At 65.3% G+C, this 55,792-nt stretch carries 54 protein-coding genes and 2 pseudogenes (2 of these 56 running past the window's edge); 25 read left to right on the top strand and 31 right to left on the bottom strand.

Annotation, left to right across the window (positions count from 1 at the left end; genetic code table 11):
* The 7 genes from F8S13_02315 to F8S13_02285 all read left to right on the top strand — a co-directional run.
* Positions 1-60: the 3' end of an alpha-glucosidase/alpha-galactosidase gene (locus F8S13_02315; protein KAB8145933.1), read on the top strand. The gene continues 1,284 nt to the left of window position 1, outside the view; only the last 60 of its 1,344 coding nucleotides appear in the window; the start codon falls outside the window, past its left edge; the stop codon is at positions 58-60.
* Between the two features lie 289 nt (positions 61-349).
* A complete protein-coding gene (locus F8S13_02310; GenBank protein KAB8145932.1) occupies positions 350-1,762 on the top strand; it encodes an alpha-glucosidase/alpha-galactosidase in 1,413 nt (470 codons plus the stop codon).
* A 59-nt stretch (positions 1,763-1,821) separates the two neighbouring features.
* Positions 1,822-2,952 (top strand): hypothetical protein, encoded by a 1,131-nt coding sequence (locus tag F8S13_02305; protein KAB8145931.1) that lies wholly within the window; start codon positions 1,822-1,824, stop codon positions 2,950-2,952.
* A 219-nt stretch (positions 2,953-3,171) separates the two neighbouring features.
* Positions 3,172-3,387 carry a hypothetical protein gene (locus tag F8S13_02300; GenBank protein ID KAB8145930.1) on the top strand — a complete coding sequence of 72 codons (216 nt, stop codon included), beginning with the start codon at positions 3,172-3,174 and terminating at the stop codon, positions 3,385-3,387.
* 171 nt (positions 3,388-3,558) lie between these two features.
* On the top strand, positions 3,559-4,740 hold the full coding sequence (locus tag F8S13_02295; GenBank protein ID KAB8145929.1) for a hypothetical protein: 1,182 nt from the start codon (positions 3,559-3,561) through the stop codon (positions 4,738-4,740).
* 589 nt (positions 4,741-5,329) lie between these two features.
* A complete protein-coding gene (locus F8S13_02290) occupies positions 5,330-7,345 on the top strand; it encodes a DUF4157 domain-containing protein (GenBank protein KAB8145928.1) in 2,016 nt (671 codons plus the stop codon).
* 357 nt (positions 7,346-7,702) lie between these two features.
* On the top strand, positions 7,703-8,776 hold the full coding sequence (locus tag F8S13_02285) for a hypothetical protein (protein ID KAB8145927.1): 1,074 nt from the start codon (positions 7,703-7,705) through the stop codon (positions 8,774-8,776).
* 25 nt (positions 8,777-8,801) lie between these two features.
* On the opposite strand, the gene F8S13_02280 is transcribed toward F8S13_02285, so the two are convergent.
* From F8S13_02280 to F8S13_02260, 5 genes and pseudogenes are all read right to left on the bottom strand, one after another.
* Positions 8,802-10,109, bottom strand: a complete 1,308-nt coding sequence (locus F8S13_02280) for a HAMP domain-containing protein (GenBank protein ID KAB8145926.1) — start codon at positions 10,107-10,109, stop codon at positions 8,802-8,804.
* Between the two features lie 295 nt (positions 10,110-10,404).
* Positions 10,405-10,905: an AAA family ATPase gene (locus F8S13_02275; protein KAB8145925.1), complete on the bottom strand. Its 501-nt coding sequence runs from the start codon at positions 10,903-10,905 to the stop codon at positions 10,405-10,407.
* Positions 10,906-10,955: 50 nt separating this feature from the next.
* Entirely contained in the window at positions 10,956-11,267 is a 312-nt protein-coding gene (locus tag F8S13_02270; GenBank protein KAB8145924.1) for a hypothetical protein, read from the bottom strand.
* A 13-nt stretch (positions 11,268-11,280) separates the two neighbouring features.
* Positions 11,281-11,487: a hypothetical protein gene (locus F8S13_02265; GenBank protein ID KAB8145923.1), complete on the bottom strand. Its 207-nt coding sequence runs from the start codon at positions 11,485-11,487 to the stop codon at positions 11,281-11,283.
* A 1,143-nt stretch (positions 11,488-12,630) separates the two neighbouring features.
* A pseudogene (locus F8S13_02260) lies at positions 12,631-13,095 on the bottom strand (GAF domain-containing protein).
* Positions 13,096-13,376: 281 nt separating this feature from the next.
* Between F8S13_02260 and F8S13_02255 the strand changes: the two are divergent.
* The gene (locus tag F8S13_02255; protein ID KAB8145922.1) at positions 13,377-13,796 is read left to right on the top strand and encodes a nuclear transport factor 2 family protein; all 420 of its coding nucleotides are present in this window, start codon (positions 13,377-13,379) and stop codon (positions 13,794-13,796) included.
* A 53-nt stretch (positions 13,797-13,849) separates the two neighbouring features.
* On the opposite strand, the gene F8S13_02250 is transcribed toward F8S13_02255, so the two are convergent.
* Both F8S13_02250 and F8S13_02245 read right to left on the bottom strand, forming a co-directional pair.
* Entirely contained in the window at positions 13,850-15,934 is a 2,085-nt protein-coding gene (locus F8S13_02250) for a TerD family protein (GenBank protein KAB8145921.1), read from the bottom strand.
* A 589-nt stretch (positions 15,935-16,523) separates the two neighbouring features.
* Entirely contained in the window at positions 16,524-17,558 is a 1,035-nt protein-coding gene (locus F8S13_02245) for an LD-carboxypeptidase (GenBank protein KAB8145920.1), read from the bottom strand.
* A 182-nt stretch (positions 17,559-17,740) separates the two neighbouring features.
* Between F8S13_02245 and F8S13_02240 the strand changes: the two genes are divergently transcribed.
* The gene (locus tag F8S13_02240; GenBank protein KAB8145919.1) at positions 17,741-18,217 is read left to right on the top strand and encodes a hypothetical protein; all 477 of its coding nucleotides are present in this window, start codon (positions 17,741-17,743) and stop codon (positions 18,215-18,217) included.
* Positions 18,218-18,539: 322 nt separating this feature from the next.
* On the opposite strand, the pseudogene F8S13_02235 reads toward F8S13_02240, so the two are convergent.
* Both F8S13_02235 and F8S13_02230 read right to left on the bottom strand, forming a co-directional pair.
* Positions 18,540-18,943, bottom strand: a pseudogene (locus tag F8S13_02235) (amino acid-binding ACT domain-containing protein).
* On the bottom strand, positions 18,940-19,446 hold the full coding sequence (locus tag F8S13_02230; GenBank protein ID KAB8145918.1) for a peroxiredoxin: 507 nt from the start codon (positions 19,444-19,446) through the stop codon (positions 18,940-18,942). Before F8S13_02230 ends, F8S13_02235 begins: the two are co-directional and overlap by 4 nt.
* A 110-nt stretch (positions 19,447-19,556) precedes the next feature.
* Here F8S13_02230 and F8S13_02225 point away from each other — a divergent pair, with 110 nt between their 5' ends.
* A complete protein-coding gene (locus F8S13_02225; protein KAB8145917.1) occupies positions 19,557-20,252 on the top strand; it encodes a helix-turn-helix transcriptional regulator in 696 nt (231 codons plus the stop codon).
* Between the two features lie 273 nt (positions 20,253-20,525).
* On the opposite strand, the gene F8S13_02220 is transcribed toward F8S13_02225, so the two are convergent.
* Entirely contained in the window at positions 20,526-21,143 is a 618-nt protein-coding gene (locus F8S13_02220; protein ID KAB8145916.1) for an SHOCT domain-containing protein, read from the bottom strand.
* 395 nt (positions 21,144-21,538) lie between these two features.
* On the opposite strand from F8S13_02220, the gene F8S13_02215 reads away from it, so the two are divergent.
* Positions 21,539-22,507 (top strand): aldo/keto reductase, encoded by a 969-nt coding sequence (locus F8S13_02215; protein KAB8145915.1) that lies wholly within the window; start codon positions 21,539-21,541, stop codon positions 22,505-22,507.
* 104 nt (positions 22,508-22,611) lie between these two features.
* Here the strand turns inward: F8S13_02215 and F8S13_02210 are convergent, their stop codons facing one another.
* The 5 genes from F8S13_02210 to F8S13_02190 form a co-directional block, all read right to left on the bottom strand.
* On the bottom strand, positions 22,612-23,439 hold the full coding sequence (locus tag F8S13_02210; GenBank protein ID KAB8145914.1) for an alpha/beta hydrolase: 828 nt from the start codon (positions 23,437-23,439) through the stop codon (positions 22,612-22,614).
* Positions 23,440-23,462: 23 nt separating this feature from the next.
* On the bottom strand, positions 23,463-24,302 hold the full coding sequence (locus F8S13_02205) for an alpha/beta hydrolase (GenBank protein ID KAB8145913.1): 840 nt from the start codon (positions 24,300-24,302) through the stop codon (positions 23,463-23,465).
* Positions 24,303-24,676: 374 nt separating this feature from the next.
* The gene (locus tag F8S13_02200; GenBank protein KAB8145912.1) at positions 24,677-25,816 is read right to left on the bottom strand and encodes an epoxide hydrolase; all 1,140 of its coding nucleotides are present in this window, start codon (positions 25,814-25,816) and stop codon (positions 24,677-24,679) included.
* 24 nt (positions 25,817-25,840) lie between these two features.
* The gene (locus F8S13_02195) at positions 25,841-26,821 is read right to left on the bottom strand and encodes a YafY family transcriptional regulator (GenBank protein KAB8145911.1); all 981 of its coding nucleotides are present in this window, start codon (positions 26,819-26,821) and stop codon (positions 25,841-25,843) included.
* 276 nt (positions 26,822-27,097) lie between these two features.
* On the bottom strand, positions 27,098-27,511 hold the full coding sequence (locus F8S13_02190) for an arsenate reductase ArsC (protein ID KAB8145910.1): 414 nt from the start codon (positions 27,509-27,511) through the stop codon (positions 27,098-27,100).
* A gap of 261 nt (positions 27,512-27,772) precedes the next feature.
* On the opposite strand from F8S13_02190, the gene F8S13_02185 reads away from it, so the two are divergent.
* The 3 genes from F8S13_02185 (at position 27,773) to F8S13_02175 (ending at position 30,461) form a co-directional block, all read left to right on the top strand.
* A complete protein-coding gene (locus F8S13_02185) occupies positions 27,773-28,009 on the top strand; it encodes a hypothetical protein (GenBank protein ID KAB8145909.1) in 237 nt (78 codons plus the stop codon).
* Between the two features lie 280 nt (positions 28,010-28,289).
* Complete coding sequence (locus F8S13_02180) at positions 28,290-28,655, top strand: hypothetical protein (protein ID KAB8145908.1); 366 nt, start codon at positions 28,290-28,292, stop codon at positions 28,653-28,655.
* Between the two features lie 393 nt (positions 28,656-29,048).
* Positions 29,049-30,461 carry a glycosyltransferase family 1 protein gene (locus F8S13_02175; protein ID KAB8145907.1) on the top strand — a complete coding sequence of 471 codons (1,413 nt, stop codon included), beginning with the start codon at positions 29,049-29,051 and terminating at the stop codon, positions 30,459-30,461.
* Between the two features lie 271 nt (positions 30,462-30,732).
* On the opposite strand, the gene F8S13_02170 is transcribed toward F8S13_02175, so the two are convergent.
* From F8S13_02170 to F8S13_02150, 5 genes are all read right to left on the bottom strand, one after another.
* Positions 30,733-31,053, bottom strand: a complete 321-nt coding sequence (locus F8S13_02170) for an antibiotic biosynthesis monooxygenase (GenBank protein KAB8145906.1) — start codon at positions 31,051-31,053, stop codon at positions 30,733-30,735.
* A gap of 107 nt (positions 31,054-31,160) precedes the next feature.
* Complete coding sequence (locus F8S13_02165; GenBank protein ID KAB8145905.1) at positions 31,161-31,586, bottom strand: hypothetical protein; 426 nt, start codon at positions 31,584-31,586, stop codon at positions 31,161-31,163.
* Positions 31,587-31,649: 63 nt separating this feature from the next.
* Positions 31,650-32,402, bottom strand: coding sequence for a hypothetical protein (locus F8S13_02160; protein KAB8145904.1), 753 nt, complete (start codon positions 32,400-32,402; stop codon positions 31,650-31,652).
* 385 nt (positions 32,403-32,787) lie between these two features.
* Positions 32,788-33,777 carry an aldo/keto reductase gene (locus F8S13_02155; protein ID KAB8145903.1) on the bottom strand — a complete coding sequence of 330 codons (990 nt, stop codon included), beginning with the start codon at positions 33,775-33,777 and terminating at the stop codon, positions 32,788-32,790.
* Between the two features lie 107 nt (positions 33,778-33,884).
* Complete coding sequence (locus tag F8S13_02150; protein KAB8145902.1) at positions 33,885-34,826, bottom strand: aldo/keto reductase; 942 nt, start codon at positions 34,824-34,826, stop codon at positions 33,885-33,887.
* 177 nt (positions 34,827-35,003) lie between these two features.
* Between F8S13_02150 and F8S13_02145 the strand changes: the two genes are divergently transcribed.
* Positions 35,004-36,455: a PLP-dependent aminotransferase family protein gene (locus F8S13_02145; protein KAB8145901.1), complete on the top strand. Its 1,452-nt coding sequence runs from the start codon at positions 35,004-35,006 to the stop codon at positions 36,453-36,455.
* Here the strand turns inward: F8S13_02145 and F8S13_02140 are convergent.
* Positions 36,442-37,395 carry a LysR family transcriptional regulator gene (locus tag F8S13_02140; protein KAB8145900.1) on the bottom strand — a complete coding sequence of 318 codons (954 nt, stop codon included), beginning with the start codon at positions 37,393-37,395 and terminating at the stop codon, positions 36,442-36,444. The genes F8S13_02145 and F8S13_02140 overlap by 14 nt on opposite strands.
* 53 nt (positions 37,396-37,448) lie before the next feature.
* Here F8S13_02140 and F8S13_02135 point away from each other — a divergent pair, with 53 nt between their 5' ends.
* A complete protein-coding gene (locus tag F8S13_02135) occupies positions 37,449-38,702 on the top strand; it encodes a multidrug effflux MFS transporter (GenBank protein KAB8145899.1) in 1,254 nt (417 codons plus the stop codon).
* 87 nt (positions 38,703-38,789) lie between these two features.
* Here F8S13_02135 and F8S13_02130 read toward each other — a convergent pair whose 3' ends face one another.
* Positions 38,790-39,368, bottom strand: coding sequence for an NAD(P)H-dependent oxidoreductase (locus F8S13_02130; GenBank protein ID KAB8146088.1), 579 nt, complete (start codon positions 39,366-39,368; stop codon positions 38,790-38,792).
* Between the two features lie 237 nt (positions 39,369-39,605).
* On the opposite strand from F8S13_02130, the gene F8S13_02125 reads away from it, so the two are divergent.
* Positions 39,606-40,037, top strand: a complete 432-nt coding sequence (locus F8S13_02125; protein ID KAB8145898.1) for a nitroreductase family deazaflavin-dependent oxidoreductase — start codon at positions 39,606-39,608, stop codon at positions 40,035-40,037.
* 21 nt (positions 40,038-40,058) lie between these two features.
* Here F8S13_02125 and F8S13_02120 read toward each other — a convergent pair whose 3' ends face one another.
* The 3 genes from F8S13_02120 to F8S13_02110 form a co-directional block, all read right to left on the bottom strand.
* On the bottom strand, positions 40,059-40,451 hold the full coding sequence (locus tag F8S13_02120) for an STAS/SEC14 domain-containing protein (GenBank protein ID KAB8145897.1): 393 nt from the start codon (positions 40,449-40,451) through the stop codon (positions 40,059-40,061).
* Positions 40,448-41,110: an HAD hydrolase-like protein gene (locus F8S13_02115; GenBank protein KAB8145896.1), complete on the bottom strand. Its 663-nt coding sequence runs from the start codon at positions 41,108-41,110 to the stop codon at positions 40,448-40,450. Before F8S13_02115 ends, F8S13_02120 begins: the two co-directional genes overlap by 4 nt.
* A gap of 96 nt (positions 41,111-41,206) precedes the next feature.
* Entirely contained in the window at positions 41,207-41,737 is a 531-nt protein-coding gene (locus F8S13_02110) for a YcxB family protein (protein ID KAB8145895.1), read from the bottom strand.
* Positions 41,738-41,850: 113 nt separating this feature from the next.
* Between F8S13_02110 and F8S13_02105 the strand changes: the two genes are divergently transcribed.
* The 3 genes from F8S13_02105 to F8S13_02095 all read left to right on the top strand — a co-directional run bounded on the left by F8S13_02105 (position 41,851) and on the right by F8S13_02095 (position 43,053).
* Positions 41,851-42,111, top strand: coding sequence for a hypothetical protein (locus F8S13_02105; protein KAB8145894.1), 261 nt, complete (start codon positions 41,851-41,853; stop codon positions 42,109-42,111).
* Between the two features lie 75 nt (positions 42,112-42,186).
* Positions 42,187-42,447 (top strand): hypothetical protein, encoded by a 261-nt coding sequence (locus F8S13_02100; protein ID KAB8145893.1) that lies wholly within the window; start codon positions 42,187-42,189, stop codon positions 42,445-42,447.
* Positions 42,448-42,756: 309 nt separating this feature from the next.
* Positions 42,757-43,053, top strand: a complete 297-nt coding sequence (locus F8S13_02095) for an antibiotic biosynthesis monooxygenase (protein KAB8145892.1) — start codon at positions 42,757-42,759, stop codon at positions 43,051-43,053.
* A gap of 199 nt (positions 43,054-43,252) precedes the next feature.
* Here F8S13_02095 and F8S13_02090 read toward each other — a convergent pair whose 3' ends face one another.
* Positions 43,253-43,657, bottom strand: coding sequence for a VOC family protein (locus F8S13_02090; GenBank protein ID KAB8145891.1), 405 nt, complete (start codon positions 43,655-43,657; stop codon positions 43,253-43,255).
* Positions 43,658-43,761: 104 nt separating this feature from the next.
* Here F8S13_02090 and F8S13_02085 point away from each other — a divergent pair, with 104 nt between their 5' ends.
* Positions 43,762-44,475 (top strand): sulfite exporter TauE/SafE family protein, encoded by a 714-nt coding sequence (locus F8S13_02085; protein KAB8145890.1) that lies wholly within the window; start codon positions 43,762-43,764, stop codon positions 44,473-44,475.
* On the opposite strand, the gene F8S13_02080 is transcribed toward F8S13_02085, so the two are convergent.
* Positions 44,472-45,056, bottom strand: coding sequence for an HXXEE domain-containing protein (locus tag F8S13_02080; protein KAB8145889.1), 585 nt, complete (start codon positions 45,054-45,056; stop codon positions 44,472-44,474). The genes F8S13_02085 and F8S13_02080 overlap by 4 nt on opposite strands.
* Positions 45,057-45,144: 88 nt before the next feature.
* On the opposite strand from F8S13_02080, the gene F8S13_02075 reads away from it, so the two are divergent.
* Entirely contained in the window at positions 45,145-47,094 is a 1,950-nt protein-coding gene (locus tag F8S13_02075; protein ID KAB8145888.1) for a hypothetical protein, read from the top strand.
* Here the strand turns inward: F8S13_02075 and F8S13_02070 are convergent.
* Complete coding sequence (locus F8S13_02070; GenBank protein KAB8145887.1) at positions 47,056-48,237, bottom strand: glycosyltransferase family 1 protein; 1,182 nt, start codon at positions 48,235-48,237, stop codon at positions 47,056-47,058. The genes F8S13_02075 and F8S13_02070 overlap by 39 nt on opposite strands.
* A gap of 634 nt (positions 48,238-48,871) precedes the next feature.
* Here F8S13_02070 and F8S13_02065 point away from each other — a divergent pair.
* The 3 genes from F8S13_02065 to F8S13_02055 all read left to right on the top strand — a co-directional run bounded on the left by F8S13_02065 (position 48,872) and on the right by F8S13_02055 (position 52,322).
* Positions 48,872-50,389, top strand: a complete 1,518-nt coding sequence (locus tag F8S13_02065) for a hypothetical protein (GenBank protein ID KAB8145886.1) — start codon at positions 48,872-48,874, stop codon at positions 50,387-50,389.
* 156 nt (positions 50,390-50,545) lie between these two features.
* Positions 50,546-51,547 (top strand): STAS domain-containing protein, encoded by a 1,002-nt coding sequence (locus F8S13_02060; protein ID KAB8145885.1) that lies wholly within the window; start codon positions 50,546-50,548, stop codon positions 51,545-51,547.
* A gap of 70 nt (positions 51,548-51,617) precedes the next feature.
* The gene (locus F8S13_02055) at positions 51,618-52,322 is read left to right on the top strand and encodes a haloacid dehalogenase type II (GenBank protein KAB8145884.1); all 705 of its coding nucleotides are present in this window, start codon (positions 51,618-51,620) and stop codon (positions 52,320-52,322) included.
* Here F8S13_02055 and F8S13_02050 read toward each other — a convergent pair.
* The 3 genes from F8S13_02050 to ehuB all read right to left on the bottom strand — a co-directional run.
* Positions 52,283-53,152 (bottom strand): formate transporter FocA, encoded by an 870-nt coding sequence (locus F8S13_02050; GenBank protein KAB8146087.1) that lies wholly within the window; start codon positions 53,150-53,152, stop codon positions 52,283-52,285. The two genes, F8S13_02055 and F8S13_02050, sit on opposite strands and share 40 nt — an antisense overlap.
* A 159-nt stretch (positions 53,153-53,311) precedes the next feature.
* On the bottom strand, positions 53,312-55,444 hold the full coding sequence (locus F8S13_02045) for a response regulator (protein ID KAB8145883.1): 2,133 nt from the start codon (positions 55,442-55,444) through the stop codon (positions 53,312-53,314).
* A 44-nt stretch (positions 55,445-55,488) separates the two neighbouring features.
* A protein-coding gene (ehuB, locus tag F8S13_02040) for an ectoine/hydroxyectoine ABC transporter substrate-binding protein EhuB (GenBank protein ID KAB8145882.1) crosses the window boundary here: on the bottom strand, positions 55,489-55,792 show its end. The gene runs 569 nt beyond the window's last position; 304 of the gene's 873 nt are visible here — the last part of the coding sequence; the start codon falls outside the window, past its right edge — the gene reads right to left on this strand; the stop codon is at positions 55,489-55,491.

Raw genomic sequence — 55,792 nt, 5'->3', positions numbered from 1 at the left:
ACCGACGAGCTGCTCAAGGCCCAGGCCCGCTGGCTCCCGCAGTTCCCTGCTCTCCGCTAGAGGCGTATAGGAGACCGATTTACCACGAAGACACGAAGGCACGAAGGGAGAACCGACAAGATTCACCACCAAGGCACCAAGACACCAAGGGAGAAAATCTTGGAGTCTTTGTAATAAAAAACCATCTTGGTGGTTCAAAAAAGACACGAAAACACCAAGAAAGCAGAATCTTGGAGTCTTGGCGATAAAAACCCTTCGCGTCTTCGCGCCTTCGTGGTTCAAAAACCTTAGTGGTAAAACCCCTTCGCGTCTTCGTGTCTTCGTGGTTCAAAAAACAGAGGTAACGACTATGGCAAAGATAGCCTTTCTTGGCGCGGGCAGCACCGTGTTCGCCCGCAACCTGCTCGGCGACATTTTTAGCTTCCCCGAGCTGGCCGACTCGACCATCAGCCTGTACGACATCGACGCCGCCCGCCTGCGCACATCCGAGGTGGTGGCGGGCAACATGGCCCGTGCCGCCGGTGGCCGCGCCACCATCCAGGCTACCCAAGATAGGCGGCGCGCCCTGGACGGGGCCGACTACGCCATCTGCATGATCCAGGTCGGCGGCTACCGCCCCAGCACCGTGGTCGACTTCGAGATCCCCAAGAAGTACGGCCTGCGCCAGACCATCGCCGACACCCTGGGCATCGGCGGGATCATGCGCGGCCTGCGCACCATCCCCGTGCTGCTCGACATGTGCCGCGACATGGAGGAGGTCTGCCCCGATGTGACCTTCCTGCAGTACGTGAACCCCATGGCCATGAACTGCTGGGCCATCGGTCGCGCCACCAAGATCCGCACCGTGGGCCTCTGCCACAGCGTGCAGAACACCGCCGAGGAGCTGTCGCGCGACATCGGCGTGCCGGTGGACGAGATCAACTACACCTGCGCGGGCATCAACCACATGGCCTTCTACCTGCGCTTCGAGCGCCAGGGCCAGGATCTCTACCCGCTCATCCGCCAGGTGGCCCAGGAGGGCCGCGCCCCCGACTGGAACCGCGTGCGCTACGAGATGCTCCAGCGCCTCGGCTACTTCGTCACCGAGTCCAGCGAGCACTTCAGCGAGTACGTGCCCTGGTTCATCAAGCGCGACCGCCCGGACCTGATCGACCGCTTCAACATCCCGCTGGATGAGTACCCCCGCCGCTGCGAGAACCAGCTGGCCGACTGGGAGGGCATGCGCGTCGCCCTAGAAGACCCCGACCCCGCCGCCATGGCCCGCTACGAGCAGGCCCGCCGCGAGCAGTGGCTGGCCCACCTGCAGGCCCACGACCCCCAGCGCGCCGAGCAGCTGCGCGCCGAGTGGGCCGCCGAGCAGGCCGAGGGCCACAAGCGCCACTCCGGCGAGTACGGCTCGCTGATCATCCACTCGATGGAGACCGGCCAGCCCCGCGTGGTCTACGGCAACGTGCCCAACGCGGGCCTGATCGACAACCTGCCCCAGGGCTGCTGCGTCGAGGTGCCCATCCTGGTTGACAAGAACGGCCTCCAGCCCACCCACGTGGGCGCGCTGCCGCCCCACCTGGCCGCCATGATGCAGACCAACGTCAACGTCCAGGGCCTCACGGTGGAGGCCGCGCTCACTGGCCAGCGCGAGCACATCTACCACGCCGCCATGCTCGATCCCCACACCGCCGCCGAGCTGAGCCTCGACCAGATCTGGTCGCTGGTGGATGACCTGATCGCCGCCCACGGCGACTGGCTGCCCGCCTACCGCTGATCGGTGCGTCTGCCATATGCCCGCCTGACGTTATCTGCAGCCAAACGTCAGGCGGGCATATGGCTTCGCAGCGGCTTCTTGGGTACGATCATGCCAATCGTGATCATACCCAAGGAGCTTTTGTCATGCCTTTGCGACATACCTTCCTGAGCGCCTGCGCCGCGCTGGGCGCTACGCTGCTGGCCCTGGTCGCCATGTGGCTGTTTGGTCCCAGCGCGCTGCGCGCCGCGCCCGCCCCCCAGGAAGCGGGGTGCGCCGCCGCATCCTGCGTCTACATCCCCATGATCTCGCGCCCTGTGCGCATCCAGCAGCTTGGTGCGATCCGCACCGGCGTCACCGCGCTGGATGTGCTGGGCGACCGCGTGTACTACGACGGCGATGGCACGCTACGTATTGCCGACATCAGCGACCCCGCCGCACCCGCCGAGGTCGGCACCCTCATCGGCGACAGGCAGGCGATCACCGAGATCCACGCCGTCGGCGCGCGGCTCTACACCAAGAGCGAATTTCGGCTCTCGGCCTGCTGCATCAGCACCACATTGGGGCTATGGGACATCGGCCAGCCCGATGTGGCCAGCCAGATCGGCGCTCTGCCCACGTACCAGGTCAACCGTATCGCGGTCGATGGCTCGCATCTTTACGCTATCAGCTTGTTCTGGGCTGGCCCGCAAAGCCCCGAGCTTGCAACCTATGTGATCAGCGACAGCGGGTATCTGAAGTCAGGCGAGGCGAAGTCTGGCGGCGGGTATTCGGTGGCGGCCTCCGCTGGCTATGCCTATGTCGGCGCTGCCGACGGCGTGGACATCTTCGATATCAGCGATAGCGCGCACCCGCAGCTGGTGGCCACCATCCCAGTCACCGAGAGCATCGTGGCGCTTGATGCCAAGCGGCTGTATGTGGTGAACGACAGCGGTCTCTCGATCTGGGATGTGAGCAGCCCTGCGGCCCCTGCCAAGCTGGGCGAGCTGGCAGGCATCCCGCGCGCCGCCGACGTTTTTGCCCAGGCGCGCCGCCTCTACCTCGCCCAGAGCGCGGCGGGCATTAGCCTGATCGACGTGGCCGACCCCGCCGCGCCGCAGCTGCTGGCCCGCTACGACACGCCGGGCACTGCCAACATCATCCGCGTGAGCGGCGACCGGATCGTGGTGGCCGACGGCGATGGCGGCCTGCGCATCCTGCGGGCCGAGTAGGGGTAGCGTGCCAGCAGCGGCTGTGGCTGGGTGGAAAACACCCCGAGCCACAGCCGCGCTTTGTGGGCTGAACTTTTTGTGGCTAGGAAGTTTTCGCACGCGTTCCATTTAACCCTTTGGGAAGCGAAGAAAACTTGCGTTGTGCCTAGCGGTGTGCTACGATACCCCCGAATAATAATGCTGCCCCTCCTCCCCAAAAGGGCCACGATCTCAATCGAAATGATCGCCTACGTCCCGCCCTGCCGCCAGCGCCCATGCGCCGAGCGTCTCTTTTCTGTGCTGGACAGCGAGCGCAGCGACGCCGAGCGGGCCACCGAGGATCGCGATGCGGCGCTGGATGCGCTGGAGGACTGGCTGGAGGACTTCGTCTCGGTGGCCAAGGTGGCGCTGCGCGATGACCGCCAGCTGCTAGAGGCCCTGGGCATCCGGGCCTAGCGCGTCGGGCCGCACGTGTTGTGCATCGCGGCAGGGCGGCGATGCACAACGCCGCCTTGGCACTGCTCATCCTGACGGTATTTGCAGCCAACCGTCAGCCTGGCGGTATGGCTTCGCAGCGTCTTCTTGGGTACGATCCGGCTAAATCGATCATACCTAAGGAGGCTGCTCATGTCTCTGCGAAATACCCTCCTGACCGCCCTGGCCTCGCTGGGCGCTACGCTGCTCATCCTGTCTGCGATCTGGCTGTTTGGCCCCGGCACGCTGCGCGCCGCGCCTGCCCCGCAGGATGCGGACTGCGGCAAGATCGCTTGCCTGTATGTGCCCTCGCCTACCACCACTCCGGTGGGGGGCAACAGCGCGAGGCCCTATACGATGACCATCACTCCGTATAATGGAGGCTACCACCCCACAACCTTCATTTACTTACCCATGGTCCTGGAGACCCGGCGCATCCAGGAGACGGGCGTGATCACTGGCCGCGTCACCGCGCTGGATGTGGTGGGCGACCGCGTCTACTACAATGGCGACGGAGCGCTGCGCATTGCCGACATCAGCGACCCCGCCGCCCCCGTGAATGTTGGCGCGGTCTCTGGCGACCCGCAGCTGATCGCTAGCATCAGCGAGATCCGCGCCCGCGATTCGCGGCTCTACACCAAGAGCGAGGCCGTCTACTCATCATGCTGCATCAGCACCACGCTGGGCCTGTGGGACATCAGCCAGCCCGACGCGGTCGGCCAGATCAGCGCCCTGCCCGCATTTCACCTGAGCCACATCTGGGTCGATGGCGCGCACCTCTACGCCACCAGCCTGCCAGCGCGCTCGATCCCCTATCCGCTGCTCAGCACCTTTGGGATCAGCGATAGGGCGTATGTGGCGGTAGGAACAGCAGGAGCGTGGAGCGGAAACTCGGTGGTGGCCTCGGGCTCCTATGCCTATGTGAGCGATAGTAGCAAGGTCAGCATTTTTGATGTGACCGATAGCGACCAGCCCCAGCTGGTCGGCACCATCCCAGTTTCGAATAGCATGCTCGCGCTGAACGGGTATCGGCTGTATGTGGTCGGCGATGGCGGTCTCTCGATCTGGTATGTGAGCAACCCCTTCGCCCCCGTCAAGCTCGGCAAGCTGGCGGGCGTGCTCCCCGCACACGACATGACGACCGTCGGGGGCACGCTGCTCTATCTGGCCCAGGGCGAGGCGGGCATCAGCGTGATCAATGTGGGCAACCCTACCGCGCCGCAGCTGCTGGGCAGCTACGACACGCCGGGCACTGCCAACATCATCCGCGTCAGCGGCGACCGGATCGTGGTGGCCGACGGCGACGGCGGCCTGCGCATCCTGCGGGCCAACTAGCGCCAGCCGCGCCACGCCGCAAACCACCTGTCGATGCCGCTGATCGTGGGCGGGCCTCGTGCCCACCCACGATCAGCGGCATCGTGTTGCGCCCGTGGTGCCGCAGTGCCGGGCATGTGCGGTTTGGCATCAATCCTGCAGTGCCGCTCTCGAAGCTCCACGCGCCAGAAGTGCGCATGGCTGTGAATCGCAGGCGAAGTGTGCAAAAGCACTACGATATGCGCTTTTGCGCGATAGGCCAATATGATGTGTCAAGATGAGGCGCAAATATTTCTACCGGCGTATCTTTTTGCTCTGATGACCATGCTATCTCAATATCCGCACATATAGATACTATTCTTAAGAGCGTGCACGATTAATTTACAGTGATAGAGCGTATATGAAATATCTGCATGGAAGCAAGATGTGGTATACTTTCGCAAGTTAGATATAGATATTCTAGCAGATAAATAACCGTGTGAAAGCACGCGCCTGCTGATGAAAAGCAGGTGCACCAGCATAAACAATGCCATTCTGCGCTATGGCAGCCGCAGAATCGTTGCTGTGAGCAGCCGCTACGAGACTCGGTACCGAGCTTAGGAGAAAACCCATGTCACATCAGCGTCTCCGCCGCCCGCGCCAGCAGCCCACATCCGCACAGCCGACCGCCGAGGCCCAGCAGCCCAGTGCGGCCCCTATATCGCTCGACCATAGCTTTGGGGCGGTGCCGCTGCATGGCCTGCCTATCCAGGCCAAGCTCACCGTGGGCGCAGCCGATGACCCCTACGAGCGCGAGGCCGACCGCGTGGCCGACCAAGTGATGGCCGCGCCCGACCGCGAGATCGAGGAGCAGGCGACCGCCGCGATCTCGCCGCTGGACGCGGGCGGGCTGCGCACCAGCCGCGAGGGCGCGGCGGGCAGCTTCGAGGCGGGCGCGGGCTTCGAGCAGCAGCTGGGCGCTGCGGGCGGCGGCAGCCCGCTGCCCGAGGCCACGCGGGCCTTCATGGAGCCGCGCTTTGGCGCCGACTTCTCGGGGGTGCGCATCCACACCGGCGGCGAGTCCGCCCAGCTCAACCGCCAGGTGAGCGCCCAGGCCTTCACCCACGGCTCGGACATCTACATGGGCGAGGGCCACACCGACATCGGCTCGGGCGCGGGGCAGCGCCTGCTGGCCCACGAGCTGACCCACGTGGTGCAGCAGACCGGCGGGGTGGCCCGCAAGCCCGTGGTGCAGCGCAAGCTCGGCGGCGCGCTGGCGCAGATAAATGAAGAGGGCTTACGCGTTCAGCTCGTCGCTAAAGGCATATCGATCCCGTTTAAAGATCGGCGCGCGCTTTTTGCGGCCGTGCAAAGCTCTGACCAGGACTTCACAAGCATCGACGACGTGCTGCGCGCCTTCCAAAACCAGTATGGCCTGCCCGCGTTCAGCGGCAGCGCCGAGGCCGCGCCGAGCGCGGAGGTTGAGGCGCAGCAGGCCCAGCCTGTTGAGGAGAAGCAGCCTGCGGAGAAGCAGCCCGAGGAGGAAAAACAGTCCGCCCCACCGCTGGCCGCCATCGCCAAGGCCAGCGAGGAGGCCCAGCAGGAGGTCCAGCAGGAGGTTGCTAAGCGCGCCCAGGAGAAACCCAAGCAGGCGGTGAGCGGGGATAAGGGGCCAGCCGAAGCTGAGCAATCCGCCCCAGAGGCACAGGGTGGCGGCGGGTTGATCATCAACTATGTGTGGTTTGGCAATAATAAGCTGGGGGCCCTGGAGAAGTTCAACATCTACTCCTGGCGCGCGCTCGGCCACACCGTCAATATCTACATCCAGCCCTTCGGTGCCAAAGCCCCTCACACCGTAGAGAGCTTGGGGCTGGAGGCGGGCGATGCAAACATCATCGATTTGAGCACTACCCTTGGGAATGACAACAGCGCCGAGGTGGGGACGCCGCAGGCGGAGTTGAAAGATGCGCGGTCGATCCTAAACAGGTGGCTTCATGCGGCACGACAAACCGAGAGCCCTAAGAGAGAACATATATACAACATGGTCGACCTTACAAAGTCGTATCTCGGCGGCACGCAGCAGGGTATCGTCTTGGACATGAAGGTGGGACCAAGCCCGCACCTGCAGGCCTATGCGGAGAGCTTTAATAAGAACTTTATCAGCTATTCTCGCGGTGGGAATACCGCAGGAGGGCTACCCGAGAACCAGAGCATTGGCACCATGCAGGAATCTGAGGAGCTGCGCTTGCTCTATGCCAAGGCCTTTAATGCGAAGATCCAGAGCGTTGCGAATGAAAACCATAACGATAAGTTGTTCGACAAGATAACGGGTTACCATGGTCAATCGCATAATGCTACGGGGCAAGCGCTTGATGTGGCCACGCAGGACCCATCGGGCAAGCCAGTGGGTGATAAATTCCCTGTGGGGGAGATTGGCCCGCAGAATCATGGCCCTTTCCGGGTCTTTAAAGCTGCTGGCGATCAGTCGAACAAAGCAGGCAGCATGCGAACTGATCCGAGGGCGGTCTTTAATCTCGCCGACGATGTGCTAAAACGGGAACTCATGAAAACAGAGGGCGCTAATAAGACCTTTATTGCGAAGGCGAAAGCGGCGCAGGGCAATCTTCCTCGCCCAAATCTTTGGTAAGCTCGCCACGGATCTTATAGTGAATACCGCTCTGGTTGATATAACCAGAGCGGTATTTATTGCTCAAGCCCGGTAGCCACGGGCTGCGGCCTACCCTGCTGCGCCGCGCCATCGCCAATATTTGAGCACACCCTCAGCTTAGCGGCTGCGACAATCGGTATATGCTATGAATGATGAGATATGATATCTTTTCTGAGGTAGGAGCAATATCATATACGAAAGTATGCCACCTTGCCCTGCTGTGGTATACTGCGCTGAAAGTGATGTGATCGGCAAGAACACACATAAAGCGCACGCATCTTCATGAAGGCGCGATCACACAACATGGGGCGATCGACGCACCGCAGGGGAGAAACCATGCCACACCAGCGCACCCGCCGCGCGCCCGCCACGCCCGCGCCCGCCGAGCCGTCCGCCCAGGGCCAGCCGCCCGCCACGGCCCCCGTGTCGCTGAACCATCGCTTTGGGGCGCTGCCGCTGCACGGCCTGCCCATCCAGGCCAAGCTGGCCGTGGGCGCAGCCGACAGCCCCCACGAGCGCGAGGCCGACCGCGTGGCCGAGCAGGTGATGGCCGCGCCCAATGCCGAAGCCCCCGCCGCAGCCACGCCCCAGGCGGGCGGGGTCATCCAGCGCAAGTTCCCCACCGCCGAGGCTGCGCCCAAGCACTACGACCAAGACCCCACCGCCCACCCCGAGTACGGGCTGTACGCCGGGCTGATGGCCTCGCTGGGCTTCCCGGGCGGCCTGATCGACCAGTCATGGTCGCTGCTGCTGCAGGGCTTCCGCGAGCAGGATCACATCCAGCACCAGCTGGAGCAGCTGGAGCACGGCGAGGGCGTGGTGCTGGAGCAGAGCCAGCGCAACATCATCCGCAACGATAACCAGTGCTTTCAGCAGGTCGCCAACCTGATGGCCGACTACCTGTCGGTGGGTGATGCCCCGCTGGCGCTGTGGTCGGGTGGGCTGGCGCTCAGCCCCTACGCCCACCAGCGCGGCTTCACCCCGCTGGAGGAGACGCCGCTGGGCAAGGTGGCCGACCAGATCGAGTTTCACCGCGACTGGGTGCTGCAGGCCCCGCTCTGGAACATCCTCTCGACGGTGTTTGTGCGCCAGCAGCCGCCCGCCGTGCATGTCTTCCTGCGCACCTTCGAGGCCGACGCGGTGCTGTTCCGCCAGGAGGTGCCGATCATCCGCGAGATCTTCCCTTCTATGCCGATCTACTGGCACGCGATCTACACGCTGGAGGACGGCACGATGATGGAGATCAACGGCAACATGGCGCTGGAGGAGACCTGGCAGGGCTTCACCGACCAGGACGAGTGTGTGCGGGCGCTGCTGAAGTTCTACGTGGAGAACCCCAACAAGGCCACCGAGCGCGGGCTGGGCACGATCTTGGAGAATCTGCCGCCGCAGCAGTCCGACGCGGTCTAGCACCCGGCGGCCCCAGTGCCCCCGCCTAGCGGTTGCGCCCCAAGCTCCGGGGCGCGACCGCTTTTTGCCTGGCGCGCTCGATCGCGTGCAGGCCGGTCTGCAGGTCGGGGTAGGTGGGGATGTGGGCGATGTCGATGCCCAGGCCCACGATTGTCTGGGCTAGCTCGGGGCGCAGGCCCACCAGGGCCACGCGCGCGCCTAGCAGCCGGGCCGCGTCGGCGGAGCGGATGAGCATGGCCGCCACCTGGGTGTCGATCAGCGGCACGCCGGTGACATCCAGCAGCACGTGGCGGGCGCGGCGCTGCTCCACCACGCCCAGCAGCACCTCCAGGATGTCGGCGGCGCGGGCGTCGTCGATCACGCCGATCAGCGGCATGGCCAGCACCCCGTCGGAGATCGGCACCACCGGCGAGCTGAGGCCGCGCACCGTGCCGATCAGCTGCTCGCGCTCGGCCAGGGCCTGGCGCAGCTCGGCGGTGCGCTCGGCCACGCGGTGCTCTAGGGTGTGCTGGTGCTCGATCAGCTGGGCGCTGCTGGAGCGCAGGCTGGCCAGCATGGAGCGGAAGGCCTGCTGGAGCTGGCCGATCTCGTTGTCCTTGCCCTCGGCGATGTAGGGGTCGAGGTTGCCCGCGCCCACCTGGCCCGCCGCCGCAGCCAGCTGGCCGATGGGCTGGGTGATCTCGCGGCGGATGAGCACCGTGATGGTCAGGCCCATCAGGCAGAGCAGCGCGAACAGGCCGACGGCCAGCACGATGGTGCGCTGGGTGGCCTGCGCCGACAGCTCCTCGGCGTAGCGCACCGAGACGCCGGTCAGCTCGCTCGACCGGTCCTCGATCGCCTCGGTGGTGCGCTCGAAGGTGTCCATCTGGGCGAAGAGTGTGCGCAGCTGGTCGTTATCGTTCATCTCGGCGGCGGCCAGCACGTTTTTCACCAGCGGCTCCAGCTGGGCGTACATCTCCTGGCGCTGCCGCTGGAGCGCCAGCTGGTCGGCGTGGTCGGGGGCGCTGGCCGCGCCGGGGTGGTCGTTGGCCAGCTGCTCCAGCTCGGCCAGCATGTCCTTGGTGCTGCGCAGCGCATCCAGCGTCTCCTGGCGGTCCGCCGACTTCCTGGCCCGCCCGAACGACTCGGACTCGGCGATGGTGCGAAAGACCACGGCGTTGAACAGGCTGCTGTCCATAGCCTGCCGGACCACGTGGGAGGAGAGGTAGCTGACCGAGCTGTTGATGCTGATCAGGTTCCAGGCGATCGAGGCGAAGGCGATCGCGATAATACCAAGCGCGATCACCCCGCCGATGGTGACTCTCGTGGTCAGCCGCTGATTGTGTGCTTGCATAGGTCCGGTCTTCTAGCTGGTGGAGCGATGCTGGTACAGACATGGTCCAGCATCGCCTGTGACATCTTACAGGGAGAAGCGCAACAAAGAGCCACGCACACGGTTGTGCTGGCTCGATCTGGTGCTTCCTAGCTCCTCTACGTATGCCCCCTACTATACCATATGTGGGCGGGTGCCTTTGGCGGCGGCGCGGGGTGCGGTCTGCTCCCCCTGGCCTGGGATCGCAGTGGAGTCTTGGGCATTGCGGTAGATGTGTCGATCTGGGCTGAGGCGTGCAAGATCTATGGCGGATGCCTCATGATCGGAGCGTGAGCGCGTGCTCTAGCGCCGCGATGCTCTGGGCTGGCGTCTGCCCGGCAGTATCGATCTGGATGTGCGTGGTATCCCATTCTTCAAACTGGCGCTGGGTGACATCGTCCCAGGTGGGCAGCGGGAAGCCTTCGATATCTGCGGCGCGCGTTTCGACACGCCTGCGGTGCTCATCCAGATCAGAGCAGATGATCTCGATCTCGACATATGGCGCATCGGCCTGGGCGGCGACCGCGCGCCATGCGTCGCGGGTGATCTGCAGGGGGTTGACCGTGTCGGCCACGACAGGCAGCCCAATTCTGAGGTTGTCGCCTGCCACCCGGTAGGCGATCATGTAGCCCTCGGGGCCATGGATCACCACCCCGGCGTCGCGGAGCGCCTGCTCGATGGTGTCTACGCGCAGGTATGCGGCGTTCAGCCGCTGGGCCAGCTGCCGGGCGAGCGTTGATTTTCCGGCCCCTGGCAGGCCAGCGAAGATGTAGAGCATAGGCTGGTGCTTTCTTTTGTGGGGCGGTGCCCGCAGGCGAGCGCCTTGGATTATTCGACATAATCAATCACGCGCGCCGCCCCTGGGGCTTCGGGCTGCCAGCCCTGCGCCAGCGCGCTGCGGATCGCGGCGGCCACCAGTGTGGGCGCGATCGGCGTCGCAGGCATGCCAACCCAGTTGCTGGGGTGGGCGTATGGCGTCCGCACCACCAGGGTCGCCCCTGGGCGCGCGGCCAGCTCGGCGGCGAAGCTCAGCGTGCTCCAGCCCAGCGCCTGATCGTAGGTGGGCCTGCCCCGCACCCGCCAGCGGTACGCCACCCCATCCACCACGATGCCGCGCGCGCCTTTTTGCGGAAGCGCCATAGTCTTTCTCTTCCTACCTGCGGCGCAGGGCCTTGAAGATGCGCGAGATGATCACCAGCAGCACCAGCTCCACCACCAGGCTGCCCATGAACGTGCCGAGCGTGTAGGAGTCGTTGGGGCCGTTCTGGGCCAGCGCCATGCCGCCTGCGATCAGCGACAGGGTGGTGGGGATGAGATACAGTCCAAGCAGGATGATCGCGATGATTTGGACGGTGCGCATGGTCGGTTTCCCTTGCTGTGCTTGAAGGATGCTGCTGTATGGGGCTTTCGTTGGGCGAAATAATGCTACCCTATAATAGCATAAGATAGAGCGATGCAGCCTTTGTTTCTGCCTAGCGTTTTTGCTCTCAATGCACCGCAGATCGCAAGCTATTCTTGATCCCCCGTCCCACCTTTCTCTTTTGCCCCTTCGCGTCTCCGTGGTGAATCGGTTCTTTGCTCCCTTGGCGTCTTGGAGTCTTGGCGGTAAAAGGATCCCCCAGAATCAAAAGCGCGCCAGCCAGGGTGGTGCCCCGGCTGGCGCGCTGGCGCGGGCGGGCTACTCCGTGCGGGTCAGCACGTAGCGGATGCCCTCCTGCAGGGTGCCGCGCGTGATGGTGGTGCCGAAATCCACCTGCAGGCTCACCAGTGTCTGGGCCACCTCGGGGCGGATGCCGGTGACGACCACGCGCGCGCCCAGCAGCTGCACGGCCTGGGCCGCGCGGGCCAGCGCCTGGGCCACCTGGGTGTCTACCACCTGCACGCCGGTGATGTCGAGGATGGCGATCTCGGCGTGGTGGGTCGCCACGCCGTCCAGCAGCGTGTCCACCACCTGCTGCGCGCGGCGCGAGTCCAGCGTGCCGATCAGCGGCATCATCACGGCCTGGTCGCTCAGCGGGATGAGCGGGGTCGACAGCTCGGCCAGCGCCGCGTTCTGCGCCGCGATGATCTCCTCGCGCATGCGCAGCTGCGCGGCCTCGGCCCGCACCCGCACGGTGATATCGCGGAAGCCCACCACGCGCCCCAGGATCTCGTCGCCGTAGCGCTGGGGGTGGCTGTAGCGCAGGATGACGCGGCCATCTTTGGGGTAGAGCATCTCCTCGGTGGAGGCCTCGGGGTCGTCGTAGACGGCGTTGGCGGCGCGCACGAACTCCTGGGCATCGTCGAACTGATCCACCACCCAGCGCAGCAGGCCGGAGCGATCGCCCGCGTTGGCGATCTCGGTAGGGATCTTCCACAGCTTAATGAACGCGTTGTTGAGGTGGGTGATGCGCTTGCCGTTATCCACCACCATCACGCCGTCGCTCATGGCGTCGAGCGTGGAGTGGAGCACGGCGATGTTGCGCTCAAGCTCCTCGGCCTTCTGGCGAAGCTCGATCTGCATCATCACCTGGTGGCTGAGCACGGTGAGCGCGTCGAGCTGCTCGGGGCTGAGCTGCCGCGCGTCCTTGTCCAGCACGCACAATGCGCCGAGCTGCTGGCCGTCGGGCGCTACCAGCGGCGCTCCGGCGTAGAAGCGCACGCCGATGTCGCCGGTCACCAGCGGGTTGTCGACGAAGCGCGCGTCCTGCTGGGCGTCGGGCACCACCATGGGGGTGTCGCCCAGGATAGTGTACGAGCAGAACGCCTCGTCGCGCGAGGTCTCTGCGAGGTCGAGGCCCTGGGTCGATTTGAACCACTGGCGGTTGTCGTCGATCAGCGAGATCATGGCGATCGGCGTGCCGCAGATATAGGCGGCCAGCCGCGTGAGGTCGTCGAAGGTGGACTCGGGGAGCGTGTCGAGGATATTGTAGCTGTGGAGCGTCGCGAGGCGGTTCTGCTCATCTGGGTGAGATGGAGGCTGGATCATTATCGGGCTTTCTTCGAGTGACACAGAAGAGTAAGAATAATTTAGCTCTCTCAACTATAGCATAATTTATTGCCAGCTGCTCTTTTTATATCTGCTCGTACGGCGATGGGTGGCCTACCCATATGTTCGGAGCGGGCGGCTGGCCGCAGCTGCGCTACGAATAGCCCATGATGGCTGGTTGATTGCCGTTAGGGAAGCTATGCGGAGGGTAGCACGCCCATTTGGAGAAGGGCTGCGCTTGCGCGCTGGCCCGATCTGCGCTACATGCTGTGCTGTCATTAATGGCGAAACCGAGGAGAAATATGGAACCAGCACCCGAGCTATGCGCGCTCATCCAGCGCTACTATGCGGCCTCGGCCCAGGGCGAGGCAGCCTTTCTGCCCGAGTTTGTCTCGGCATCCCCCGACGCGCTGCTGATCGGCACCGACGGCGAGGAGTGGTGGGAGGGCGGCGAGCAGATCGCCCGTACCTGGGGCGAGGCCTGGAGCCGACGCGGCAGCATGCCGATCGAGTCCAGCCAGCCCAGCGCATTTCGCAGCGGCGACATGGGCTGGCTGACCGACCGCGCCAGCTGGCGTCTGCCCGATGGGCGGCTGGTATCGTTCCGGCTCACGGCGGTGTTCGAGCGCGGCGCGGGCGGCTGGCGCATGGTCCACGCCCATTTCTCGCTGGGCGTGCCCAACAGCCGCTTCGGCGAGTAGCGGCCCGCCGCGCAGCCCGCAGCCTGAAGGGCGGGCTGCGCGATCTTCTTGGCCTATAGGTACTCGGCCAGGATCAGGCCGATGTCGAACGGCGTCACCGTGCCGTCGGGGGCGAACACCACATCGGCCTGCTCGCGCAGGGCGGGCGTGCCGCGCGCCTCGGCGTGCAGCGAGAACAGCGTGTGCAGATCGGGCTTGGCCAGCGTGGTCATGGCCTGGCCCATGATCAGGGTGCCCTTGGCGTTGCCCTCGATGTTGTTGTTCCAGCTTGGGTCGCGGCGCAGCGCCAGGTCGGCCCACACCACGCGGCGCTCGTGCAGGTCGATGATCACGGGGATGCAGATCCGGGTATCCGCGCTCAGGTCCAGCTTGTCCTGCACGGTGGTCGGCTCGAACGGCTCGCCCGAGCCGGGGTCGCTGCGCATCATCCAGCCGCCGAAGCACTCGGGCAGGTTGCAGAACGGCTGATCGGTGAAGGCGTTGACCGACATCACCACGTAGCGCCCGCCGTAGCGCAGCGCCGATGCGATGTCGATATCGATGAACTCGCACGCGCCGTTCGGCGCGGTCACGATGTCGCCGCTGTGCGCGGCGCGGTACTTCTGCGAGCGCAGGTTGGTATACGAGATGTGCTCCAGGTAGCCCCAGCCGTGGTCGTAGAGCACCGCCGAGAGGTCGATGTCCACCCGGCCGGTCGGCTGGCCGTTCACCATCCCCTCCTTCCACCACAGAAAGAAGCGCACGGTCTCGCCATCCGGCAGCGGCAGCCGCGACCCGCGCGGGATGGTGCGCAGCGCCTTGCTGGCCGAGCGCTGCGTGAACGGCACGGTGTAGTCGCGCAGCCGCTCATCCACGAACACGCGGCCCAGCGGCGGCAGCGCGCGGAAGCGCTCGATCAGCGCCGCGCGGCAGATCTGCTCGGCCCTGGCCCGCAGCCCCTCGTCTAGCGGCGGCAGCGTGTTGCTGCGCGCCCAGGCCTTCGCCGCGTCGCCCTTGGGGAAGAAGGTGCGCAGCGGGCGCATCTCGCTGCGGTGCATCAGGTGGGCCAGCAGCTGCAGCAGCACCGGCGTGGACACCTGAGCCGCCACGGTGGCGAAGCGGTCGAGCGCGGCCACCGGCTCGGGCGCGATCCGCAGCAGGTGGTCGAGCCGCCGCGCCAGCTCGCCGGGGCGCGTGGCCAGCAGGCCGAGCGCCTGGCCCAGCTCGCCGTCGGCGATCGCTCTTTCCACCTGCCCGCGAAAAGTGGGCGCGGGCAGATCATTGCGGATGACGGCGAAGGCCTCGTAGCTCTGCGGGAACTGCTTCTGTAGCTCGCCGGGGTGCAGCCGCTCGCCCAGCCGCTTCCACGGCTCGGGGTAGCGCAGCATGTCCTCCATGCGCCGGGGCGCGCGCTCCAGCAGCGCCAGCAGCGTGCGGCGCTCGGCCCTGCGGTAGCTGGGGAAGCGCGTGGGCTGGGCCAGGCTCAGGTCGCCGTCGGCCAGGGCCACCGCCAGGCGCAGCACATCGGTGGCGCTCTTGATGTGGCGGGGCAGCTCGCGCTCGGCCTGCGTGGTGTGGCGCAGGATGCACGCCCCCAGCAGCGCCGCGTTCTCGCGCAGCGGCACCTGCTCGGGCACCAGCGCCAGCGCGCCGTCGCCGTAGCGCTGGAAGAACCAGCGCACATCCTGCTTGTCCGCCGCCGAGATCGCGCTCTTCGCGCCCAGCAGCCGCGTGCAGATCATGCGGAAGTCATCCTCGTTGCCCAGGTCGATCATGTTCAGGTGGCTGCGCTCGATCAGCGGCCTGCGCAGCATGGGCTTGGGCGGCGGCGTCTGGTGCGTCAGGTAGTGGATCAGCGCGTTGATGTAGAGCTGGGCGTCCGACGCGCTCATCACCTGCTCGGGGAAGCCGGGGTACATCGGCTTGAAGGCCACGTGTGCGCCCACCAGCTCGCGCAGCGCGGGCAGCACATCCGTATAGAGCTGGCCAAGCTGCGCGGTCGAGGCCTGCCGCATGCGCTCAAGCAGCGCCGCGCTGTCGGTGAAGCCCAGCGCCTCGATGTTCTTCAGCAGGGTGGCGGCGTGCGCCGGGGCCGCGCTGCCCTGCGGCTCGGGCAGCAGGATGCGCCGTCGGTGGCGCAGGTAGATCGCCTGTTGCACATGGCACCTCGTAGAACACGAACGCCCCTGCGGGGTGCAGGAGCGCCAGCGGTACAGCGGAGAGCCGGCAAGCTAAGTCAGGAAGAGAAGAAGGAAGCCTGCCAATAGCCGCTGCGCCGATGATTCTAGCATGTGGCCATGGCGTTGTAAAGATGCCAAATGTGCATATTAGGCTCTATGCGTTCTCGGAGATGCGATCAGAGCTAGCACCACAGCGTGCGCCCCTGCCGATGTGTTGCGGTGACAGCGGGCAAGGCAAACGCCCCTGCCAGGGGCAGGAGCGCTAGTGGTGCAGCGGAGAGCGGGCACGCTAATCCTACGATTTTTGAGAAGGAAGCCTGCCAATAGCCGCCGCGCCGATGATTCTAGCATGTGGCCATGGCGTTGTAAAGATGCCAAATGTGCAGAACAGGCTCTATGGGTTTTGTCTGCTCTCTTTTCGCGTTCTGGCATCTTGGGGCAATCGGTTTCCCCTTCGTGTTTTGCGCCTTGTGATAGTACACCCTTTTTTCCTTGGTGTCCTGGAGTCTTGGTGGTAAGGGGCCTTCTATATCTATACATTTATACTGTGCTGTGATTGCCCTACTCCCTATCCCTCGGTCGCCCGCTCGGTCACCTCCAGCAGGCGCGTCCCGCTGTCCAGCCGCGCCGCCACACCGATCGGCATGGGCAGCATCGAGACGCCATGGCCAAAATCGACGCCCGCCAGGATGGGGCAGCCCCCCGCGCCACCCGTCAGCTCCACCACCACCTCGCGCAGGCTCGGGTGGTGCGGCGCGACGCTCTCGGGCGGCAGCGCGACCTTGCCCACCACCATGCCGCCGATGCGGTCGAGCACGCCCAGGCTGCGCAGCTTGGCTAGGTTCAGCGTGATGTCCGGCAGCGAGCGGTCGACCTCCTCCCAGAACAGGATGGCCCCGTCGAAAACCTCCAGCGGCGGGAAGTAGCGCGTCCCCGCTAGGTCGGCGAAGCGCCGCAGCAGGCCGCCCAGCAGCACGCCATGGGTGCGGCCTTCGCGCCACGTCTCCCAGGGCATCAGCTCGGGCAGCGGGCCGAGCGGCGCTGGCTCGGTGAGCAGCCGCAGGTAGCTGGCCTCGATGGCGCGCTGGTACGGCGCGGGGTGTGCGGCGAACCACTCACTCCACCCGGCGGTCAGGCAGTTGCCGTGGAAGCCCACCAGCCTGCTGCGCGCCCACATGGCCCACTGGTAGGTGGTGATGTCGCTCATGCCGATGAACGGCTTGGGGTTGCGCCGGATCAGGTCGTAGTCCAGCAGGTCGGCCACGAGCATGGCGGTGGCCCCGCCCGCCGTGGTGGCGATGGCATGCACCTCGGGGTCGGCGAACTGCTCGTGGATGGCGGCGGCGATCTGAGCGGGAGCGCCCGCGCTCCACCAGTGCCGCTCGCGCAGCTGCGCGCTCTCCTTGGTGCGGAACCCCAGGCGCTGCAGCGCATCCACGCTGCGGCGGTAGTGCTCCTCGCGGGCGGGCAGCAGCGCGTTCGACGGCGCGATGATGCCGATGGTCGCGCCGATCTCTAGGCGCGGCGGCTTGATGGTGGGCTGCATGGCGAGATCTGATCCTTTTTGTGGTGCGGTGGTAGATTCTTGGTTTCTGCGAAACATCGGCGTAGTTCGGGCGTATATAACGTTGCTTTCGATGCGGCGCAGCTGCTGATCGGTCTACTATAGCACGCTTCTGCTCGCCTATTGGAAGATTCGTTTTTGTTTTTGTCGCTCTGCTGTTGTTCTGTGGGTGTAGGTGGCTTTGCGCAGTCTTGCCGTGGGCCACATGAAGGAGTGACGCTATGCGTCGCCGCAGTGAGTTCGATCCGACGCTGTTTACTTTGCTGATGATCGGTGCGTTTTTGTATAACGCGCTCGATCTGTGTACCAATCTCCAGGTCATGGGGAAGATCCCAGGGGCGCGCTTGGTGCAGGCGCAGGTGGTGAGCAAAGATAGTTCTCAGCACTCGTACTATCTGGAGTGTGTGACGATTGGCGGCCCGAAGCGCGAGCAGGTGAAAGTCCCCACCCCCTATACGATCTGGCAGAATACGCAAAAAGGGGCCAAGATCAACATTGCCTACGGCCTCAGCGGCCTACCGGAATACGCTACGCCTGACCTCGATCTGGTGAGCTTTGTCGTGAAGCCAGTCTTCTGGGTCGTGCTCACTGGCGTTTATCTTGTCTGGTATCTGCTGAATGCCATAAAAATGCTTCTGGCCTTCCTGAATAGGCAGGCCACAACAGGCAGCGAGCCGCCGCCCCACGCCCAGATCTGATCTGGGCATAGGGCGGCGGCTTCTTTGTGCGGTATCCCGCCGCTGCTGCGCCTATATGCCTGCGCTCTCCTCTTTCTCGGGGCCTTGGAGCCTTGGAGCTAAACAGCTCTCCCCGCCTCGTGTCTTCGCGTCTTGGTGGTAAACCGGTCTCTCGCGAAACTTGGAGCCTTGGCGTCTTGGTGGTAAACGTCCTTCCCTGCTTCGTGCCCTCGCGTCTTCGTGGTGAAATGGTCTTTTGCAGATCTTGGAGCCTTGGCGTCTTGGTGGTAAATGGTCTTTTGTTCTTCGGGTCTTCGAGTCTTCGTGGTGAAACGCTCTCCCCCTAGCGGTTTGGCGACGAGACCGATTTTTGCCACGCCTCCGAGACCGCCCGCCCGCGCGCGTGGTCGTCGACTACGAGAATAAGCTGGTGGCTGTGGTCGCTGTAGAGCACTTCGATGTTTACCCCGGCCTCGGCCATCTGTCTGGTCAGCAGGCCGAGCTGGCCGGGCACATCCTGCCGTAGCTTCTGGATCAGCACCTCGCGCTCTTCAAGCACGTGGATGCCCGCATCTTCAAGCGCCCGCCGCGCCGCCGCGCCGTCGGCGAAGAGGAAGTGCGCCACCCCGCGCCCATCGGCCACCCACGCGCCGCCGCCCTCGATGCTTACCCCCCGCGGCCCAGGGCCTCGCCCATCTTCGCCAGAGCGCCGGGCTGGTTCTCAAGCAGGATGGCTAGATCATTCATAGGTGTGCTCTCCTGATGGCTATGTCGGTCGCATGCTCTGCATAGATAGGCTCGCAGCGCACATCGGTCTTCACCGAGCGCGCGATGAAGCACTGCTCGTGGGCGTCGCGGTGCATCTCCTCCACATCCGCCGCGCTCGGCTGGTCGTGGCTGGCGAAGCGCGCCATGGGGCGGAGTGTCACCTGCGCCATCAGCTGCCTGCCGCCCTCGTCGTAGCCCATCATCCCCTCGGCCTCGTCGCGGTAGCTTTCTACCGTGTAGCCATGCTTGGACGCGATCGATAGGAACCATAGCATGTGGCAGCTCGACAGGCTGGCGACAAATGCCTCTTCGGGGTCGACCGCCGCCGCCACCGAGAGCGGCAGTGGCACGACAGCGGGCGATGATGAGGCCGCAACCTCGCTGCCGCCGTCGAATAGCCAGCGATGGCCTCGGCTATAGCGGTTGTCGCTGAACGTTGCCCCATTGCGCTCCCATAGAATAGTTGCTCTGTGCTTTGCCATGAAAGGATCGCCCCTCTGCCTTGGCCACCCTTCGACCGCTATCGAAGGGCTGGCGTGCTATCATCGATAGACCTATTGTAGAGCGCCATTGGTTAGAGGAGCATGGAAGTATGCCAGCAGATCCGAACTTTGCCCAGGCCGCCGCGCTGATCGGCGATCCGGCCCGCGCCGCCATGCTTGCCGCGCTGCTTGGCGGCAGGGCGCTTACGGCCAGCGAGCTGGCGGCCTGCGCCAGCGTCACGCCGCAGACCGCCAGCTCTCATCTTTCGCGGTTGCGCGAGGGTGGGCTGATAGATGTAGTCGCCTCGGGGCGGCATCGCTACTATCGGCTTGCCAGCGCCGATGTGGCGCGGGCTTTGGAGACCCTGGCCTCGATCGCGGCTCCCGCGAAGATTATATCGCTGCGCCAGTCGGAAAGCGCACGGGCTTTGCGGTTTGCGCGCTCGTGCTACGACCATCTGGCTGGCTCGCTGGGCGTGCAGCTCACCGATCGCTTGGTCGAGCGCGGGTTGCTTTCCCAGGCAGGCGAGCCCTACCACATGACGCCGCAGGGCATTGGCTGGCTGGCCCAGCGCGGGATCGATGGCGAGCAGCTTGTGCACGGGCGAAGGGCGGCAGCCCGCGCCTGCCTGGATTGGAGCGAGCGCCGCTACCACGTGGCCGGTGCATTTGGGGCGGCCCTGGCCGACTGGCTGCTTTCCCAGGGCTGGCTCAGCCGCGTGGCGACGAGCCGCGCGCTACGTTTGACCGATGTGGGCCGCGCTGGCTTTGCACATGAGTGGGGCATAGATGTCGGGCCGCGCTAGGCAGTTGGCCAGCGCTATCGGCGCTCATTCACCTTGGTGCTGTTCGGCGTAGGTCGGTGCAGCGATGCCGATGGTCGCGCCGATCTCTAGGCGCGGCGGCTTGATGGTGGGCTGCATGGCGGTGCGCTCCTTCTGCTGTGATCTGGCGAAGCTATTGTAGCAGCCCTGCGCGATAGCTATCTCAGCTGTGGTCGCGTGTCTGGCTTGGGGTGTCTGTGCGGCGATAGATGCTGGCCCATGGCTCTGGGCAGCTCCTATTCGCTGCAGCGCAGCCTACATAGTGCGCAGCACCTCCGCGCGCTTCTGCTGGAACTCCTCATCGGTGATCAGGCCCTTGCCATGCAGCGCGGCCAGCTGCTCAAGCGCGGCGGCGGGACCGCCTGCGGATGTGGGGCTGTCGACATTTGGCGTGGGTGCGTCGATCTCGGTGATCTCCACCCGCTCGGGCTTGTGCGCGTCGTAGATGACCTGCACGGTCCCGCCCGGCATCAGATAGCCCACCTTGAGCCGCGAGACGAGGGCCTTGGCCGTCGCCTGGTAGGGCGCAGCGCCTGCAGGGCGCACCTCCAGCAGCAGCTGTACCATTGGGTTGTCGTTGATGCTTGCGCCAGTGTCCCGCACCTCAAGGATCTTGGCAGATGCCGGGATACCATCCTTGATCTTGGCGGGCGACAGCATGCGTAGGAACGGCAGGACGGAGAGGATGATGATCGCGACGACGACGATAGGGATGATGATCCCGAGCGCGTCGAAGCCTCCGAATGGCCCGCCCGCCGAGCCGCCGAAGGGAAACGATTGTTGGAAGAAAAAGGTTGGTGCGATGGTGGTGATGAGAACGATCACGATCCCGAAGATGAGCCAGCCGATCAGGCTATTCCGTACTGATCGCATAGTCGCCCCTTTCTCAATTTCGTATCGTAGGTTTTTCTCGTGGCCTGTGCCGCGTGTGGGTATGGCGCAATTATCCTGGATGAGGATGCGCGAGCAGTATAGATGCCTCCCTTCTTTGCTGATGTGTCGGGTGAACCTCTCTACCAGAAGAACGTAGAACCGTACCGTTTTGCTGGTGCAGGATCTGCTTGCCGCTGCGCCTCTGGGGCAGCTTGCGCAAGAGAAGCGCAAGCCATATTCCCCCTTGACTTTGAGCGCTCTAGGTTGTGTATGATACGCGCGATGAGTTCGTGATGCTGCTGTGCGCCCGCCGCCCTCGACGGCGCAGGAAGCGGCAGCGGCAGGCCATATTGAAGAAGATATGGCTGCCTCACCAGCAGAAAAGGACTATCGACATGCAGTACACCCATCTGGGCCGCACCGGCCTGAGCGTCAGCCGACTGTGCCTGGGCACCATGAACTTCGGCCCGCTCACCACCGAGGCCGACAGCTTTGCGATCATGGACAAGGCGCTGGAGCTGGGGATCAACTTCTTCGACACGGCCAATGTCTACGGCTGGAAGCAGGGCGAGGGCATCACCGAGCAGATCATCGGGCGCTGGTTCGCCCAGGGCGGGCGTCGCGATCAGGTGGTGATCGCCACCAAGGTCTATGGCAAGATGGGCGACGGCCCCAACGACCTGCGGCTCTCGGCCTACCACATCCGCAAGGCCTGCGAGGATAGCCTGCGCCGCCTGCAGACCGACCATATCGACCTGTACCAGATGCACCACATCGACCGCTCGACCCCCTGGGAGGAGGTCTGGCAGGCCATGGAGCAGCTGGTGCGCGAGGGCAAGGTGCTCTATGTCGGCAGCAGCAACTTTGCGGGCTGGGACATCGCCACGGCCCAGGGCAGCGCCGCGCCCCGCCACTTCATGGGCCTCGTCTCCGAGCAGAGCCTCTACAACCTCAACGCCCGCACCATCGAGCTTGAGGTCATCCCCGCCTGCCGCCACTATGGGCTGGGCATCATCCCCTGGAGCCCGCTGGGCGGCGGCCTGCTGGGCGGCGTGCTGCAGAAGGTGACGGAGGGCCGCCGCGCCGATGAGCGCCAGCAGAAGCAGATCGAGAAGTACCGCCCCCAGCTGGAGTCCTACGAGCAGCTCTGCAAGGATCTGGGCGAGAAGCCTGCCGATGTGGCGCTGGCCTGGCTGCTGAAGAACCCGGTGGTGACGGCACCGATCATCGGGCCGCGCACCATGGAGCAGCTGGATGGCTCGCTGCGCGCTTTGGAGATCACGCTCTCGGATGAGACGCTGGCCCGCCTCGACGAGATCTGGCCTGGCCCGGGCGGCGAGGCTCCGAACGCCTACGCCTGGTAGGCGGCGCGCAGCGAAAAGGGAGGGGCGTTGCCGCTCCTCCCTCTGTCTATCGTGCTTAGCGCTGCGGCGGGCGCGTGGCCAGTGGCCGCGCGCCCGCTGTGCGTCTAGATCGGCATGGTCGCGCCGCCTATGGCACGCTTCGCGCCTAGCGCCTGGGCCGCCACCGCCCAGTCGAGCGCGTAGTCGGCCACCTCCTCCCAGCTCTCGCCCGCCACGACGGTGTAGTGGGTGCGGCCTGGGAACTCTTTGTACTCGGTGATCGCGTCGGCGTGGGCGTACTTCTGGTAGTTTGCGCGGTTCAGCGCGGCGGGCAGGATGTGATCCTGCTCTCCACCGATCAGCAGCAGCGGCGCGCGCGCCTTGTTCCACTCCACCTTGGCATCATCGGTCAGGGCGCTGCGGTACAGGCCCCGCGACTCGGGCACGATGATCGACTCGTAGGCGGCGCGCTGCTGGTCGAGCGGCAGCGGGTGCACCCAGGCGTACTGGAACTGCTCGAAGGTCATCATCCACGGTGTGCTCGCCGGGATCAGCGGGTTCACCGCAGGCCACGCCGAGCGCAGGAACGACCACTGCGTCGGCAGCACGCCCTTGGGCGGCGCGCTGTCGATGGCGATGCCCGCCACGCCCAGCCCGCGCTGCAGCATGAGCTGGGTGAGCAGCCCGCCGAACGAGTGGCCCATGATAATCGGCTGCTCATCCAGCGCCGAGATCGTGTCCACCAGGTGCGCGATCACCTGGGGGAGCGTGATCGCTTGCAGGATCGGGTCATCGACGTTCTGCCGCAGGATCTCGAAAGGCTTATCGAGCCCTGGGTGGTAGACCGGCGCGATCACGCGGTAGCCCTGGGCCGCATAGTGGGCTGCCCAGCCATCCCAGCTGTGTTTGCTGACCGAAAGGCCGTGGATGAGTACGATAGTTCTGGTTGCCATGGGCGCACTCCTTCCCCATATCGCTAGACGGCGCGCTCGCTGCTGGACTGGATGAATGCCAGCAGATCCTGGTTGAGCTGCTCTTTGTGGGTGTCGGCCAGCCCGTGGCCGCCGCCGGGGTACTCCTTCAGAGTCGCGCCCTTCACCAGCTTGGCGGCGGTGCGCGCGGCTGCGTCGATCGGCACGATCTGGTCGTCGTCGCCGTGGATGAACAGGGTGGGGATGTCGAACCGCTTCAGATCCTCGGTGAAGTCGGTCTCCGAGAAGGCTGTGATGCAGTCGTACAGGCTCTTCAGCCCGCCCTGCATGCCCTGGTGCCAGAACGAGTCGCGCATGCCCTGCGACACCTGCGACCCCGGGCGGTTCGCGCCGAAGAAGGCCGTGGTCAGGTCTTTAAAGAACTGCGAGCGGTCGCCGGAGACGCCCGCGCGGATGCCGTCGAACACCTCCATGGGCAGCCCGCCGGGGTAGGCCTCGGTCTTCAGCATGATCGGCGGCACCGCGCCCACCAGCACGGCCTTGGCCACCCGCGCGGTGCCGTGCCTGCCGATGTAGCGCGCCACCTCGCCGCCGCCGGTGGAGTGCCCCACCAGCACGGCATCCTTCAGATCGAGGTGCTCGATCAGCGCGGCCAGGTCGTCGGCGTAGGTGTTCATCTCGTTGCCATCCCAGGGCTGGCTCGACCGGCCATGGCCACGGCGGTCGTGGGCGATCACACGGTAGCCCTGGCTGCCCAAGAACATCATCTGCGACTCCCAGGCGTCGGCGGTCAGCGGCCAGCCGTGGCTGAAGACCACCGGCTGCCCGGTGCCCCAGTCTTTGTAATAGATCTCGGTTCCGTCTTTTACGGTGATGAATGGCATGGGGGTTACTCCTTCTCTGCTTCGCTCATGCGCATCCCAGCGCTGGTCATGCCAGCCCCGCTCTTCTCCGTTCGGGGGTGGCACGGTCGGTCCTTCATTGGCGCGTGGGGTGCAGAGGTATTACAGCATGGAGTGGGCAAAAGATCTACACTTTTTTAACCATAAAACCGCACAAAAAACCGCATAAACTGCGAGGCGAGGCCCAATCGGCGCAAGCTGCAACTCTGCTCAAGTTCGCACCGAGTGCAACCCGGCTGACTCTCGGTGGGTTGCGCTCGGCGGCCTGCTGGATGCTGTTTGGGCAAGAGAAAGCCGAGCTGGTGCGCGGCACGCACCGATCGCTGCTCCCCGCTATGGCTGGGCGTTAAAGCAGCTTAGGCGCGCAGTGTTCGCACAAAGTTGTGAAGATCGGCGGCGTACAGCTCTGGCTCTTCCCATGCCATGAAATGCCCCCCGCGCGGAAAGTCGGTGAAGTGCACCAGATTGACCTGGCGCGCGGCCCACTCGCGTGGCAGCGGCGGATCGTAGGGGCAGTGGGCCACGGCAGCTGGCACGGCGGCGCTCGCCTTGATCGATCCCCCGTGAGCGATATGAGCGTTGGCATAATAGGCCCGGGCTGCGGTGTGAAAGGTCTGCGTCACCCAGTAGATCATCACATTGGTCAGCACCTCATCGGCGGGAAAGCGGGTCTTAAACTCGGCCTTGCCCTTCACCCCTCCGCTGGCGTAGCTGACCAGCCAGGCGGCCAGACCGATCGGCGAGTCGTTCAGCCCGAAGGCCAAGGTCTGCGGCTTGGTGGCCATGATCATGTTTACGCCGATCCCCTCTTCCATAAACCACTTCTGCACCCACTGGGCCATCTCGATCTCGGCGGGCGAGAGCGTTGAGAAATCTGTCGACTGATCGGGGTAGCCCACATCGGTCAGGTGGATGCCGATCAGCAGTTGGGGGTGTCTGCGCGCGAGCGCCTGGGTGATAATCGCCCCATGGTCGCCGCCCGCCGAGATAAAGCGCTCGTACCCCAGCACCTCGGTCATAAGTTGGGCAAACAGATCGGCGTTCGCCTCGGCATCCATCGTGACGCGGTCGGAGAAGCCGGTGCCAGGGATGGATGGCACGATCACATCAAATGATGCGCTTGGGTCGCCGCCATAGTTTGCAGGGTTGGCCAGCCGATCGATGACCTTGTGGTAGCGGTAGAACGAGTCGGGGAAGCCATGGAGCAGCAGCAGTGGCGTGGGGTTGGGGCCGCTGCCGCGCTGATGGATGAAGTGGATGCCCACACCCCCTACCTCGGCTCGAAACTGAGGCAGGCGGTTAAGCCCGGCCTCGTGCTGTCGCCAGTCGTAGCCCTGCTGCCAGTGGCGGGCTAGCTCCTGCAGGTATGCGCGGTCGATGCCGTATGTCCAGCCATCCTCCTCGGCAGCTTCAATCCAGCGGGTGCGGGCCAGCCGCTCGTGGAGATCGGTCAGGTCGGCCTCGGAAATGCTGATCATAAACGGTTGAACGGTCATATCATCTCTCCTTGTGCTGCGCTGCTATTGTTCGCCTTCGAGATCCTGCTCTGTACCAAAATGGTTGGCAAGCGCGCTAGCCTGGGCGTGGACCAGCGCGCGCAATCCTTCGGGCTCGATAATGGTGCTGCCAAGTCCAACCCGCAGCACTTGCCCGGCTGCCGCTTCCAGATCGGGCGCGGTGAAACTGACCACCAGCGCACCATCTGGCTGCTCCTCTATGCTTTCCCAGTACACGCGGTTGTCGAGCACTACCGCTGCCGCCGCTGCCCCGAAGCGTAGCCGCACCCGGACGGTGGCCTGGAAGAAGGGATTGCTGGCCAAGTAGGCCGCAAGGTCAAAGTGGGTCGGTTCAGGGAAGGTCTGATCCAAGCGTTTGAGCGCCACAATGCGATCGAGCCGGAAGGTACGGGGTTCCTGGCGCGCGTGGCAGTAGCCGATGCAGTACTGCCAGCCCCATCGCGACACCAGCTTGTAGGGGTCGACATCGCGCTGCTCGGCTTCGGGCTGGCTGCGCGTCCGGTAGTGTATGCAGATACGCTGCCGCTCACGAATGGCATCGCGCAGCTGCCCCAGGTAGGACACGGCGAGATTAGGGTCGAGCCAGTTGGTGCCGATCGAGAGCACGTTCTGGCGCGCCCATGCGACCTCGTGGCGCTGGTCGTCGGGCAGCACGTTCTCGATCTTGGCCAGCGCACCGCGCGCCCCCTCCTGGTACAGGCGTCCCCAGATCTCCTCCAGCAGGCTGGTTCCGAGCGACACCGCCACCGCCTCCTCGGGCGTGAAGATCAGCGGCGGCATCTTGTAGCCACGCACGAGCGCGTAGCCGCCATGGGGGCCGCGCTCGGCGTACACGGGGATGCCGATCTCCTCCAGCATCGCGATGTAGCGCTGCACGGTCCGCACCGACACCGCAAGTTCCTGGGCAAGCTGTGCGGCGGTTTGATTTGGCTGGCGCTGAAGTAGCATGATCAGGGTTATCAACCGAGTCGCCGTATTCGCCATTGTGCGCTCCCTCAGCCTTCTTGTCCTTCTGGGATAAGCGTATCCTAGCAGAGGAATACGACAGAACCTGTCGTGATTTCTGTTCTATGCAAGCGATCAGCTGAAGCGCCGCCGCTGGGTGCTGTTCTCAACTTTCTTTTGTAGCGCACGCGTTGGCTGAGTGCCTATCGGGCTAGGCTCGATAGGCGGTTGGCCGGGCGCTATCTTTTGCGGTGTGGGTTGGCAAGGGAGGAGTGGGCAGCGCGGCTGGGGGTGCGCCGCGCCGCCGCTGTCGAGCTAGAGGGTGGCGGCCCAGCTGCGCAGCTGCTGCTCGATGGCATCGCGCACGATGCGGAAGGCGGCCAATGTTTCCTCGGCGCTGCCCTCCACCGCCGCCGGGTCGGGGAAGCTCCAGTGGATGCGCCGCGCCGGGCCGGGGAAGAGCGGGCAGGCTTCGGCGGCGTTGTCGCACACGGTGATGACATAATCAAATGGCTGCTGCAAGAACTCGCTCAGATGCTTCGAGCGGTAGCCGCCGATGTCGATGCCGCGCTCGGCCATCGCGATGATCGCCGTGGGGTTGACCACCGAGGGCTTGCTGCCCGCGCTAAACACATCCATGCGGTCGCCTGCAATCTCGCGCAGCAATGCCTCGGCCATCTGCGAGCGCGCCGAGTTGCCGGTGCAGAGGATAAGAACCTGGATGCTCATACTATTTCTCCTGGTGCGCTCAAAAGCCGAGCGCGTGAACAAGTGCATAGCTAGCGGTCACTTTAAGCATAGGGTGTTTTTGGCGAGCGTGTCAACCTATAAATGGGTGATGTTTATTTTTTAGGGGAGAAGGGAAGTATGGTTTTGTTGGCAAATAGGATAGAGGAGAAAAAAGCTTACTTTCTTTTTCTTTGTGACAGTATTGTTTGAGCGGACATTTTCTTTTTAAACAAAACACTGGTGCGGATCGAGGAGTGCACAGTGCGGATCGAGGAGTGCGCAGTGCGGATCGAGGAGTGCACGGTGCGGATCGAGGAGTGCACGGCGCGAATCGAGGAGTGCACGGTGCGGATCGAAGAATGCGTGGTGCGGATCGAGGAATGCGCGGCGCGGATCGAGGAGTGCGTGGTGCGGATCGAAGAATGCGTGGTGCGGATCGAGGAATGCGCGGCGCGGATCGAGGAATGCGCGGTGCGGATCGAGGAGCGCACTAGATGATACGAATATTGCATCATTGGAAAAATATCATGGGTCAGCAAGAAACTATCTTGATACAACGGCTCTTCAGAGCGGTACATAGGTATTTTCTGCTAAGGATATTTCTTGTCACATGATATTTGTTAGCCGTAGTATTTTAGGTATAAAGCCTAGCACTATGAGTCATATTATTTGCCAAAATGCAATACATCTGTATACACTCTTTGCACGCATGTAGGTTAAGATGTTTGTGGATGGATGTTGATGATAACACATTTTATTCAACAACAAGGAGAGTGAAATGGCAAAAACATCACGCAAACAGATCAGCGCTGAACAGCTTGAGGAAGATCGTGCGGTGATTATCGCGCTGAAACAGCTGCCTGGCTATGCTCCAGCCCAGGGTACGCCCACCGTGGATGATCTGATTGCAAAAAACCAGCAGGTGGAGGCCAATCAAGAAGATCTCAGTAGTTCACAGCAGGCGGTGGTGGTAGCTCGTAGCAAGCTGCAGATATCGATCTCTGATCTTCATGAAGATGTGATGCGCTCGAAGGCCCAGGTGATCGCCCAGTATGGCCGTGACTCCGACGAGGTGCGCTCGCTAGGCCTGAAGCGCTTGTCCGACCGCAAGCGCCCGGTGCGCACCAAGGGCGGCAAGCCCTAGGTTCAACACCCGCCCGCCAGTGGCCCGCGTTTCCCGCCGAAGCTGTCGCAGCCCCGCTCCGCCCCGCGACATATTGCCCCACATGTGTACGGCTGTGGCCGCGCCTGCGCCACACCCCCGCCCCACCGGCTTTTGCCCCGCCAAACAGCGCAACAGGATAGGATGGCTTTGCGCACTTCCCCTGCGACAGTTTCTGGCAGCACGCGCTACGTAGCTCTATCGTACCCTTGCACGCAGGCCCTGCCCAAAAAATAGTGGGGCCTGCGTTCTTGTCTGCACACGGTCAGAGGAAAAGGCGATAGCGTGCCGAAAACAGCGTAGCGTGGCCCGTGCTTCGCTAGGCGCGAGCGCCCCGCACAAGGAGCCGCGCGGCCCCGAGAAAAGCCTATAGCCATGGCCGAAAGCACGTGCTATACTCTGTTATTATTTTATTATGCGATGCGCCCCCGATATGCCGCAGCATTGAGGAAAGAAATAGGTTCGATGACGAATGTACTTCTTGCCGCCCACCCCACCGTGGGCCATACCCAGGCGCTGCGCGCGATTGGACGGCACTTGGTGGCCGATGGCCACAGCGTCGCTCTGGCGACGGTCAGCAGCCCCCTGCCAGGGGCGTCGCTCTGGCCTGCGCCGGTGCAGGTCTCGATCGGCCTTGCCCAGCAGCTCGCGCAGGATGGCATCCAGCTGGCCCCGCTTGATTTTTCGCCGCGCATGCTCTGGTACGCGCTGCAGCTGCAGCGGCGGTACGGCATGGGCGAGCTTTCGACGCTGATGCAGCTCTACACGGCTGGCATCGAGCGCCACGCGATGAACATCGCCATCCACGCAGTCCATCTGAGCGTCGATATTGTGGTGGGCGACTACCTGATGCCCGCCGCCATGATCGGCTCGCAGATCGCGCATGTGCCCTACGTGGCGCTCTACCACGCGGCCCTGCCCTTCCCGCAGTCCGACGAATCGCCGCTGAGCTATATGCTGGCGGGGCTGCCCCGCGAGAGCGCGGCGTGGCGGCGGCAGGCCCAGCGGCTCCAGGAGATGAGCGACCACTTCGACCGCACGGTGCGCTCGGCCTCGCGGAATGTGGGCATGCGCATGGAGGGCGGCGGGCTGCTGCTGCACCCGATCTCGGACACGCTGAATATCTACACCACCGCGCCCGAGATCGAGCCGGGCATGGCCGAGATGCGCGGGCCGGTGCAGATGGTGGGGCCGTGCTTCCCCGACCCCGCGCAGGCCGACTACGCCCACCCAGCGCTGAACTTGCCGCAGCTGGGCCTGCCAAAGGTCTATGCGGCGCTCGGCTCGCTGGCGCAGCATGCGCCGCAGGCCGCAGCCCAGATCATGCAGGCGCTGGCCCAGCTGGAAGTGCAGGCGGTGGTGAGCGCGGGCGGCAGCAGCGCCGCGCTGCAGCGCTGGCAGAGCGACCGCGTGGCGATCTTCCCGCATGTGCCGCAGGCCGCGCTGATGCAGCAGGTGGATGCGGTGATCTGCACGGGCGGCAACAGCACGGTGCAGGAGACGCTGGCGGCAGGGCGGCCTATGATGGTCATCCCCAGCTCGGGCGCACAGGTGGTCAACGGCCAGCGGGTTGAGCAGCTGGGCGTGGGCGTGGCCTGCGAGCTGCCCGGGCTGTCCGTGGAGCGGGTGGGGCAGGCTATGCGCAGCGTGCTTTCCGCCGAGCAGGCGGCGCAGGCCCGCGCGCTGCGCGCCAGGCTGGCCCGCTACGGCGGCCCGCGCGCCGCCGCCGATGCGATCGTTGCCGCTTCGCAGCCCTGGGCCAATGCGGTTGGCTCGTTCGCACCCTAGCAGAATCTGGCCCAGGACATAGCGCCGCCGCCCGAGGGTTTCTCCTTGGGCGGCGGCGCTGTGTTTGTCGGAAGATCTTTTACCACCAAGACACCAAGACACCAAGGGAGCACAAGCGATTGTTGCCGTGGGGGCACGAAGATGCAAAGTGCAAGGGGCGGGACGTGCAGTTCAGCGCTGCCCATGGCCCTTCTTGATCGGCGGGGCTGCCATCCCCGAAGATGCGCATGCGCAGGGCCGACGAGGTAGCGCACCAAGCATTGCCCGCCAGCTAGAGGACGGGCAGGTCGATCTCGACCTGGTAGTGCTGCGAGCGCTCGTCGAAGCGGGCCAGCACCGCGCGAGCCTTGGGCGGCACCACTGCGCTATCGTACTGCTCGCCCGCGAAGGCGCGCACCGCGTCGAGCGAGTCGAACCACATGATCGTGATGAACTCGGTTTCCTCCCCCAGCTCACGGCGCAGCAGCTGGATGCCACGGTAGCCAGGGATAGCGCGGCTGTGGATGCCGGGGAAGATCTCCTCGCGAAGCAGGGACTCGTAGGCGTCGGCATTGGCGGGCGTGGTCCAGCCGTGCCACAGTCGGCTGATCATTGGGGCGCTCCTTGGCGGTGTTCTGGTGTGGTGCTGGGGTGCTGAGCTGATTCTTCTCTCTATTGTAGCAGCGCTGGGGCGCGCGGGCCATCGTCCGCAGGGCCGAGCTAGGCCGCGGCCTGCTGCCGCTGCTCGCCCATGGCCCAGCGCGCGCCCGCCGCGCCGATAATGAGCGTGACTACCCACGGCACTAGGAAGAACACCCACAGCTCCGCCGCCTCCTGGGTGGCGTGGTTGAAGCGCAGCGCTGTGGACAGCTGCGCACCGAGGAAGAACGACGGGTAGGCGGCTAGCCAGGCCACCGCTGCCAGCAGCAGCGTGCGCAGCGTGCGTGGGCGGCGCTGCTGGAGGATGGCCAGCAGGCCCACCAGCAGCGCGACATTCACCCCTAGTGCCGCCGGAGCGATGCCCAGAATGATGACCTTCTCGATGTCGGTGTCGCCAGTGCTCAAAGTCTGTGCGATCAAGAAGGCCAGAAAACTAAGCGTCACGGTGGCATCGATGCCAATAGTCCAGATCCACGAGCGATGCATAGTCAAACCTCACATGCCCACGCTGGGAATGAACTCCCCCAGCGTGGGCACAAGCATAGATGGCTACTGAGCGACATTTGCCCAGTAGAGCGGCGCAGGAATGATGTCGATCTGGGCGGGGTCGATCTGCTGCGCCTTGGCGAGATCGTCGGAAGCGATGGCCGAGGTGATGTCGATGCCAAGAATCTGCACATCTTGGCTAATGCTTGAGAACGATGCCGCATCAACGCTGGCATTGATGGCGACAATGCCGCGTAAGGTAAGAGACGTATGCTGATTCGCCTCAATGCCTTGGGTGAGGCTCTTTAGCGCGCTCTCGGGGAAGATCTCGTCGCCCTTGGGCGCTCCAAACAGGGTGATGATCTCGCCCTGGGTGCTCTGGGCGATCATCGTATAGCCGGTGATCTGGGCGGCGTGCCTGCTGGCGAAGGCGCGGAGCTGCTCGGGTGCGAGCGGGGTGTCGGGGATGACGACCGCAGTGATCTGCTCATGGGCTTGGAACAGCCGCTCGGCCTCGCCGCGCTGCTCGTGGAGCGCCTGCTCTAGCTCAGGTCGCCCCTGGAGCGTGCTCTCCACGCTGACGGTGATGCGCGGCGAGGTTCGCCCGGTGGCGTAGACCGCCTGGAAGGCGCGATATTCCCACCCGCTGAACTTTTTGGCCAACACAGGCTTATCGTGCGGCATCCTGGTGTTGGAGGCGAGAATATAGGAGGTGCTGCCGAAACCAAAGAGGAGGGCGAGTGCGGCAACGGCGACGGTAAGGAGTAATCGTTTAAACATCGTTTTTTCCTTCGTAGTGTCGATACGCTGAGCCAAGCCTCAATCGTTTTACCAGGGGCATGTTCCTGGCCGATCTGCTAGTGAAAGAACGCAGTATTTCTGATGATAGTTCTCCTGACCATCCCAGTAGGTATCTACATTAAACTGACCATCGTGTTTCTGAGTCGTTTTCAGGTCGCGTGTGTGATGCTAGTGTACCGCCTGAAGTTCACAGGAATATCACAGCTATGTAACATCTAGGTAAACAAGTTCGGCTAATAAAATGATAGGGTTTACTGGTCGAGCGAGTATGCAATAGATAGCTTACCTAAAGAAGAATCTCGTGGGATGATATCCATCGGAGGGATGGAATCATCTCACGAGATGATCTGGGAGAAGTTTTCAGGGGTAGTGCGCGGCTGAATAGTTCTGTTTGGTGTCGCTACACGTGGCGCTCGATTGTTAGCAGGTCGTCGATCTCGCGCATCTGCTGGGCGGTGAGCGGGGCTGCGTGGAGCGCGGCGGCGTTCTCGGCGGCCTGGGCCATGTTCTTGAAGCCTGGGATGGGGATGGCCAGCGGGCTGCGCGCCCAGAGCCAGGCCAGCGCGCCCTGCACGAGCGTGCGCCCATCCGCTGTGAGGATCTCGCGCACCGCCGCCAGCCGCGCCAGCAGCTCGGGGCGGGGCCTGCCATCCGCGAAGTAGGCCACCCAGCTGTGCCCGCTGCCGCGCACATCATCGCTGGGCAGCCGCGTGCCCGCGCTGAACTTGCCGCTGAGCAGGCCCATGGCCAGCGGGCTGTTGTTGATGCTGGCTAGGCCATGCTCGGCGCAGGCCGCGAAGACCTCGGACGCATCCAGCAGCAGGTTGGCCGGGTGCTGCACCGCCGCACCGCTCGACTGGGCGGCGAAGGCGCGCACCTGCGCGGCATCCCAGGTGCTCAGGCCGTAGGCGCGGATCTTCCCCTCTTCGCGCAGCTGGTCGAGGGTCTGCCAGATCGGGCCAGACTGCTCGGGCGGCACATCGCCGACGTGCAGCTGGTAGAGGTCGATGTAGTCGGTCTGCAGGCGGCGCAGCGAGGCCTCGCAGGCGCGGCGGATGTAGGCGGGCGAGGTGTCGGTGCCGCCCACCTCTTTGCGCTGCTCGTCGTAGACGAAGCCGAACTTGGTTGCGACGACCACATGCTCGCGCCTGCCGCGCAGGGCCTGGCCCAGCACGCGCTCGCTGTGGCCGGTGCCATAGGCATCCGCCGTGTCGAAGAAGCTGACGCCCAGCTCGATGGCCTGGTGGATGGCGTTGAGCGACTCGGCGTCGTCGATCTGGCCCCAGCCGTCGGCCTTGCCATCCAGCGTGAACGGCCCACCGATGGCCCAGCAGCCCAGCCCAAGCGCGCTCACCTCGATGCCGCTGCGCCCCAGTGTTCGTTTGATCATGGTCTTCTTCTTTCTTGCTTGCCGCTGCCAGGGCGGCGGTCTTGCACTGTTTTCTGCTTCGGCAGATCGTCCATGTCCTGCATCACATCGGTCGGGAGTCGGCCTGCCTACCAGGGCAGCGGGCTGTCTCTGATCTCCTGCTCCCACAGCGCGTCGATGGCCTGCACCACCTCGGCGGGAAGCCGCCCGCTGGCCGCCGCGATGTTGTCTAGAGCCTGCTCGGCGGTCTTCGCGCCGGGGATGACGGTCGCGACCTCGGGGCGGGCCAGGCAGTACTGCAGCGCGGCGTGCCCCAGCCGGGTGCCCGGCGGCACCAGGGCGGCCAGCCGCTCCACCAACGCCGTGCGCCGCGCCAGCACCTCGGGCGACCAGCGGGCGCGCACGTCGTCGAAGCGGTGCGCGCCACGGTAGCGCCCCGAGAGCCAGCCCGAGTCGAGCGGCACCTTGACGATCAGGCCGATGCCGCGCGCCTGGGCCTCGGGGAAGGCCGCCCTGGTGTCCTGGCTGAAGGCGTTGAACAGCACCTCGGCGGCGCGGCCCTTGGTGGTGCGGGCCATGGTCTCCAGCTCGGCGCTCCAGTCCAGCGAGATGCCGTACTCGCGGATGCGGCCCTCGGCCCGCAGGCGCTCCAGCTCCTCGTAGATCTGCGGGTGTCGCTCGCCGTTCATCAGCGGCGCGGGCGGGTTGTGCAGCAGCAGGATGTCCACGTAGTCGGTCTGGAGGCGGCGCAGGCTGCCTTCGAGCACAGGGCGGATGTGCTGGGCATCGAAGTCGGTGGAGCCATCCGCGCCGTGGTGGCTGAACTTGGTGCAGATCACCACATCGCCGCGCACCGGGCGCAGCGCGCGCCCCAGCAGCTCCTCGCTGCGCCCGCCGCCGTAGCCCGGCGCGGTGTCGAAGAAGGTGCAGCCCGCCTCAAGCGAGGCCGCCACCACCCGCAGCGCATCGTCGGCGCTGTGCAGCCGCCAGTCGGGGTTGGCCAGCTGCCACGCGCCCAGCCCGATCTCGCTCACCTGGATGCCGGTATTGCCAAAAGCTCGCTGTCGCATATCTCGCTCCTTGTGCGGTAGAGGCAAATCTGCTTGAGTGGCCTGATTGTAGCGACAGATTGGATCTATGGATAGTGCCAATACATAGGAGTTTTGATAGGGCCATTTAGCCTAAAGAGGGGATTGGCATGGTGAAATATCCCTGCTATACTGCCATATCGAAGGAGGGAGCACGCCATGCGCATACCAATCGACCACGACAGCGAGCAGCCGCTGTACCAGCAGATCGAGGGCTACCTGCGGCAGGGCATCGGCGCGGGCAGCATCGCGGCGGGCACACAGCTGCCCGCCACGCGGCTGCTGGCCCAGGGGCTGGGCGTCAGCCGGATCACGGTGGAGAGCGCCTACGCCGCGCTGGAGGCCGACGGCCTGATCGAGCGGCGGATGGGCAGTGGCACCTATGTGCTGGCCCCCGCCGCCGCGCCGCGCCACCCCGCCCGCGCCGAATGGCCGCTCTGGCAGGCCGCATTTGCGGAGCTGCCTCCGGCCGCTGCCGCCGCGCCGCGCGCCCACCCCAGCCCCATCCGCTTCATGGGCTTTGGCGACCCGCGCCGCTTCCCCGCCGAGCCGTTCGCCCGCGTGCTGCGCGATGTGCTGCGCGAGGATGGCAGCGCCGCGCTGGTGCTGGAAGACCCGCAGGGCTACGCCCCGCTGCGCGCCACCGTGGCCCAGGTGCTCTCCAGCCAGGGCATCCAGGCCCAGCCCGAGCAGGTGCTGATCACCACGGGGTCGCAGCAGGCGCTGGCGCTGGCGGTGCAGCTGCTGCTGCGGCCCGGCGACACCGTGCTGGTGGAGCAGCCCAGCTATGATGGCGCGCTCGACCTGTTCCGCGCGCACCGCATCGCCATGGTGGGCTGCCCGATCGATGAGCACGGCATGCGCACCGAGCTGCTGGAGCCGCTGCTGCAGCAGCATCACCCGCGGATGATCTACAGCATCCCCAACTTCCAGAACCCCTCGGGGGCGTGCCTGAGCCTGGCGCGCCGCCGCGAGCTGATCGCGCTGGCCGACCGCTACAACATCCCGATCCTAGAGGACGACTTCGTGGGCGACCTGCGCTATGAGGGCCGCACGCTGCCCGCGCTCAAGGCGCTGGACCCCGGCGGGCGCGTGATCTACGCGGGCACCTTCTCGAAGCTGCTGATGCCGGGGCTGCGGGTGGGCTTTCTGGTGGCCGAGGGGCCGGTGTTTGGTGCGCTGGCCCGGCTTAAGCGCGTGGGCGATCTGGCCACCTCGGGGCTGATCCAGCGGGCGCTGGACCGCTATGTGACGGTGGGCAGCTACCACGCCCACATCCGCCGCTCGTGCCAGGTCTACCGGCGCAGGCGCGACGCGCTGCTGCAGGCCGTGGGCCGGGCGCTGCCGGGCGCTCGGGCGAGCGTGCCGCACGGCGGGCTATTTGTCTGGGTTCAGCTGCCGCAAGATGTGACTGCCAGCGCGCTGCTGCCGCTGGCAGTCGAGCATGGGGTGGAGTTCGCAGCGGGGCCGCGCTTCTTCCCCAGCCCCGCCGACGGCGAGCCGTTCATGCGCCTGAACTTCGCCACGCAGGGGCTGGAGGAGATCGACGAGGGCATGCGGCGGCTGGGCGCGGCGGCGGCGCAGCTGCGCGGTGGCGCTAGGCCTCGCTGAACCAGTCCGCCGCGCTCTGCTGGCTGGCCCAGTCTGCCGCCACCTCGGTGAAGCGGCTGGCCGCTGGCGAGACCGGCGTTTTGGCGCGGGCGGCCAGGCCGATCAGCAGCGGCTGGGGCGGGTCGAGCCGCAGCAGGGCCAGCCCATCCAGCTTGCTGGGCAGCATGTGGCGCGGCGCGATGGTGATGCCCAGGCCCTCGCGCACCATGGCGAAGATGGTGGCGCTGTCATTGGCCTGATAGCGGATGTTGGGCCGCTGGCCGCCAAACGAGAACCCGGCCTGGGCCAGCACGTGCAGCGCACAGTTGGTCTTCTCTAGGATGAACCCCTCGTCGAGCAGCTCCTCGTGCCTGACGGCGGCGCGGCTGCGCAGGGCGTGGTCGGCGGGCACCAGCACGATCAGCTCGTCGGTGGCGATCTGGGTGCTGATGGTGCCGCGCGCTGGCAGCAGCACCAGCCCGAGGTCGACCACGCTCTGCTGGATCCACTCGCCCACATCCTGCAGCGCGCCCTCGAAGAGCACCACCTCGATCTCGGGGTAGCGCTGCTGGAACGTGGCCAGCAGGCTGCCCAGCACGCGCGGCGGGATGAAGGCCTGGATGCTAGCCAGCCGCAGCCTGCCTGCCACGCGGCCCTGCGCGGCCCTGGCCTCCTGCTCCACCGCCTCGGCGTGGGCCAGCATCGCCCGCACGTGCGGCATGATCCGCTCGCCTGCGGCGGTGAGCGCGGCCACCCCCTTGCGGCTACGTTCCACTAGCGTCACGCCTAGCTCGCTTTCAAGCGCGGCCAGCCCATGGCTCACCGCCGACTGTGTGAGGTGCACGCGCTCGGCGGCCTCGGTGAAGCTGCCGGTGTCGGCCAGCGCGGCCAGGCCCTGGAGCTGCGAGAAGTTCATATGCGTGCTCCTCATAAGCTGATGAGAAAGATGATTTGTGATCATTATAGCCGCCCGCTACACTGCGCACAACAGCTATTTTGCAGGAGGGCGATGCGATGTCGATACCAGATGTGCCAGCATATGCGGGCGAGCGAGAGCATACGGAAGGGCCGCGCGGTCGGCGGGTGGGGCTGTGGCATGTGCTGGCGCTAGGCAGCCTCACTGCGGTGGGGCCAATCTCCACCGACATGTACGTGCCCGCGCTGCCGGATCTGGCGCGGGATCTGCAGTCGAGCATGGCGATGGCGCAGGCCACGCTCACCGTGGGGATCGTCGGGCTGGCGCTTGGGCAGCTGGTGGTGGGGCCGCTGAGCGACGCGCGGGGCCGCCGCATGCCGCTGATCGTCGGGGGCGCGATCTTCGCCGTGGTGTCGCTGCTGTGCGCCGTGGTGCCCTCGATCGAGCTGCTGCTGGCCATGCGGCTGCTGCAGGGGCTGGCGGGCGCGGCGGGCATGGTGGTGGCGCTGGCGATGGCCCGCGACCTCTACGCTGGCGCGGCCCTGGCGCGCTGCATCGGCATGCTGATGGCGGTCAACTCGCTCGCGCCGATCGTCGCGCCGGTGCTGGGCGGCCAGCTGCTGCGGGTGGTCTCGTGGCGCGGCGTGTTTGTGGCCATTGGTGCGGCGGGCCTGCTGCTGCTGGCGCTGGCCTGCACCCTGGGCGAGACCATGCCGCCCGAGCGGCGGCAGCGCGGCGGGTACCGCGCGATCGGGCGCACGCTGCGCATGCTGGCGGCGGATCGGCGGTTTGTGGCCTGCGTGCTGGTATCGAGCTTCGCCTTCGCGGCGGGCATCATCATTATCTCCGCCTCGCCCTTTGTGCTGCAGAGCGTCTACGGCCTCTCGGCGCAGCAGTTCAGCGTGGCGCTGGGCGTGAACGCGCTCGGCCTCGCGGCCATGGCGCAGACCAGCGGTCGGCTGGCGGGGCGGGTGCCGCCGCAGCGGCTGCTGCTGTGGGGGGCACTGGGCATCTTCGCCGGGGCGTGCTGGCTGCTGGTCAGCGTGCTGAGCGGCATCGGCCTGCTCGGCGTGCTCTCGGCGCTCTTCGTGATCACTGGCAGCCTTGGCCTGGTGGCCCCCAACGCGCTGGCGCTGGCGCTGGCCGATGTCGACCCGGAGACCGCCGGGCTAGCCAGCGCGGTGCTGGGCATGCTCCAGCTGTCGGTAGGCGCGCTGGCGGCCCCGCTGGTGGGCCTGGCCAGCGGAGCCAGCCCGCTGCCGATGGCGCTGGCCATCGCGCTGTGCGGGGCCGCGACGCTGGTGGTGGCGCTGCGGGCTGCGGCTGGGGCTCGCTCGCCCGGCGCGGTCTGAGCGCAGGCCTGCGACATGCGCGGACCGGCGATCTGCATTGGCAGATCGCCGGTCTTTTGGAACAATGTGTATTCCGATGGCAGGATGCTAGGCCTGGGCGCGCGCGGTCTTCAGCGCGCTGGCCCACCACGACACGTCGTCCAGCAGGCCGTCGGCGCTCTGCTTCAGGTAGGTCAGCTCCTCGATCGGCTTGCCCTCGCGCCACACCGCGAAGAAATCGCTGCCCTGGATGTGGACCGCCGCCCGCGTGGGCACCATCTGCAGCTCCACGTTGATCAGGCGCAGCTGCTCGATGGCGCGGGCCGCACCGACGCTGCCGTAGCCCACATAGCCTGCGGGCTTGCGCACCCACTCGGGGTAGGCGTAGTCCAGCGCGTTCTTGAGCGCGGCGGTGATGCTGTGGTTGTACTCGGCCACCACAAAGATGTAGCCGTCGAAGCTGGCGATCTTCTGCTGCCAGCGCTGCGCGACCTCGTTGGTGGAGGGCGCCCAGGCGTTGGAGGCGACCTCGTCGAAGAAGGGCATGGGGTAGTCGCGCAGGTCGACGATCTCGGTCTCGATATCGCTGCGCTGGTCGGCGATGGCCTTGATCCACTGGGCGGGCTTCTCGCCAAAGCGGGCCTCGCGCGTGCTGCTGATGATAATTGCGATCTTGGGGGCTGCCATCATCTATCTCGCTTTCGTCTGCAATTTCCTCTCACGCGCTCACTATACGGCACGGGCGTGAACAGGTGCGTGAACACCAGCATCAACAGCGGGAATCTTATCCTCGTTGATCGACAGTGCGATCGGCAACCTGGACAATAGTTCAGCACGACATGGGCTGCCGAGCCGATGCGGCTGGCGTAGCGACCTACTATGCTTTGCCTGAAGCCGCGACTGGCACGAGCGAGGGAGGACACCATGTCGGAATCACAGAACTGGAACGCCAAGGTCATCGCTGAGTTTCGCGCGAACGGCGGGCAGGTGCAGGCCGCATATGATAACCCGCCCCCGATGCTGCTGCTGCACACGGTCGGCGCGAAGAGCGGGAAGCTGCATATTGTCCCGATGCGCACGCTGGAGCACGGCGGGGCGATGTATGTGTTCGCCTCGGCCCACGGTCGGGACCGTCACCCCGACTGGTACTACAACCTGATCGCACACCCCGAGATCGTGATCGAGAAGGGCACCCAGACCATCGCGGTGCGCGCGACCGAGGTGCTCGGCGAGGAGCGGGATGCGATCTTTGCGCTTCAGGCGGCGCGATTTCCACTTTTTGCAGAATATGCCCAGAAGCTCAGCCGAGTGATCCCGGTCATCCGCCTCGACCACCAGCCCGAAGGCGCGCGGTAGGGCGGCACGCGCAGAGGTGCGCTAGCAAAACTGCTTGAGCCACGCGATAGCTTTGGCCTCGTCGGTGAAGTGCGCTATCGGGATGGGCGACGGCTGCACGCGGAACAGGATGTTCATGATCAGGCTGGCGAGCGCGGTCTCGGAGATCATCGCCATGGCGGTGTAGATCTGCGGGAGCTGCTCGGTGGAAAATCGGCGCGTCTCTCTGTCGGGCACCGGCGATCTGCTTAGGTAGATCAGCAGCGGGGCGGGCGTGCCATTCGTGATCTGCTTGACCAGCGCCACATTGGCGGCGATGTTTGCCACCGTCCGCCGGATGCTTTTGGAGCGGGAGACTAGGATGCCATCGTCCGTGAGCCAGTAGGTGGCGATCTCGCCGTCGTAGATAGGCCTATCGGTCGGCGTTGGGATCATAGGTACGCACCTTTTTCTTTGGCATCCATCAGCCCCACAAGCTCCTCGACCGAACCCAGGATGAGATCCGCCCCCGCCTGCTCCAGCTCCTCGCGGCTGCCGTGGCCCCACAGCACGCCCACCGATCGTAGGCCGTTGGCCCTGGCGGCCAGGATGTCGACGTCGCGGTCGCCGATCATGGTGGATGCTGGGCCGACGACGCCCTCGGCTAGCAGCGCGCGCAGCTGCTGGCCCTTCGGCACGCCGATCACGCCGCCGCTGACGAACTGGAAGTAGTCGCGTAGCCCGAACAGCGCCAGGATCTGCTCGGCGAAGTCGACGCGCTTGGATGTGCACAGGCCCAGCGTCGCGCCGCGCCGCGTCAGCGCGGCCAGCGCCTCGGGGATGCCGAGGTACAGCGTGTTCTCGGCGAAGCCGACCTGGCCGTAGCGCTCGCGGTACTTGGCCACCAGCGACGCGATGGTCTCCGGCGCGTGCTCGCCGGTGAGCGCACGGAACATGTGGTCGAGCGGCGGCCCGATGTAGCGCGAGACCGTGGCCTCGTCGAAGGCCGGGAAGCCGTGGGCGGCGAGCGCGTAGTTGACCGAGCGGGCGATGCCCACCGCCGGGTCGCTCAGGGTGCCGTCGAGGTCGAAGATCAGGGCGTCGGGCTGGATCATGGGTGTGTCCTCGTGTGGTGTGCGAGAGTATCTGTTCGGGAGGATGTGATGACATCGTCATAGACGATGTATTTTCCTATTGTTGCAGGTTCGATTTCAGACATCTGGTGCCTCAGCGATTTTGATGCGGCACTCGTCGATGAATGCGAGCACATGATCCATTTCAGCTGGGCTGGCAAATGCATGTTTGGGTATCACAATAGCGTTGGTTGGTGCATAGAAGAGAAAGTAGCAGGTTTTTGTTTGCACGATACGTCGGATGATTTCCCAGTCAAAGGTGGTAGTTCTCTCAGGCATAATAATGCTGACCCCTCTCTCCTCGAAATGCAGGGTAGCTTTAGCATTTTTGGAAGGCCATAGAGTGATGCTTATGCTGATCCAAAGAGCGATACGGTAGAGCAATGGAAATGTGATGATGTAGAGTGTTACGATTAGCACACTGATCCAGAGGAGCTGGAAAGCAGGTATACCACTTTCTACTACATAGAGAGCTAGGATGGAAAGTAGAATCATGGGTAGGACAATACGGATGCCAAAGAGCTGTTTTCGAAGATTTGGAAACTGACGATAGCAATACATCTTGAAGTCGAAAATGTCGGTGGTTTGAATGCGGTAGGTTATCTCCATTGCTGCCTTTACTCTACTCAGACTCAGATGGTCGCGCGTCTTCCCGCCATAGCGGCCTGCGCGCTATGGTATCATATTGCGGTCTTCTTGCAATAAGAGAAGGAACCCCAACGATGACCACATCCGAGCCGCTAATCTGCGCGCGCTGCCAGCAGCCGGTGACGGCCCACCCCGAGGACTACGAGGATTTTGAGCGCATGCACTGGCTGTGCTACCACCTGGAGTTCGAGCACCACGCCGACCCCGACGTGCCGTGCGACGAGCCGATCTGCCCGTGGTGGCGGCTCGCGGCGCTGCGTGCCGCGCTCACGCGGCTGGGCCACGACCCGCAGCTGATCATCGAGCAGGCTATGAAGGAGCGCTGGCAGCTATAGGGGTGCTAGGCTTCCCACGCCCTCGGGGATGCAGTAGATTTCCACCATCACGTGAGCTGAGAAGGGACACCAACAATGACCACACCCGAGCCGCTGATCTGCGTGCGCTGCCATCAGCCCGTGACGGCGAAGGCCGACCAGTATGAGCTGTTCGAGCACATGCACTGGCTGTGCTTCCACCTAGAGTTCGAGCACCAGGCCGACCCCGATGTGCCGTGCGACGACCCGAGCTGCCCGTGGTGGCATATCGAGACGCTGGAGGCCGCGCTCACGCGGCTGGGCCACGACCCAGCCCGGATCGTCGAGCAGGCGTTTGAGGAGCGCTATCGGCGGTAGGGTGTTTGGGCAACGTTTCCGTTGGCTGAGTATGTTCTTTGCAGAGCGACATAAGACGAAGAAAAGGCAAGAAAAATCGTCCTGCCAGCGCTTGGCCTAGCTTTCCCGCTACGGTAGAGATTATGGCCAGCAGGCATCTTGGCGTACCTTCGCCGGATGGTCAAGGCCTCCCTCATTTTAGCTTTTCCTTGCGTGTCTTCGTGTCCTTGTGGTGAAAGTGTTGTTTGGTGCTTTGGCCACCCGCTGACCAACCCCTAGCGCTGTGGTATGATAGCGCGAGGCGAACATATGAGCGGAGAGGAGACGACGATGTACGGACTGATTGGGAAGATGATCGCGCAGGAGGGGCAGCGCGATGCGCTGATCGCGCTGCTGACCGCGAGCAGCGCCGCCATGCCGGGCTGCCTGAGCTACATCATCGCGCGCGATGCCGCCGATGCCAACGCCATCTGGATCACCGAGGCCTGGGAGAGCGAGGAGCACCACGCCGCGTCGCTGGGGCTGCCGCAGGTGCAGCAGGCCATCGCCCAGGCCCGCCCGCTGATCGCGGGCTTCGGCGAGCGCGTGGTGACGGTGCCGGTTGGCGGGCATGGGCTGGTGGGCTGATCTGGGGCATGTGGGTGCGGCATCTGGGGTTCGCCCACATGCCGCACCGGGGCTATGCGTTTTCCTCAGACCACAGATTCTTTACCACCAAGACCCCAAGATCCCAAGGGACAAAAGAGAATATATACCACGAAGACGCGAAGATGTGAGAAAAATAGCAGGCAGAACGCATAGACTCTGCATGCCGCACAGCCTATAGCTAGGCCGGGCCGGGGTCGTTGCTCCACGCCGCCCGCTGGATGACGACGCGGTAGCCGTCGGTGTCGGCGAACGTGCGGCCGCGCGCATCCCAGTAGGGGTTGAACGACTCGACCACGGTGAAGCCAGCGGACAGCATGGCGGCGCACCGCTGCTCCCAGGCGGCGGGGTCGGGCACGTAGAACACCACCAGATCCTCGGCGGTGGCGGCGGGCGCGACCGGGTGGCTGTTGCAGTAGGTGAACTCGAAGTGGTAGTCCGACCCCAGCTGGCCGAGCATGATGCCGTCGAAGCCGTCGTGGTCGCCGAAGCGCCCGATCTCGATCAGGCCCAGCCCCTTGCTGTAGAGGGCGGCGGTGCGCTCAAGCGAGGTGACCGGGCGGGCGATGCGCATATGTGGGTTCATAGTTCCTCATGTAGGTTGGGTCTTACGGGAAGTATACGCAGCCGCAGAGGCGCGGATCTCTTCTGTCTAATGCCCATATATTGAAAAGATAGCATGGCGAACCGATGATGATTATGCTTGCCACCATCGCCATCATTTTTCTGGCGGCCATGGTGAAGACCACGCTGGGCTTTGGCGAGTCGCTGCTGGCCATGCCGCTGCTGGTCATGACTGTCGGGCTGGGGGCGGCCACGCCTATTGTCGGGTTCATGGGGTTGGCGCTCACGCTGCTGATGGTGGGCGCGCACTGGCGTCAGATCGACCTGCGGGCCACGTGGAAGCTGCTGGCGGCGGCGCTGCTGGGCCTGCCGTTTGGCATCCTGCTGGTGCGCGCCGTGCCCGGGGTGGTGGGTCTGCGCCTGCTGGGCCTGGTGCTGATCGGCTTCGGCCTGTTCTCGCTGCTACGGCCCCAGATCGCGGTGGGCCTGCACCCGCTGTGGGGCTACGGGTTCGGGTTCTTGGCCGGGGTGCTGGGCAGCGCCTACAACACCAGCGGGCCGCCGCTGGTGCTCTACAGTGCGCTGCGCGGCTGGCCGCCGGTGCAGTTCCGCGCCACCATGCAGAGCTTCTTTCTACCCATCAGCGTGCTGATCGTGGGCGCGCAGGTGGCCAGTGGCCTGTGGACGCCGTGGGTGCTCGCCACCGCGCTGCTGGCGCTGCCCGCGCTGCTGCTGGCCGTGCCCGTGGGCGAGCGGCTCCAGCGCCGCATCCCGGTCGAGCGGTTCTCGCGGGTGGTGCACGGCGCGCTCGTGGTGCTGGGCCTCATGCTGCTGCGCTAGGGCTGGCCTGTCCGCCCCATGGTGCGCAGCGCCCAATCGGCGGCGTGCCCCACAAGCTGGAGGATGAGCGCGGCGGGGGCCATCAGGGCCACGCCTACCAGCGCCGCCCGCCGCGCCTCGCGCGGGGCGAGGTAGCCGCACGCGATGGCGCGCCGGTAGAAGGCGACGGCCAGCGGCAGGTTGACGCACAGCCCGGTGACAGCGCCCGGCGAGCGCTCGCGCAGCGCGATGGTCTGGGCCAGGTGCGCGGCGGCGTTGCAGGCCATGAGCGCGGCGCTGGCCATCGCGGCCTGCCGCAGGCGGCGGTTGCTGGGGCGGCGGACGGCGGCCATGGTGAGCGGCAGCGGCAGCAGCGTGGCCAGGGCGACCGCGATGCCCATTGGCCGCATGCGGATGGGCACGCCGTGGCGCTGGGCGTAGGGCACGATCTGCGGGAACTCCTCGATATTGTGGATGAGAATGCTGAGCGGCACGGCCCACAGCAGGGGGCGCATGTGCCGCGCGGCCTCGTCGGGGTCTCGTCTCTCCATAGCGGGTGATCTCTCTGGTCTCGCTGGGCGCTTCTTTTGTGCTGCGGCCATGCTATACTGCGCGAGGTCTTGAAATTCCAGATCGCGCCGTGCGGGGTGCTGGCCCTGCTTTTTTTATTGTCTTCGTGGAGCTAATCGGATGAGCAGTCGCTGCCTGGCCGACCTGAGCGGCCCATTCTACGACACGGCCAAGCCCTTTCGCAACTGGTCGAGCCTGCCGTTCTACCAGATGGACCTTGATGCGCCGCCGTATGTCGATCGCGTCCAGCTGGATGCTGGTGTGGATCGCGCCATCGCCCACGCGCGCGCGCTGCGCGGCCAGGGCTACACCGGCGTGGTGATGGACAACATGGCGCATCTGGTGGGCTTCGTGGGCACGCCTGCGGCCTATGCGGCGGGCAGCCCCTACGCCGCCCGCGCCAGCATCTACGCCGAGGCCTTCGGGCGGCTGTTCGCGGCGCTGGCCGCCATGGGTATGGAGGTGTTCATCACCAGCGACATGCAGTGGATGACGCCGCCGCTGCGGCAGTATGTGGGGCGGCTGCACCGCGCCAACCCGCGCATCGCCCAGGTGAACCGCTGGGCGATCGAGGAGCTGTTCGCCCGCTTCCCGCAGGTGAGCGGCCTGGTCATCCGCGTGGGCGAGGCCGGGGGCGCGCACGACGCGGCGGGCTACACCGGGCACCTGCTCTACCGCACACCCGCCGCGCTGCGCGAGCTGATCGGCGGGCTGCTGCCGGTGTGCGAGCGGGCGCAGCGCCTGCTGGTGGTGCGCACATGGACAATCGGCATCGGCAAGCTGGGCAACCTGCTGTGGTCGCCCGCGCAGTACCGCGCTGTGTTCGGCGACATGCGCTCGCCCAGCCTGCTGGTCTCGATCAAGCACGGCCCCGCCGATTTCTTTCGCACCCTGCCGCCCAACCCCACGCTGGGCCTGCCCGGCCCGCAGCAGATTATCGAGCTGCAGAACCGCCGCGAGTACGAGCTGTTCGGCATGGTGCCCAACAGCATTGCGGCGCTGCACCAGGGCGTGCTGGCCCGCGCCGCGTCGAGCGCGAGCTTCGCGGGCGTGTGGGCATGGAACGCGACCGGTGGCTGGGGCGGCGGCACGGCAGCGCTGGGCGAGGGCGGCTGGAGCCTATGGACCGAGATCAGCAGCGCGGTGACAGCGGCGCTGGCCCGCGACCCCAGCGCCGACACGGGGGGCCTCATCCAGGCGTGGTGCGTCGAGCGCTTCGGGGCGGATGTGGGGCCATGCATCGCCACCGCCTACGAGGAGTCGGCAGAGCTTTTTGGCGATGGCTGGTACCTGCCGCAGCAGGCCGTGCAGTCGCGGATGATGGGCGGCATCTACCTGCCCGCGCTGCTGTGGGTGTGGTGGATGCGGCCCACCGCCGCGCCGCTGGTCTGGGCGCTGCTGGCCGCGCTGGCCGGCGATAGCGCGCAGGCGGTGGCGCGCGCCGAGCGGGCCCAGCGCCGCGTGGCCGAGCACGCACAGGCTGTGGCCGCCTGCGCCAGCGCCCACCCCCAGGCGGCCTTCGCCGCCGAGAGCCTGCGCTACATGGCGGGCGTGTTCGGGGTGGCGCTGGCCATCCGCCGCACCCTGCTGCCGCTGTTCGCCGCCGCCCACGCCCAGGACCGCGCCCGCTGGGATGTGCTGACCGCCCGTGCGGGCGAGGCGCGCGCGGTGCTGCGCGCCCACCGCGAGGCCTGGGGCGTGCGCGCCGACTTCCCCGCGCTGGAGCTTGCCGAGGTGGATGCGTATCTGGTCTCGCTGGGGCGCCACCCGCGCATGGCCTGGGCGCAGGCCCGCGCATCTGCGCTGGCGGTGCAGCGTATGGCCGCCGCGCCCGTGCTGCGCCGTAGCGCGCCGGTGGCCCAGGTGCTGGTGGCCGCGCTGCTGGGCCTGGGCGTGATGCGCGCCCGCAGCAACCCAGCGCAGCTGGTGTGGGCCGCCGCGCTGCTGGCGCTGCTGCCCGCCGCGCCGTGGCTGGTGCGCCAGGCGCTGCCCTGGCTCAACCGGCGCTACTTTCTGCTGCCCTCGATCTTCTTAGAGGCTGGCCCCGCGCTGAGCGAGTGGGCCGCGTGACCCAGCCACGCCTAGCAGGCGGGCGTAGCGCACGCGGTGGCGCTGCGCCCGCTCGTAGTAGCCCACCATCTCATCCATCACGCGCTCCCACGAGCGCTGCTCGGCGGCGGCGCGGCCAGCCGCGCCCATCGCGGCGCGCATCGGCTGGCTGTGGGCCAGCTGGGCGATGCTGCTGCGCAGGGCGCGCGCGTCGCCGGGCTGCCAGAGCACGCCGGTCTCGCCGTCGCGCACGAGGTCGAGCGCGCCGCCCGCCCGCGCGGCCACCACCGGCAGCCCCGACGCCATGGCCTCCTGGATGACCTGGCCAAAGGTCTCGGTGTCGGATGGGAACACGAACATGTCGGCGCTGGCGTAGGCGGTGGCCAGATCGGCGCCGCGCAGGTAGCCGGTGAAATGGGCGGGCAGGTGCCGCAGCCGCCGCTCGATCTCGGGCCGTGCTGGGCCGTCGCCCACCAGCACCAGGCGCGTATGCTCCAGCCCCTCCATCGCCTCCACCAGCAGATCGAGCCGCTTCTCGTTGGCGATCCGCCCCACGTAGAGCAGCAGGTTCTCATCGGGCCGCGCGCCCACCGCGCTGCGCCAGGCCTCGCTGCGGTGGCGCGGGTGGAACAGCGCGGTATCCACCCCGCGCCCCCACACGCGCAGGCGGCGGAATCCGTGGCTGCGCAGGTCGTCTTTGGTGGCCCGCGAGGGGCAGAGCGTGAGCGCGCAGTAGGAGTGGATGAGCCGCAGGTAGCGGTAGGCCAGGTCGCGCAGGTAGCCCATGCCGTAGTGCCCTGCGTAGGCGGGCCAGTCGGTGTGGTAGACCGAGACCAGCGGCAGGCGCAGCGCCTGGGCGGCGGCGCAGCCCGCCGGGCTGAGCAGCATGGTGCCCGCCAGGTGCAGCACGTCGGGCCGGAACGCCCGCAGCCGCGCCGTCATGCCCAGCTGGGGCGGGGTCAGCTTCAGGTCGCGGTAGATCGGCAGCGGCGCGCCGGGCAGGGGGATGATCTGCGCCCCCTGGTAGCTGCTGGGCGAACCCTCGGGCGCGAACACCAGCGCCTCGTGGCCGCGCCGGTTCAGGTGTTCGAGCAGCCGACACAGCGTCGTCACCACGCCGTTGACATCGGGCAGGAATGTCTCGGTCATCATCGCAATGCGCATGGCAGGCTCCGGGCTAGAATCGGCTGCGCGAGTGTCCGTGTCGCAGCGGGCGGGTGCCCAGCGCCGCTGCGGCTATAGCAAGGGGACGCCGCGAGGGCGCGACCCCGTGGTTGGCCTCTGCTGGCGTTCTCCTGCTCCAGCAGCCTAGGAGAGTGTACGGCGGCGAGATTGCGGGGAGAATATCATCCGGTTAAGCCTGTGCTAAGGGATGGCTAACACTTGTACATGGCCTTGGCTGAGAGAATTGCAAGCTGTGGAGCGCCAAGATGACATTCTGTTGAACTGTTTACACGGTTCGTAGGCTCCTTGGCTGCGGAAAAGGCACGCCGATCTTATCGAGTATGGCTGACTTGCAGAGTGGGAGCGCTTTTTGAGCGATCACCATCAAATGATGCCGCTGCTACTTGGTAGTTGTTGTGTTTTTTGGTTAAAAAATATTAAAAGAATCGCCATGATGCCTTGCTTCTGGCTCCAGAACTGCTTATATTGTTAGAGAGATGTAAATACCTCTATATGATCGTCTCTGTACTGACGTGGCGCAAGCACATCTGCTCACTGATGCTGGGTGGATTCGCATTGTGGACAAAGCATGGTGTGTTGTACCATCGTTGTTCATTATGAAGGCAATTGTTCAATGACACTCTACCCTCAACTTCTTGACGAGCTACGACGCAACATCCAAGCGCTTGGCACCCAGGGCGGCAAGATCGGCCCATCGGTGTATGACACCGCGCTGGTGCTGCTGTATGCTCCCCCCGCCGATCCTCGCGATGCCTACACCTGGCTGCGTACCCAGCAGCAGCCCGATGGCGGCTGGGGCGACCCGCGCATCCCACGGGCGCGCGATACCCCCACGCTTGCGGCCCTGCTTGCGCTGCACGATCTGGATGACCCGAGCGACCACCGTCGGATCGCGTCTGGGCTGGCCTTCTTGGCGCAGCACAGCCAGATCTGGCATGGCCCGGTGCCAAATGATATACCGCTGGCCGCCGAGCTGCTTATTCCCCACCTGCTCGATCTTGCCCAGCGCCACGGCATGCCGCTCGACCGGCAGCCCTACGAGGGCCTGGCCGCGCTTGGCCAGAAGCGCCGCGACCTGATCGCCCGCCTGAGGCCACGCCTGCGCCCGGCTACCTCGCCCATCCACTCGTGGGAGTCGTGGGGCGATGATGTGGATGCGCACCTGTTCGATCTGGCTGGATGCATCGGCCATAGCCCGGCAGCCACCGCGCGCTGGCTCCACGACTTTGCCGACCGCGAGTGCCCCGCCAACCTGCGCGAGGCGGCGCGTGCCTACCTAGATGCCGCCGCCTACGCCACAGGCCTCGACATCCCCGGCGTGGTGCCTACCGTGTGGCCCTACAACCGCAACGAGCAGACGGTGAGCATGTTCTGCCTGCTGCTGGCTGGCTCGCTCGATCACCCGGAGCTGCAGGATGCGCTGCAGCCCCAGATCGACTCGATGCGCCAGGGCCTGCGCGCCACTGGCCAGGGCATCAGCGACGAGTTCTCGACCGATGGCGATCTGACATCGATGGTGCTGGCCGTGCTCTCGCATGCCGGGCATGCGGTTGACCCTGGGATGCTTGATGCATACCTGGTGGATGGCTGGTGCCTGACCTACGCCAATGAGCTGCAGCGCTCGTTCTCGGCCACGGTGCACGCGGCCCACGCCCAGGCGATGCTGGGCGGCGACCCCGCCGCGCTGTTTCAGCGGCTGGAAGCGGCGCGTAGCGACGATGGCCGCTGGGTTGATGATAAATGGCATGCCTCATGGTTATACCTAACGGGGCATGCGATGCATGCCCTCTGCGCGGCTGGCCGTGCCCAAGATGCCGCAGCAGTGGTGCCGACCATGATCGCGCACCAGCACCCCGATGGCAGCTGGGGCGTCACATCGGCCTACGCCGAGGAGACGGCCTACGGTATGGTGGGCATGCTAGCCGCCGCCCGCGCCGGTGTGCTGGAGGTGGCCGGGCACGAGTCGCTGCGCCGCGCCACTGCGTGGATGGCGGCCTACTACCGCAGCGGCGGCACCGAGCTGGGGGGCTGCTGGGCCGCCAAAGAGCTGTATCGCCCGCTGCGCATCTCGCGCGTGATCGAGCTGAGCGCTCTGCTCGCTGGGATTGATGCGGGATATGGCGAACTGTAATCTCTAGATGTCATATTAGTAGCGATCGTCTCTTGACAACCACTCATTCCACGTTTATTTTTAACTATATGTGTGAATGAGTGGTATTTTTGTCTGCACCCCATGCAATATTGCCCCACTCTGCTCCATCAACTCTGTTGAATCATCGCTCTACCTATGGACGGTGGCATGCACATTTCAATGACTCAGCGTCAGGCAGGGATCGGCCTTCTTGCGATTGCCTCGGCGGGGGCGTGGCTGGCGACAGTCGCCGCGCTGCTGCAGCGTGCCAGCATGATCGATCTTCTGCCGAATCTTGTAGGGGGGCTGCTCTTCACCGGGCTGCTGCTGGCTTACCGCGCGAACTGGCTCGCATCGATCATTCCGCCGCTCACCATTTCGATCTACACGCTCATCTTGATCTTTGGTATCCCAGCCGACTTTGTGGTCAACCAGGTGTCGCTTGCGATCATCACACCCGCACTGCTGGCGGCGGTGCTGCTCGATTTTCGCTGGATCTTGGGCTGCGGCCTAGCGATTTTCCTGGGCCTTGGGCTGCGGGTCGGCTGGCAGGGCGCGATCGTGTCGCCTACGAATGTGGTGATTTTTATAGCGTGCCTGGCGATGATCTGCGTCATCCGGCTGGTCACCACCACCGCGCTGCGCAGCTCGCAGCAGAACCAGCGGCGCGCCGAGGAGGCCCTGGCGGTGGCCGAGGCACGCTCGCGCGAGGCCGAGGGCGCGAACCGCGAGCTACAGCAGCAGGCCGAGGCCCAGAAGCGCATGCTGGATCTGATCGATGCCTTGGAGACGCCGGTGACCCCGATCGCCGATGGCGTGCTGCTGGCCCCGATCCTGGGCTATATCGACGCCCGCCGCGCCTCGCACCTGAACCGCCGCATCCTTGATGCGGTCTACAAGCAGCGCGCGCAGCTGATCGTGATGGATCTCTCGGGCCTCACCGAGGCCGATATCTCGGTGGCCAGCGCCCTGATCCAGATGATCCAGTCGGTGCGGCTGCTGGGCACCGATGTGCTGCTCTGCGGTGTGTCGGGCAGCTTGGCTATGGCCATGGCCAAGATGGATCTGCCGATCGGCGATGTGCAGACCGTAGCCACCCCGCAGGCGGCGCTTGAGTATGCGCGCCAGCGCAGCGCCGCGCCAAAGGCCCGGGCCTAACATATAGGGTATACGAGAACACCGCTCGTCTCAGTACGAGCGGTGTTCTGATTCGCGAGGGAGGCTCGATATGGTAGATCTGGATACCAAAGAGGTGCTGACGTTCGACTGCTATGGCACGCTGATCGACTGGGAGAGCGGCATCGCCGCCGCGCTGCTGCCCATCCTGCAGCGGCACGGGGTCGCGCTTGAGCGCGAGCAGGCCCTGCAGCTCTTCGCCGAGCTTGAGTCCGCCGCCGAAGCCGGGCCGTACATGGCCTACCGCGATGTGCTGGCCAGCTGCGTGCGCGGCTTTGGGCAGCGCTACGGCTTTGCGCCCAGCGCCGAGGAGCAGGCCCGCTTCGCAGGCTCGGTGGGCGACTGGCCGGCCTTCCCCGACTCGCCTGCGGCGCTGGCGCGGCTGGCCAGCCGATTTCGCCTGGTGGTGATCTCGAATGTGGATGATGACCTGTTTGCGCTGTCGAACGCGCGGCTGGGGGTGCGATTTGCCGACGTGATCACCGCGCAGCAGGCGGGCAGCTACAAGCCCTCGCTAAACAACTTCCACGTGGCGTTTGAGCGCATCGGGGTGCCGCAGCAGCGCATCCTGCACGTGGCGCAGAGCCTGTTCCACGACCATGTGCCCGCCAAGCAGCTGGGCCTCGACACCGCCTGGGTCAACCGGCGCGCGGCGAACCCCGGCTTCGGCGCGACGCTGCCCGCCGAGGCTCGCCCCGACATCACCGTGCCCGACCTTCAGTCGTTGGCCGACCTGCTGTGCCCCGCCGCGCGGTAGCTGGGCGCGGGCCGCTCGGCTAGGCCGGGCCGGATGTAGACTGCCCAGTAGATCAGGCCCACGCACACCGACCCGCCGATAATATTGCCGATCGTCACCGGCAGCAGATTGCCCAGCAGGAAGTTGCCCCAGGTGATGTGCGGGAAGTCGGCGGGGTGCTTCTGGATCTCCTCGAAGAACGCCTCGCCGCCGCCGCCCTTTACCAGCAGACCCATGGGGATGAAGTACATGTTGGCCACGCTGTGCTCGAACCCGGCGGCCACAAAGGCCGTGATCGGCAGGATGATCGCCGTGATGCGGTCGGTGGTCGTGCGGCAGCTGTAGCACAGCCACACCGCCATGCACACCGCAAAGTTGCACAGCACGCCCAGCGCCACCGCCTGGCCAAACTCAAGGTTGGCCTTCGACTCGGCGATGCTCAGCATGTTCAGGCCGATCGCGCCATGGCCGAAGGTGTGCTGCTTGCCATAGAACACCAGCAGCGCCACCAGGATCGACCCCACGAAATTGCTGGTGTAGACCACCACCCAGTTGCGCAGCACCTCGCCCAGGCTCACCTTGCCGCTGGCGAAGGCCATGCTCATCAGGGTGTTGCCGGTGAACAGCTCGCCGCCGCCCACGATCACCAGCACGAGCCCTACGCTGAATGCCAGCCCCATCAGCACCTTCACGATGCCAAACGGCAGCACATCCTTGGCCCCTGCGGTAATAGTGGTGGCGAACATCGCGCCAAAGGCAATAAAAGCGCCTGCCAAGATCCCCAGCAGGCACAGGTTGATGAGGCTGGTGTGCGCTTTCTTGATGCCGGTGGCGATCGCCTTTTCGGCCATCGCGGCGGGAAGCAGCGCCTCATATGATGCGTTGTCTGCCATAGTTTGTGAATATGCTCCTCTAGTACGGTCGCTGTGCAATGATTGTAGAGGAAACGCCTCACCATGTCAGATACGCCTTCGCAACGGGCGGTTATTATTCGCCGGGCGGCGCTGGCGCTAGAGCAGCGAGCGGATCTTGTGGGCCAGATCGGCTGCCGAGAAGGGCTTGCTCAGCAGCGCGACGTCGCCACCCAGGCTCGGATGGTGCGACAAGATCACCTCGGAGTAGCCCGAGATAAACAGGATCTTGATCTGCGGGTCGCTCAGCCGGATCTGCGCGCTCAGCTCACGCCCGCTCATGCCCGGCATCACTAGGTCGGTGATCAGCAGGTCGATCTGGCCGGGCTGGTAGCCCTGGGCCAGGGCCAGCGCCTCGGCCCCGCTGCTGGCCGAGATGACGTGGTAGCCAAGCTTGCTCAGCATCTGGAAGACCACGGTGCGCACCTGCTCATCGTCCTCGACAAACAGGATGGTCTCGCTGCCGTGGGGCGATGCGCTGATCGGCTGGGTGGCCGGGGCCTCGGCGGCGGCCTGCTGGCGGGGCAGGTAGATCTTGACCGTGGTGCCGTGGCCGCTCTCGCTGTAGATGGCGATGTGCCCTTTGTGCTGCTTGACAATGCCGTAGCACATGGCCAGCCCTAGCCCCGAGCCTTGGTTTGGCCCCTTGGTGGTGAAAAAGGGGTCGAATGCGCGCAGCTGCACCTCGGGGGACATGCCGCTGCCGGTGTCGCTTACGGCCAGCAGCACATAGGGGCCAGCCTCGATATCGATGCGCTGCCGGGTGTACAGCTCGTCTAGGTAGATGTTAGTGGTCTCAATTGTGATCTTGCCGCCCTCGCCGATGGCGTCGCGCGCGTTCAGCACCAGGTTGAGCAGCACCTGCTCGATCTGACCTGGGTCGGCCCACACGACGCTGTGCTCGGCGGCGGTGTGGACCGCCAGCTGAATGCTTTCGGGCAGCACGCGGCGGAACAGCCCCGCCAGCGAGGTGATCAGATCTGCTAGGTCGATATTGCTGGCCTGCAGGGTCTGCTTCCGCGCAAAGGCCAGCAGCTGGCTGGTCAGCCGGGCGGCCCGGTCCGAGGCCCGCATGATCTCGTGGATGTCGCTGCGCGCCTGGTTTCGGTCGGGCAGGCTTTCGAAGGCGAGCGTGGCGTAGCCGCTGATGGCGGTGAGAATGTTGTTGAAATCGTGGGCGATGCCACCGGCCAGCCGCCCGATGCCCTCCATCTTCTGCGCCTGGGTCAGCTGTGCGGCCAGCAGGTTGCGCTCGGTGCGGTCTTCCGCGTGCACCATTACGAGATCTGGCGGCACGAACACGTAGCTGACAAACAGGTCTTTGGCCGGTGCGGGCGCGTGGAAGTTGTACTGGATCTCGCGCTGGATGATCTGGCGATCGTGGACGCAGGACTGGAAGTCGGCCAGAATGTCGGGCCGATCGCGGTAGCGCTCGCTGGCGTGGCTGCCAACCATGGCGGCCATGCTCTCGGGCGCGAGCCGCTCGGCGGCATCATTATAGGAGCGCAGCACAAAGTCGGCATGCTGGTGCTGCCATGTGTAGGTGGGCACGGGGATGCCCTTATACTGCGCACGGAAGCGCTCCTCGCTGGCGGCGAGTGCTGCGGTGGCCTCGTGCCGCGCGCGGATCGACTGGAAGACCGTGATGTCGAGTGCGGCGAGGAAGATGGTCCAGTAGACCAGGGTGATGAGGTGCTGCTGCTGGCGGTGTTTGCTGTGCTCGGTGAACTGCTGGTAGAGGTACTGCTCGATCTGGTCGGCCTGCTGCTCAAGCGCCGAGAATGCGATCCGGCGATCGATGGTGAGCGCTGCTGTCAGCGGCTGAGTGCTTTCGAGTGATCTGCTGGCCTGCTGGCGGAATGCAGCGAGCAGGTCGAGGTAGCGGCCCAACATCTGATCAAGCGTGGGGTCGCTCTCGGTGGCTCTGCCGATGGCCCAGTCCAGTCGGCTTTTGCCCGAGCGCCAGGACTGGATTGTGTTTTGCGCCTGATCTAGGTAGGCGAAGGCATACTGTGGCTGCTGGGTGGGGTCGTTGTTGGCGAACTGCTCGGTTATCAGATAGCTTCGGGTTACGCTCAGCCGCGCCTCGGTGAGGTTGTCGATGGCGGCTATCTCTTCCTCTAGGTCGCTCTTCCAGTGGGTGTAGTTCCACTGCAGCAGGCCGATCGAGAGCAGCGCCACCAAGATCAGTGCGAAGAGCGGCCAGTGCTCAGTTTGTTTTGCAATCTTCATCGTTGTGTACCATCTGCGATACGGCGATAGCGCGCATGTTCGGGCTAGGGCGATGGGGCACACTGGTCGAGCAGATGGGCACTGCTGCTGGCTGGCAGATCCTCGTGCGTAAACCCAAACGGTGCGACCATTGTCAGGTGCTGCTGGCTGCCGATGAAAGAGGCCAGCTGGGCATCTAGCGCATTGCGCAGCGGGGTGTCGCCGGTGCGTACGCCGAACGCACCATACCCCCGCACGGGCACGCCCTGCAGCATCGGCGGTGTGAACGGTGCGGCCAGCTCCACCTGCGGGTTACCGCTGGCAAATGCCTTGAGCGATACCGATGTGAGCGCCAGCGCATCGGCGCGG

The sequence above is a fragment of the Chloroflexia bacterium SDU3-3 genome (assembly GCA_009268125.1).
GTDB lineage: Bacteria > Chloroflexota > Chloroflexia > Chloroflexales > Roseiflexaceae > SDU3-3.
Note: the sequence above shows the minus strand (reverse complement) of the source record. Positions and strands in the feature narration are given on the sequence as shown.

Coding starts and splice junctions, on each gene's coding strand:
- F8S13_02180 (KAB8145908.1), top strand. CDS start 28,290: ATGGCAAAAACATCACGCAAACAGATCAGCGCTGAACAGCTTGAGGAA.
- F8S13_02175 (KAB8145907.1), top strand. CDS start 29,049: ATGGCCGAAAGCACGTGCTATACTCTGTTATTATTTTATTATGCGATG.
- F8S13_02195 (KAB8145911.1), bottom strand. CDS start 26,821: ATGGCGAATACGGCGACTCGGTTGATAACCCTGATCATGCTACTTCAG.
- F8S13_02150 (KAB8145902.1), bottom strand. CDS start 34,826: ATGCGACAGCGAGCTTTTGGCAATACCGGCATCCAGGTGAGCGAGATC.
- F8S13_02105 (KAB8145894.1), top strand. CDS start 41,851: ATGACCACATCCGAGCCGCTAATCTGCGCGCGCTGCCAGCAGCCGGTG.
- F8S13_02060 (KAB8145885.1), top strand. CDS start 50,546: ATGGACGGTGGCATGCACATTTCAATGACTCAGCGTCAGGCAGGGATC.
- F8S13_02155 (KAB8145903.1), bottom strand. CDS start 33,777: ATGATCAAACGAACACTGGGGCGCAGCGGCATCGAGGTGAGCGCGCTT.
- F8S13_02080 (KAB8145889.1), bottom strand. CDS start 45,056: ATGGCCGCAGCACAAAAGAAGCGCCCAGCGAGACCAGAGAGATCACCC.
- F8S13_02240 (KAB8145919.1), top strand. CDS start 17,741: ATGCGTCGCCGCAGTGAGTTCGATCCGACGCTGTTTACTTTGCTGATG.
- F8S13_02220 (KAB8145916.1), bottom strand. CDS start 21,143: ATGCGATCAGTACGGAATAGCCTGATCGGCTGGCTCATCTTCGGGATC.
- F8S13_02255 (KAB8145922.1), top strand. CDS start 13,377: ATGGCGAAACCGAGGAGAAATATGGAACCAGCACCCGAGCTATGCGCG.
- F8S13_02110 (KAB8145895.1), bottom strand. CDS start 41,737: ATGGAGATAACCTACCGCATTCAAACCACCGACATTTTCGACTTCAAG.
- F8S13_02050 (KAB8146087.1), bottom strand. CDS start 53,152: ATGGCCGAAAAGGCGATCGCCACCGGCATCAAGAAAGCGCACACCAGC.
- F8S13_02295 (KAB8145929.1), top strand. CDS start 3,559: ATGTCTCTGCGAAATACCCTCCTGACCGCCCTGGCCTCGCTGGGCGCT.
- F8S13_02285 (KAB8145927.1), top strand. CDS start 7,703: ATGCCACACCAGCGCACCCGCCGCGCGCCCGCCACGCCCGCGCCCGCC.
- F8S13_02305 (KAB8145931.1), top strand. CDS start 1,822: ATGGCTTCGCAGCGGCTTCTTGGGTACGATCATGCCAATCGTGATCAT.
- F8S13_02075 (KAB8145888.1), top strand. CDS start 45,145: ATGAGCAGTCGCTGCCTGGCCGACCTGAGCGGCCCATTCTACGACACG.
- F8S13_02120 (KAB8145897.1), bottom strand. CDS start 40,451: ATGATCCCAACGCCGACCGATAGGCCTATCTACGACGGCGAGATCGCC.
- F8S13_02165 (KAB8145905.1), bottom strand. CDS start 31,586: ATGCATCGCTCGTGGATCTGGACTATTGGCATCGATGCCACCGTGACG.
- F8S13_02230 (KAB8145918.1), bottom strand. CDS start 19,446: ATGGCAAAGCACAGAGCAACTATTCTATGGGAGCGCAATGGGGCAACG.
- F8S13_02045 (KAB8145883.1), bottom strand. CDS start 55,444: ATGAAGATTGCAAAACAAACTGAGCACTGGCCGCTCTTCGCACTGATC.
- F8S13_02215 (KAB8145915.1), top strand. CDS start 21,539: ATGCAGTACACCCATCTGGGCCGCACCGGCCTGAGCGTCAGCCGACTG.
- F8S13_02190 (KAB8145910.1), bottom strand. CDS start 27,511: ATGAGCATCCAGGTTCTTATCCTCTGCACCGGCAACTCGGCGCGCTCG.
- F8S13_02115 (KAB8145896.1), bottom strand. CDS start 41,110: ATGATCCAGCCCGACGCCCTGATCTTCGACCTCGACGGCACCCTGAGC.
- F8S13_02225 (KAB8145917.1), top strand. CDS start 19,557: ATGCCAGCAGATCCGAACTTTGCCCAGGCCGCCGCGCTGATCGGCGAT.
- F8S13_02065 (KAB8145886.1), top strand. CDS start 48,872: ATGACACTCTACCCTCAACTTCTTGACGAGCTACGACGCAACATCCAA.
- F8S13_02210 (KAB8145914.1), bottom strand. CDS start 23,439: ATGGCAACCAGAACTATCGTACTCATCCACGGCCTTTCGGTCAGCAAA.
- F8S13_02100 (KAB8145893.1), top strand. CDS start 42,187: ATGACCACACCCGAGCCGCTGATCTGCGTGCGCTGCCATCAGCCCGTG.
- F8S13_02245 (KAB8145920.1), bottom strand. CDS start 17,558: ATGTTTCGCAGAAACCAAGAATCTACCACCGCACCACAAAAAGGATCA.
- F8S13_02170 (KAB8145906.1), bottom strand. CDS start 31,053: ATGATCAGCCGACTGTGGCACGGCTGGACCACGCCCGCCAATGCCGAC.
- F8S13_02270 (KAB8145924.1), bottom strand. CDS start 11,267: ATGGCGCTTCCGCAAAAAGGCGCGCGCGGCATCGTGGTGGATGGGGTG.
- F8S13_02140 (KAB8145900.1), bottom strand. CDS start 37,395: ATGATCACAAATCATCTTTCTCATCAGCTTATGAGGAGCACGCATATG.
- F8S13_02125 (KAB8145898.1), top strand. CDS start 39,606: ATGTCGGAATCACAGAACTGGAACGCCAAGGTCATCGCTGAGTTTCGC.
- F8S13_02130 (KAB8146088.1), bottom strand. CDS start 39,368: ATGGCAGCCCCCAAGATCGCAATTATCATCAGCAGCACGCGCGAGGCC.
- F8S13_02070 (KAB8145887.1), bottom strand. CDS start 48,237: ATGCGCATTGCGATGATGACCGAGACATTCCTGCCCGATGTCAACGGC.
- F8S13_02280 (KAB8145926.1), bottom strand. CDS start 10,109: ATGCAAGCACACAATCAGCGGCTGACCACGAGAGTCACCATCGGCGGG.
- F8S13_02200 (KAB8145912.1), bottom strand. CDS start 25,816: ATGACCGTTCAACCGTTTATGATCAGCATTTCCGAGGCCGACCTGACC.
- F8S13_02265 (KAB8145923.1), bottom strand. CDS start 11,487: ATGCGCACCGTCCAAATCATCGCGATCATCCTGCTTGGACTGTATCTC.
- F8S13_02085 (KAB8145890.1), top strand. CDS start 43,762: ATGATGATTATGCTTGCCACCATCGCCATCATTTTTCTGGCGGCCATG.
- F8S13_02135 (KAB8145899.1), top strand. CDS start 37,449: ATGTCGATACCAGATGTGCCAGCATATGCGGGCGAGCGAGAGCATACG.
- F8S13_02300 (KAB8145930.1), top strand. CDS start 3,172: ATGATCGCCTACGTCCCGCCCTGCCGCCAGCGCCCATGCGCCGAGCGT.
- F8S13_02095 (KAB8145892.1), top strand. CDS start 42,757: ATGTACGGACTGATTGGGAAGATGATCGCGCAGGAGGGGCAGCGCGAT.
- F8S13_02290 (KAB8145928.1), top strand. CDS start 5,330: ATGTCACATCAGCGTCTCCGCCGCCCGCGCCAGCAGCCCACATCCGCA.
- F8S13_02310 (KAB8145932.1), top strand. CDS start 350: ATGGCAAAGATAGCCTTTCTTGGCGCGGGCAGCACCGTGTTCGCCCGC.
- F8S13_02055 (KAB8145884.1), top strand. CDS start 51,618: ATGGTAGATCTGGATACCAAAGAGGTGCTGACGTTCGACTGCTATGGC.
- F8S13_02145 (KAB8145901.1), top strand. CDS start 35,004: ATGCGCATACCAATCGACCACGACAGCGAGCAGCCGCTGTACCAGCAG.
- F8S13_02205 (KAB8145913.1), bottom strand. CDS start 24,302: ATGCCATTCATCACCGTAAAAGACGGAACCGAGATCTATTACAAAGAC.
- F8S13_02090 (KAB8145891.1), bottom strand. CDS start 43,657: ATGAACCCACATATGCGCATCGCCCGCCCGGTCACCTCGCTTGAGCGC.
- F8S13_02275 (KAB8145925.1), bottom strand. CDS start 10,905: ATGCTCTACATCTTCGCTGGCCTGCCAGGGGCCGGAAAATCAACGCTC.